General features: G+C 59.0%; 52 protein-coding genes and 2 pseudogenes (1 of these 54 running past the window's edge). 32 read left to right on the plus strand and 22 right to left on the minus strand.

All coding sequences use genetic code 11. From position 1 onward, the window contains the following. Positions 1–463: 463 nt before the first annotated feature. Positions 464–1105 carry a ribosome biogenesis GTP-binding protein YihA/YsxC gene (yihA, locus tag F8N80_RS08665; protein WP_150783694.1) on the minus strand — a complete coding sequence of 214 codons (642 nt, stop codon included), beginning with the start codon at positions 1103–1105 and terminating at the stop codon, positions 464–466. Between the two features lie 191 nt (positions 1106–1296). Between yihA and F8N80_RS08670 the strand changes: the two genes are divergently transcribed. The 7 genes from F8N80_RS08670 (at position 1297) to F8N80_RS08700 (ending at position 8257) form a co-directional block, all read left to right on the plus strand. Continuing rightward, positions 1297–1587: a c-type cytochrome gene (locus F8N80_RS08670; RefSeq protein WP_003196231.1), complete on the plus strand. Its 291-nt coding sequence runs from the start codon at positions 1297–1299 to the stop codon at positions 1585–1587. Positions 1588–1633: 46 nt separating this feature from the next. Continuing rightward, a complete protein-coding gene (locus F8N80_RS08675; protein WP_150746576.1) occupies positions 1634–2245 on the plus strand; it encodes a c-type cytochrome in 612 nt (203 codons plus the stop codon). 199 nt (positions 2246–2444) lie between these two features. Then, complete coding sequence (locus F8N80_RS08680) at positions 2445–3086, plus strand: thiol:disulfide interchange protein DsbA/DsbL (protein ID WP_150746577.1); 642 nt, start codon at positions 2445–2447, stop codon at positions 3084–3086. Positions 3087–3100: 14 nt separating this feature from the next. Then, a complete protein-coding gene (locus F8N80_RS08685; protein WP_150746578.1) occupies positions 3101–3979 on the plus strand; it encodes an endonuclease/exonuclease/phosphatase family protein in 879 nt (292 codons plus the stop codon). Next, entirely contained in the window at positions 3976–5682 is a 1707-nt protein-coding gene (locus F8N80_RS08690; RefSeq protein ID WP_150783695.1) for a GGDEF domain-containing protein, read from the plus strand. The genes F8N80_RS08685 and F8N80_RS08690 overlap by 4 nt, the downstream gene beginning before the upstream one ends. A 103-nt stretch (positions 5683–5785) precedes the next feature. Then, on the plus strand, positions 5786–6568 hold the full coding sequence (locus F8N80_RS08695; RefSeq protein ID WP_150783696.1) for an N-acetylmuramoyl-L-alanine amidase: 783 nt from the start codon (positions 5786–5788) through the stop codon (positions 6566–6568). Between the two features lie 75 nt (positions 6569–6643). Next, the gene (locus F8N80_RS08700; RefSeq protein WP_150746581.1) at positions 6644–8257 is read left to right on the plus strand and encodes an EAL domain-containing protein; all 1614 of its coding nucleotides are present in this window, start codon (positions 6644–6646) and stop codon (positions 8255–8257) included. A 7-nt stretch (positions 8258–8264) separates the two neighbouring features. On the opposite strand, the gene F8N80_RS08705 is transcribed toward F8N80_RS08700, so the two are convergent. Both F8N80_RS08705 and algB read right to left on the minus strand, forming a co-directional pair. Further along, positions 8265–10055 carry a KinB sensor domain-containing domain gene (locus F8N80_RS08705; RefSeq protein ID WP_150746582.1) on the minus strand — a complete coding sequence of 597 codons (1791 nt, stop codon included), beginning with the start codon at positions 10053–10055 and terminating at the stop codon, positions 8265–8267. A 10-nt stretch (positions 10056–10065) separates the two neighbouring features. Continuing rightward, positions 10066–11412, minus strand: coding sequence for a sigma-54-dependent response regulator transcription factor AlgB (gene algB / locus F8N80_RS08710; protein WP_150746583.1), 1347 nt, complete (start codon positions 11410–11412; stop codon positions 10066–10068). Positions 11413–11846: 434 nt separating this feature from the next. Here algB and F8N80_RS08715 point away from each other — a divergent pair, with 434 nt between their 5' ends. The 5 genes and pseudogenes from F8N80_RS08715 to F8N80_RS08740 all read left to right on the plus strand — a co-directional run bounded on the left by F8N80_RS08715 (position 11847) and on the right by F8N80_RS08740 (position 16168). Continuing rightward, entirely contained in the window at positions 11847–12134 is a 288-nt protein-coding gene (locus tag F8N80_RS08715) for a hypothetical protein (protein WP_150783697.1), read from the plus strand. Between the two features lie 80 nt (positions 12135–12214). Next, on the plus strand, positions 12215–12379 hold the full coding sequence (locus F8N80_RS08720) for a DUF1328 domain-containing protein (RefSeq protein ID WP_003177151.1): 165 nt from the start codon (positions 12215–12217) through the stop codon (positions 12377–12379). A 2-nt stretch (positions 12380–12381) separates the two neighbouring features. After that, positions 12382–12661: pseudogene (locus F8N80_RS08725) on the plus strand (Ivy family c-type lysozyme inhibitor). A 716-nt stretch (positions 12662–13377) separates the two neighbouring features. Continuing rightward, positions 13378–14709, plus strand: coding sequence for a glutamate/aspartate:proton symporter GltP (gene gltP / locus F8N80_RS08735; RefSeq protein ID WP_150746586.1), 1332 nt, complete (start codon positions 13378–13380; stop codon positions 14707–14709). Between the two features lie 229 nt (positions 14710–14938). Continuing rightward, positions 14939–16168 carry a nucleoside recognition domain-containing protein gene (locus tag F8N80_RS08740; protein ID WP_150746279.1) on the plus strand — a complete coding sequence of 410 codons (1230 nt, stop codon included), beginning with the start codon at positions 14939–14941 and terminating at the stop codon, positions 16166–16168. Between the two features lie 143 nt (positions 16169–16311). On the opposite strand, the gene F8N80_RS08750 is transcribed toward F8N80_RS08740, so the two are convergent. From F8N80_RS08750 to F8N80_RS08775, 5 genes are all read right to left on the minus strand, one after another. Then, on the minus strand, positions 16312–17340 hold the full coding sequence (locus tag F8N80_RS08750) for a DUF5924 family protein (RefSeq protein ID WP_150783699.1): 1029 nt from the start codon (positions 17338–17340) through the stop codon (positions 16312–16314). A gap of 64 nt (positions 17341–17404) precedes the next feature. Next, positions 17405–18781: a M16 family metallopeptidase gene (locus F8N80_RS08755; RefSeq protein ID WP_150783700.1), complete on the minus strand. Its 1377-nt coding sequence runs from the start codon at positions 18779–18781 to the stop codon at positions 17405–17407. A 194-nt stretch (positions 18782–18975) separates the two neighbouring features. Continuing rightward, positions 18976–20634: a Na/Pi cotransporter family protein gene (locus tag F8N80_RS08760; RefSeq protein WP_150746277.1), complete on the minus strand. Its 1659-nt coding sequence runs from the start codon at positions 20632–20634 to the stop codon at positions 18976–18978. A 296-nt stretch (positions 20635–20930) separates the two neighbouring features. Next, positions 20931–21698, minus strand: coding sequence for a TerC family protein (locus tag F8N80_RS08770; RefSeq protein ID WP_150746275.1), 768 nt, complete (start codon positions 21696–21698; stop codon positions 20931–20933). A gap of 85 nt (positions 21699–21783) precedes the next feature. Further along, positions 21784–23091 carry a CitMHS family transporter gene (locus F8N80_RS08775; RefSeq protein ID WP_150746274.1) on the minus strand — a complete coding sequence of 436 codons (1308 nt, stop codon included), beginning with the start codon at positions 23089–23091 and terminating at the stop codon, positions 21784–21786. 315 nt (positions 23092–23406) lie between these two features. Here F8N80_RS08775 and F8N80_RS31485 point away from each other — a divergent pair. Next, positions 23407–23505 (plus strand): annotated as a pseudogene (locus tag F8N80_RS31485) (GFA family protein); the annotation flags it as partial. On the opposite strand, the gene F8N80_RS08785 reads toward F8N80_RS31485, so the two are convergent. Then, positions 23506–23832: a DOPA 4,5-dioxygenase family protein gene (locus F8N80_RS08785; RefSeq protein ID WP_150746273.1), complete on the minus strand. Its 327-nt coding sequence runs from the start codon at positions 23830–23832 to the stop codon at positions 23506–23508. An 84-nt stretch (positions 23833–23916) separates the two neighbouring features. Here F8N80_RS08785 and F8N80_RS08790 point away from each other — a divergent pair, with 84 nt between their 5' ends. Further along, entirely contained in the window at positions 23917–24582 is a 666-nt protein-coding gene (locus F8N80_RS08790; protein ID WP_150746272.1) for an NAD(P)-dependent oxidoreductase, read from the plus strand. Between the two features lie 205 nt (positions 24583–24787). Here F8N80_RS08790 and F8N80_RS08795 read toward each other — a convergent pair whose 3' ends face one another. Further along, complete coding sequence (locus tag F8N80_RS08795; protein ID WP_150746271.1) at positions 24788–25738, minus strand: choline sulfate utilization transcriptional regulator; 951 nt, start codon at positions 25736–25738, stop codon at positions 24788–24790. A 114-nt stretch (positions 25739–25852) separates the two neighbouring features. Between F8N80_RS08795 and betC the strand changes: the two genes are divergently transcribed. The 3 genes from betC to F8N80_RS08810 all read left to right on the plus strand — a co-directional run bounded on the left by betC (position 25853) and on the right by F8N80_RS08810 (position 30010). Further along, on the plus strand, positions 25853–27367 hold the full coding sequence (gene betC / locus F8N80_RS08800; RefSeq protein ID WP_150783701.1) for a choline-sulfatase: 1515 nt from the start codon (positions 25853–25855) through the stop codon (positions 27365–27367). A 16-nt stretch (positions 27368–27383) separates the two neighbouring features. Further along, the gene (choX, locus tag F8N80_RS08805; RefSeq protein ID WP_150783702.1) at positions 27384–28304 is read left to right on the plus strand and encodes a choline ABC transporter substrate-binding protein; all 921 of its coding nucleotides are present in this window, start codon (positions 27384–27386) and stop codon (positions 28302–28304) included. Between the two features lie 137 nt (positions 28305–28441). Continuing rightward, positions 28442–30010 carry a SulP family inorganic anion transporter gene (locus F8N80_RS08810; protein ID WP_150746268.1) on the plus strand — a complete coding sequence of 523 codons (1569 nt, stop codon included), beginning with the start codon at positions 28442–28444 and terminating at the stop codon, positions 30008–30010. Positions 30011–30121: 111 nt separating this feature from the next. Here the strand turns inward: F8N80_RS08810 and aroE are convergent, their stop codons facing one another. Continuing rightward, the gene (gene aroE, locus F8N80_RS08815) at positions 30122–30943 is read right to left on the minus strand and encodes a shikimate dehydrogenase (protein ID WP_150746267.1); all 822 of its coding nucleotides are present in this window, start codon (positions 30941–30943) and stop codon (positions 30122–30124) included. Positions 30944–30956: 13 nt separating this feature from the next. Beyond that, positions 30957–31871, minus strand: a complete 915-nt coding sequence (gene hemF, locus F8N80_RS08820) for an oxygen-dependent coproporphyrinogen oxidase (RefSeq protein WP_150746266.1) — start codon at positions 31869–31871, stop codon at positions 30957–30959. Positions 31872–32049: 178 nt separating this feature from the next. Between hemF and F8N80_RS08825 the strand changes: the two genes are divergently transcribed. Continuing rightward, the gene (locus F8N80_RS08825; RefSeq protein ID WP_150783703.1) at positions 32050–33027 is read left to right on the plus strand and encodes an NADPH:quinone reductase; all 978 of its coding nucleotides are present in this window, start codon (positions 32050–32052) and stop codon (positions 33025–33027) included. A gap of 133 nt (positions 33028–33160) precedes the next feature. Here the strand turns inward: F8N80_RS08825 and F8N80_RS08830 are convergent, their stop codons facing one another. The 3 genes from F8N80_RS08830 to F8N80_RS08840 all read right to left on the minus strand — a co-directional run bounded on the left by F8N80_RS08830 (position 33161) and on the right by F8N80_RS08840 (position 35985). After that, entirely contained in the window at positions 33161–33718 is a 558-nt protein-coding gene (locus F8N80_RS08830) for an L-threonylcarbamoyladenylate synthase (RefSeq protein WP_150746264.1), read from the minus strand. A 54-nt stretch (positions 33719–33772) separates the two neighbouring features. Beyond that, positions 33773–34879 (minus strand): DNA-processing protein DprA, encoded by a 1107-nt coding sequence (dprA, locus tag F8N80_RS08835; protein WP_150783704.1) that lies wholly within the window; start codon positions 34877–34879, stop codon positions 33773–33775. Between the two features lie 80 nt (positions 34880–34959). Further along, a complete protein-coding gene (locus F8N80_RS08840; RefSeq protein ID WP_150746262.1) occupies positions 34960–35985 on the minus strand; it encodes a LysM peptidoglycan-binding domain-containing protein in 1026 nt (341 codons plus the stop codon). A 189-nt stretch (positions 35986–36174) separates the two neighbouring features. Between F8N80_RS08840 and def the strand changes: the two genes are divergently transcribed. From def to F8N80_RS08865, 5 genes are all read left to right on the plus strand, one after another. Further along, complete coding sequence (gene def, locus F8N80_RS08845; protein ID WP_150746261.1) at positions 36175–36681, plus strand: peptide deformylase; 507 nt, start codon at positions 36175–36177, stop codon at positions 36679–36681. A 57-nt stretch (positions 36682–36738) separates the two neighbouring features. Next, positions 36739–37698 (plus strand): methionyl-tRNA formyltransferase, encoded by a 960-nt coding sequence (gene fmt, locus F8N80_RS08850; RefSeq protein WP_150746260.1) that lies wholly within the window; start codon positions 36739–36741, stop codon positions 37696–37698. Next, a complete protein-coding gene (rsmB, locus tag F8N80_RS08855; RefSeq protein ID WP_150783705.1) occupies positions 37695–39005 on the plus strand; it encodes a 16S rRNA (cytosine(967)-C(5))-methyltransferase RsmB in 1311 nt (436 codons plus the stop codon). The genes fmt and rsmB overlap by 4 nt, the downstream gene beginning before the upstream one ends. A 22-nt stretch (positions 39006–39027) precedes the next feature. Then, positions 39028–40401 (plus strand): Trk system potassium transporter TrkA, encoded by a 1374-nt coding sequence (gene trkA / locus F8N80_RS08860; RefSeq protein WP_150746258.1) that lies wholly within the window; start codon positions 39028–39030, stop codon positions 40399–40401. A 174-nt stretch (positions 40402–40575) separates the two neighbouring features. Then, complete coding sequence (locus F8N80_RS08865) at positions 40576–40890, plus strand: tetratricopeptide repeat protein (protein WP_150783706.1); 315 nt, start codon at positions 40576–40578, stop codon at positions 40888–40890. A 7-nt stretch (positions 40891–40897) separates the two neighbouring features. Here the strand turns inward: F8N80_RS08865 and F8N80_RS08870 are convergent, their stop codons facing one another. After that, positions 40898–41785: a lysophospholipid acyltransferase gene (locus F8N80_RS08870; protein WP_150783707.1), complete on the minus strand. Its 888-nt coding sequence runs from the start codon at positions 41783–41785 to the stop codon at positions 40898–40900. Between the two features lie 40 nt (positions 41786–41825). Continuing rightward, the gene (gene tag / locus F8N80_RS08875; protein WP_150746255.1) at positions 41826–42383 is read right to left on the minus strand and encodes a DNA-3-methyladenine glycosylase I; all 558 of its coding nucleotides are present in this window, start codon (positions 42381–42383) and stop codon (positions 41826–41828) included. Between the two features lie 81 nt (positions 42384–42464). On the opposite strand from tag, the gene glyQ reads away from it, so the two are divergent. The 4 genes from glyQ (at position 42465) to F8N80_RS08895 (ending at position 46889) form a co-directional block, all read left to right on the plus strand. Continuing rightward, positions 42465–43418 (plus strand): glycine--tRNA ligase subunit alpha, encoded by a 954-nt coding sequence (glyQ, locus tag F8N80_RS08880; RefSeq protein ID WP_064680830.1) that lies wholly within the window; start codon positions 42465–42467, stop codon positions 43416–43418. Next, positions 43415–45469, plus strand: a complete 2055-nt coding sequence (glyS, locus tag F8N80_RS08885; protein ID WP_150746254.1) for a glycine--tRNA ligase subunit beta — start codon at positions 43415–43417, stop codon at positions 45467–45469. The genes glyQ and glyS overlap by 4 nt, the downstream gene beginning before the upstream one ends. Before the next feature lie 4 nt (positions 45470–45473). Next, entirely contained in the window at positions 45474–46019 is a 546-nt protein-coding gene (gene gmhB / locus F8N80_RS08890; RefSeq protein WP_191632889.1) for a D-glycero-beta-D-manno-heptose 1,7-bisphosphate 7-phosphatase, read from the plus strand. A 90-nt stretch (positions 46020–46109) separates the two neighbouring features. Beyond that, positions 46110–46889 (plus strand): lysophospholipid acyltransferase family protein, encoded by a 780-nt coding sequence (locus F8N80_RS08895; RefSeq protein WP_150746252.1) that lies wholly within the window; start codon positions 46110–46112, stop codon positions 46887–46889. Positions 46890–47069: 180 nt separating this feature from the next. Here the strand turns inward: F8N80_RS08895 and F8N80_RS08900 are convergent, their stop codons facing one another. Further along, on the minus strand, positions 47070–48602 hold the full coding sequence (locus F8N80_RS08900) for a sensor histidine kinase (protein WP_150783709.1): 1533 nt from the start codon (positions 48600–48602) through the stop codon (positions 47070–47072). Between the two features lie 171 nt (positions 48603–48773). Between F8N80_RS08900 and F8N80_RS08905 the strand changes: the two genes are divergently transcribed. Further along, a complete protein-coding gene (locus F8N80_RS08905) occupies positions 48774–49493 on the plus strand; it encodes a response regulator transcription factor (protein WP_150746250.1) in 720 nt (239 codons plus the stop codon). A 146-nt stretch (positions 49494–49639) separates the two neighbouring features. On the opposite strand, the gene gyrB is transcribed toward F8N80_RS08905, so the two are convergent. Genes gyrB through dnaA form a run of 4 tightly spaced genes read right to left on the minus strand, consistent with a single transcriptional unit; the run spans position 49640 to position 55850 of the window. Then, on the minus strand, positions 49640–52057 hold the full coding sequence (gyrB, locus tag F8N80_RS08910) for a DNA topoisomerase (ATP-hydrolyzing) subunit B (protein ID WP_150746249.1): 2418 nt from the start codon (positions 52055–52057) through the stop codon (positions 49640–49642). 5 nt (positions 52058–52062) lie between these two features. Continuing rightward, positions 52063–53166: a DNA replication/repair protein RecF gene (gene recF, locus F8N80_RS08915; RefSeq protein ID WP_008007898.1), complete on the minus strand. Its 1104-nt coding sequence runs from the start codon at positions 53164–53166 to the stop codon at positions 52063–52065. Positions 53167–53186: 20 nt separating this feature from the next. After that, positions 53187–54290, minus strand: a complete 1104-nt coding sequence (gene dnaN, locus F8N80_RS08920) for a DNA polymerase III subunit beta (RefSeq protein WP_150746248.1) — start codon at positions 54288–54290, stop codon at positions 53187–53189. A gap of 39 nt (positions 54291–54329) precedes the next feature. Continuing rightward, positions 54330–55850, minus strand: a complete 1521-nt coding sequence (gene dnaA, locus F8N80_RS08925) for a chromosomal replication initiator protein DnaA (protein ID WP_150746247.1) — start codon at positions 55848–55850, stop codon at positions 54330–54332. 566 nt (positions 55851–56416) lie between these two features. Between dnaA and rpmH the strand changes: the two genes are divergently transcribed. The 4 genes in view from rpmH to yidC are tightly spaced (at most 16 nt apart) and all read left to right on the plus strand, a layout consistent with a single transcriptional unit that may run on beyond the window. Continuing rightward, positions 56417–56551, plus strand: coding sequence for a 50S ribosomal protein L34 (rpmH, locus tag F8N80_RS08930; protein WP_003213577.1), 135 nt, complete (start codon positions 56417–56419; stop codon positions 56549–56551). Between the two features lie 16 nt (positions 56552–56567). Next, positions 56568–56969 (plus strand): ribonuclease P protein component, encoded by a 402-nt coding sequence (gene rnpA, locus F8N80_RS08935; protein WP_208492426.1) that lies wholly within the window; start codon positions 56568–56570, stop codon positions 56967–56969. Next, on the plus strand, positions 56962–57207 hold the full coding sequence (gene yidD / locus F8N80_RS08940) for a membrane protein insertion efficiency factor YidD (RefSeq protein ID WP_074872215.1): 246 nt from the start codon (positions 56962–56964) through the stop codon (positions 57205–57207). The genes rnpA and yidD overlap by 8 nt, the downstream gene beginning before the upstream one ends. 2 nt (positions 57208–57209) lie before the next feature. After that, positions 57210–57671: the 5' end (the start) of a membrane protein insertase YidC gene (gene yidC / locus F8N80_RS08945; RefSeq protein ID WP_150746245.1), read on the plus strand. The gene runs 1227 nt beyond the window's last position; the window shows 462 of its 1689 coding nt (coding positions 1–462); its start codon is at positions 57210–57212; its stop codon lies beyond the right edge, outside the window.

The following is a 57671-nucleotide window of genomic DNA, read 5'->3' on the forward strand; positions in this document are numbered from 1 at the left end:
AGCTCTTCCAATTTTGGCCAGAAGCCGATGACGGCTTCCTCGAATAGGCCTAATACATAGATGCAACGGGGCGGCAGTTTTTTTGAAAGCGGGTAGACAGTGGGGGCGAGTCCATACATAGGAGCTGGCTTGTCGGATCGCCGCACCGCAGCGAAGGCGGCCTCGAGTCTTGCAGCGCCAATGAAAACGCCTTCGCCAGCAAGCCGGCTCCTACAGGGGCACCATAGTCCGGAAAACACGTGGGCTTATTTCAAATGGTTTTTTGTCCCTTCAGGAACTAAACCCGTGAAACGCCACTCAGAGTTACTGAATGGCTGGTGAAGCCCTTCGATGCTCCTATGTTGTGTTAAGTGTTGGCAGATATCTGGACCCCGCCCTAACGGTCCGGAGCTTGAACCCCGGAACTTCCCCCTCCCCATAGAAGTCCGGGGTTTTTTTTGCCCGCGATTTTATCTGTCAACCTTTACTCGGTAACCTCGGCGCCCTTGTCCGCCAGTTCCATCCAGTCTGCCAACACAGTGTAGGCGTCTTCCAGGCCCATGCGTTTCGGTGCGGAAAACAGCTGAATCGTCACGGCGTCGCCCCAGCCTTTACGGATCTCGGCCTGAACCTTGAGCAAGGTGTTTTTCGCTGCGCCGTAGGTCAGCTTGTCCGCCTTGGTCAGCAAAATGTGCATCGGCATGCCGGCGGCGACAGCCCAGTCGAGCATCAGCAGGTCGAAATCGGTCATTGGATGACGGATATCCATCATCAGAATCAGCCCCTTCAAACTTTCGCGGCCGCCCAGATAGGCTTCCAGGTGACGCTGCCAGTGCATCTTCAACGGGATCGGTACTTTTGCATAACCGTAACCCGGCAGGTCGACCAGACGGCGTTCATCGTCTAGCTTGAAGAAGTTCAACAGCTGCGTGCGCCCCGGGGTTTTCGAGGTTCGCGCCAGGCTGGCATGGGTCAGGGTGTTCAGCGCACTGGACTTGCCGGCGTTGGAACGCCCGGCGAAAGCCACTTCAAAGCCTTCGTCGTCGGGACATTGATCGACTTTGGCAGCGCTGAGCATGAAGGTGGACTGTTGGCACAGGCCGAGGATGGGGTTCTTGAATTGCATGGGATTTCCGATGTGGGCGGCGCCGGGAATGGACGCGGCAAGCGGTGTCGTTTCCGTTTCAGTGACGCCAGTATATAATGCCGCAGATTTTGTGTGCGCTTTGTCCCAGCGCAGGATGAAGTTCACGAGAGCGATTGACCTTGATTGCGCATTAGAACGCAGAACGCTCTCAACCCTGAAAAGGTCGTTTTATGACGAAATGGCTGCTAGCTGCCGGTGTCTTGATGCCGCTTTACAGCGCTCAGGCTACACAGGATCCGGAAGCTGTGTACAACCGTGTTTGTGGTGCCTGTCATTCCGGCCAACTACCCATGGCGCCCAGAAAGGGCGATCAGGAAGCTTGGACGCCGAGGTTGGCGAAAGGTATGGAGACGCTGGTGCAACACGTGACCCAGGGTTTCAAGGCGATGCCGCCGCGTGGTTTGTGCATGGACTGCAGTGCCGAGGATTACCGAGCCATCATCCAGTGGATGAGCGAGTGATTCCGGTCCATAACTCTTTAACCCTTAGCCGTAGTTGGATTAGCTGATGAACAAATTGATCGTGAGTCTGCTGTTGACCGTGGGGATCTCCGGCGTAGCCCATGCTGCAGGTGATGCAACTGCTGGTCAGGCGAAAGCCGCAGTATGTGGCGCCTGTCATGGCCCGGATGGCAACAGCATGGCGCCTAACTTTCCGAAACTGGCAGGCCAGGGCGAACGTTATCTGAACAAGCAGTTGCACGACATCAAGTCCGGCAAACGCACGGTACTGGAAATGACCGGCCTGCTGACCAACCTGAGCGATCAGGACCTGGCCGATATCTCCGCCTACTTCGCCAGCCAGAAAGGCAGCGTTGGCGCCGCCGACCCGAAAGTCGTGTCTCGCGGTGAAGCCTTGTTCCGTGGCGGGGACCTGGCCAAGGGCCTGCCCTCCTGCACCGGCTGCCACGCTCCAGACGGCAAGGGCAACGCGGCTGCCGGCTTCCCGCATCTGGGCGGTCAACATGCTCAGTATATTGCCAAGCAACTGACCGATTTCCGCAAGGAAGAAGGCGGTCGCGCCAACGATGGCGATACCAAACCGATGCAAAGCATCGCCAAAAAGTTGAGCGACGAAGATATCGCTGCAGTCTCCAGCTATATTCAAGGCCTGCACTAAGACCGCCAGGCGGACGTCGCGAGGGATGCCTATCTCTCGCCATGTTAACGCTCGATTAATCTGTCGATGCAAGCATAAAAAGGGTGGCTTTGGCCGCCCTTTTTTGTGGCCGCTGCCGTTACACTACAGAACTCAAGCCCGCCATGACCTGTCTGAAAACAGGTCGCGCGAGGCGACCCAAATTGTCCAGGAGTAAAGCATGCGTAATCTGATCATCAGCGCCGCACTGGTCGCTGCCAGCCTGTTCGGCATGACCGCCCAGGCTGCCGAAGCACCCGCAGCACCCTATGTAGAACTGAGCAATCCAGTTCCGGTTGCCGTGCCTGGCAAGATCGAAGTGGTGGAGCTGTTCTGGTACGGCTGCCCGCATTGCTACTCGTTCGAGCCTGTGATCAATCCCTGGGTTGAGAAATTGCCTTCAGACGTGAACTTCGTGCGCATTCCAGCCATGTTCGGTGGCCCGTGGAACGCACACGGCCAGATGTTCCTGACCCTTGAAGCCATGGGCGTCGAGAGCAAGGTTCACGCGGCGGTTTTCGAAGCCATCCAGAAGGAACACAAGAAGCTGGTCGACAAGAATGAAATGGCAGACTTCCTGGCCACCCAGGGCGTAGACAAGGACAAGTTCCTGGCCACCTTCGACTCTTTCGCCATCAAGGGCCAGATCGTCAAGGCCACTGACCTGGCCAAGAAGTATGAAATCACCGGCGTTCCGACCATGATCGTCAACGGCAAGTATCGCTTCGACGTAGGCTCTGCCGGCGGCGCCGAGCAAGCCTTGCAACTGGCCGACAAGCTGATAGACAAAGAGCGGGCGGCAACCAAGGCTGCCGCCAACTAAGCGCGGGGCCTGCCATGCGCCGCTGGGGTACTGAACGCGTCGTTGGCCTGCATGATCCGCGGGTCAACGAACATCACCTGGAATCGACGGGGCTGCCCGCAGACAGCCGCCTGCGCTTGCTCAGCTTCAATATCCAGGTCGGTATCAGTACCGAGCGGTATCGGCACTATCTGACCCGAGGCTGGCAACACCTGTTGCCGCACACCGGGCGTGCCGACAATCTGCAAAAGATCGGCAATCTGCTGGGCGACTTCGACTTGGTCGCCCTGCAGGAAGCCGATGGCGGCAGCCTGCGATCAGGCTATGTCAATCAGGTCGAGCACCTGGCCCAACTCGGCGCCTTCCCTTACTGGTATCAACAACTCAATCGCAATCTCGGTCGCCTCGGCCAGCACAGCAATGGTGTGCTCAGCCGCCTGCGCCCCTGGGCGATTGAAGATCACCCACTGCCGGGGCCCAAGGGGCGCGGAGCTATCCTGGTGCGCTTCGGTGAAGGCCCTGAAGCGCTGGTGGTGGTCATGATGCACCTGGCGCTGGGCGCCCGCGCACGCAGCATGCAACTGGCTTACATCCGCGAGTTGATCGGGGGTTATAAACACCAGGTGCTGATGGGCGACATGAATACCCATGCCAGTGACTTGCTGCAAAACTCGCCGTTGCGAGACCTCGGTCTGCTCGCACCGCAACTGGAAGCGACCTTCCCCAGCTGGCGCCCGCAACGCTGCCTGGACCATATTCTGCTGAGCCCGACCCTGACCCTGGAAAAGGTCGAAGTGCTGGCACAACCCATTTCCGATCACCTGCCGGTCGCGGTAGAGATCCGTCTGCCGGGTTCGCTCACCGCCGATGCATTGCCCGTGTTGAGTTCTGCCCATCGCGGACCCCATGAATGAGCGACGAAACACAGCGCTGGAAAGAGAAGTACCTTAAAAACATCGAACAACAGGAAAAGCTCGAGCGCCAATGGGACGCCCGGCTCGACTTGTTGCGCCGTGGACTGGTGCGCAGCACGTTGGCGGCCGAGGGCACCGACCGCGCGGTTGACCAGTGCATGAAGGAAATGCGCGAAGTCATACGCACCAATGACATGGACGCCGGCCTGGCTGCCCTGCTGCCACGGCTGGAAAAAGCCGTGCTCGACTCTGAACAACGTCGCGAAACCCGGGTCAATCAGACCAGTGCCGCACTGACCGCGCTGGTTGCGCAACTGCAAACATTGCCGCTGCCCCGGGAAGTCAGGCGCCCACTCAAGGATTTTGCCAAGCGGTTGGACACACGCGTCAGTCAGGCCCGTGAGATCCCGTTGCTGCTCAGCGAACTGAGCAGCCTGCAAGGCAAGGCCTTGAGTCAGCTTGAAAGCCCGGCAGAGCCCGGTCGCCCCGGCCTGTTGCAGCGGCTGTTCGGTCACCGTGAGGCCGATGACGCAGCGCCCCTCGTCGCTCTCACAGAGCAAGCTCCCACCGTGCAGCATGCCGAAGCCGTCTCGGCGCCGATTGCCGGCGAGGTGCAGCACGACATGCTCTACGCTCTGCCGGACTCCCCGGAGCCGTCCTACAGCTCGGTGGCCAGGCATATCGAAGACACGCTGCTGGGCTTGTTCGACGATCTGACGCTGCCCGAGCGTCACCGCCCGCAAGCCGAATCGATGCGTGAACGTCTGAAAAACGGTTTTAACTGGTACGAACTGCTGCCGATCCTCGACGATCTGGCGACCTTGATGTTGGCGATTTCCGACAGCGGCCAACACGAATTCGAAGCGTACTTGCAGCGCCTCAACGAGCGTCTGGAGTCGTTCCAGAGCAGTCTGCAAGCCGCCAGCGCCGGCCATGCCGACAGCCGTTTTGCCGCGCAGGCAATGCACACGCAAATCCGCGAACAGGTCGACGGTTTGCAGAGCAGCCTGCACGAAGCGGCCGACCTGGGCGATCTCAAGTTCGTTCTGGAAAACCATCTCGAAGGCCTGCTCGATACCATGGAACAGCACCGCAAGCAGCGCGACGAGCGTGAGCAAGAGATGGCGGGCCGCCTGCACAGCCTGGCCGAACGGGTTGCCCATATGGAGCAGGAAGCCCTGGGCGTTCGCGAACACCTCGAAGAGCAGCGCCAGAAAGCCTTGATCGACCCGCTGACCGGCCTGCCCAACCGGGCGGCCTGGAGCGAACGGCTCGACCATGAAATCAGCCAATGGCAGCAACAGGGCAATACCTTGTTGCTGGCAATGCTCGACCTCGATCATTTCAAACGCATCAACGACAACTACGGCCATCTGGCGGGCGACAAGGTGTTGAAAATCATCGCCGGCGTGCTGCGCAAGCGCCTTCGCGGAACAGATTTCATTGCACGGTTCGGTGGTGAAGAGTTTGTACTGCTGATGCCCGCAACCGTTGCGGGGGTCGGTGCGAAACTGCTGGAAAATCTGCGAACCGCCATCGAAGCCTGCCCTTTCCACTTCAAGGGCGAGCCAGTGACTATCACCCTTTCCATCGGCCTGACCGAGTTCAACGCCGGCGAACACAGCGATCTGGTATTGAAGAGAGCCGATCAGGCGCTATACAGGGCGAAACACGCTGGACGGAACCGTGTGCAAATCGGCTAGAAACCAATTGTTCCATTTTGTTTAAATTACCGCGCCGTCCGTCTGTGCATAAAGCAGTACGTTACACTGTTGCATTATTGTCCTACGTGTATTGCCTCCTGCCATGAAACTTTTTGCTCTCCTCGCTTCGCTGGCTCTGTTGGCCGGTTGTGCCAGTGGCCCCCGGTTCGACACCAGTCATGTCTCAGTCAACCACGACAGCCGCATCCAGTTCGTCGTGCTGCATTACACCTCCGCATCGCAGGAGCGCTCGCTGCAGTTGCTGACCCATGGCGAAGTCAGCAGCCATTACCTGGTCGGCGACGACAAAAAAGCCACCATCTATAAGCTGATGGATGAAAACATGCGGGCATGGCATGCCGGCGAGAGCGAGTGGCAAGGCCGAACCTGGTTGAACTCCAGTTCCCTGGGCATCGAAATCGTCAACCCGGGTTTCAAGGACGCCCCGAATGGGGAGCGTCTGTGGTACCCCTACAGCGAAGCCCAGGTCCAGTCGCTGATTGTGTTGCTCAAGGACATCAACAAGCGCTACGCCATCAGCCCGCGCAACATTATCGGTCATAGCGACATCGCACCGTTGCGCAAGCTTGATCCAGGGCCGCTGTTCCCCTGGAAACGCCTGGCGGCCGAAGGCCTGGGAGTCTGGCCGAACGAGCAGGCCGTGGCACGCCAGCAAGTGCAGTTCGCCGTTCAGTTGCCGAGCATCGGTTGGTATCAGGCGCAGCTGGCCCGCCTGGGTTATCCCACACCGCAAACAGGTGAACTGGATGTCGCGACGCGCCATGTGATTGCGGCCTTCCAGATGCATTTCCGACCGACCCGCTTCGACGGCACCCCGGACGCGCAAACCGCGGCACTTTTACAAGTTTTGAATCAGACAAAATAATGACGCCCGCCCGACGGTAAGGGCTTTTTCTCAATCAGCAGCTATAACTCATTGGTAATTCTTCGGATATACCCAATGCCTGCTGCTCGAGAGACATTACGTAGTTGGTTCTATCGCCCTTGGTTTTTGGCGATGCTAGCTGCTGTCTTGAGCGCAACCCTGTTAATGACAGGCAGCCTGATCGTGGCCATGCATCAGGTCGAGCAGAGCGAAAGCGAGGAGATGAACGCCCAGGGCGAGCGCTTCCTGGCCCGTCTGGAGCAGCTCTTCGGCCAATTGCGTGAAAGCCTCGACGACCTCGAAGCGCAGCCGCTGCGGGGCTGCGATGACGAAATGATCGCGACCTTGCAGCAAGTCAGTTTCAATTACCGTTTCGTCTACGAAGCTGCTTATAGGGACGATTCGCGGATTTGCTCCAACCGACCCCGCCAGGAAGGGCTGTCGCTGATACGGCCGCCGGATATCAAGGGCCCCACTTATAGCTATTGGCTGAACACCACCACCGAACCCGATGAAAACCGTGCCGCGCTGATGCTCGGGCGCGGTAATTTCCGCGTCGCGACCTCTCGCGGGCATTTGACCGATATGGTCGACCTGTCGCCCGGGAGCAGCCTGCTGGTGGTACTCGACCACGGCACGCGGGCGATTCCGGTACTGGGTGTGTCGCAGGCCTGGCCTCCGTCCGAACCCTGGCCTCCGAAAAGTCGCGATGCGCTGCAAGTCACGCACAAACGCTTGATTTACCGTATGCCCACCAACAATCCGGAATACCAGCTTGTACTTATAACGCCGCGTACCGGCATGCATGTGCCTGCGGTCTGGTGGTGGCTGCTGCCAGCCAGCCTGGCGCTGGGCATTTGCGTGGGTTTTCTGGTGTTTCTGCTGGTCAAGCAGCGACAGTCGATGGATGCCGAACTGACTGGCGCAATTCGGCGAGGCGAGTTGCAGGTTCTGTATCAACCGATTTTCGACCTCGACAGCCGCAACTGTGTCGGGGCAGAGGCCTTGCTCCGCTGGCGCAGGCCGGATGGCACCCTGACCAGCCCCGACCTGTTCATCCCGATGGCAGAAAACACCGGGCAGATCCGCCAGATGACTGACTTCGTCCTGCAACGCCTGCTTGAGCAGCTTGGTCATCTATTGCGGGCCAATCCGCAGTTATACATCTCGGTCAACCTCGCAGCCTGCGACGTCATGGTGCCGCGTATAGGCGAAGTGATGGCGCGCTTGCTGACGTTGCATCGGGTCGCGGCCAAGCAGATCGCCTTCGAGGTCACCGAGCGCGGATTGATCGATGTGGTGGTGGCTCGGGAAAATCTGCAGGCCTTGCGCGATGTCGGGCATCAGGTGCTGATCGACGACTTTGGCACTGGCTATTGCAGCCTCGCCTACCTGCAAACCCTGCCGGTGGATTGCCTGAAAATCGACAAGGCCTTTATCGATGCGCTGGGCCATGACGCCGCCAGCAGTGGCGTAGCACCGCACATCATTCGCATGGCCCAGGCCCTGCAACTGAAAGTGATTGCCGAGGGCATCGAACATGAAGCGCAAGCGGCGTTTCTGAGCAGCGAAGGCGTGAAATACGGTCAGGGCTGGCTGTTCGCCCATGCGTTGAGTGCAGTGCAGTTCATTGAACTGATTACCCGTGGCCGCCGGCTAGCGGGCAGACGTCTGGATGACGAAGCGTGAAAGCCGCTTACACCGCCAGCGCCATATAGAACTGAGACCCCTGCCCCGGCCGCGAATAGACGCCCATCCGTCCGCCATGCAATTGCACGATTTCCTTGCACAACGCCAGGCCGAGCCCTGCACCGCCCTTTTTACGGCCGACCTGGACAAAGGGTTCGAAGATCCGCCCCTGCTGGCCGTAGGCAATGCCTTCACCGTTGTCTTCAACACTGATAATTACCCGCTCACCATGACGCCGAGCCTGCAAGCGTATCTGCCCGTCGGTGCCGGTATGGCGCAACGCGTTGTCGATCAGGTTATCGAGCACCCGGTCCAGCTGAGGCTGATCGGCCTGTAGCCATGGCAATGGTCCCTGCACTTCCACCAACAGACTGATGCCCTTCTCCACCGCGACGCCGGCATAACGCTCCCGAGCCTGCTCCAGCAAACTGTCGATCGAACATGGCGCCAGGGTGAGTTTCTGCAAGCCGTTCTGATAGCGGGAGAAGTTCAGCAGGTCGTTGATCAACTGCATCAAGCGCTGCATCTCTTCATTCACGGTGTCCAGGAGATCGGCTTCCCGGGAGTCCTGGGCGAAATGCGCGCGCTCGCGGAACAGGCCGAACGCCATATGCATGCCGGTGACCGGTGTGCGCAATTCATGGGAGGCGCGCAACACGAACTCGCTGCGCACCCGTTCAAATGCACGCTGCTCGGTGACGTCATGCAACACCATCACGGCGCCGAGAATATGGCCCTGTGTGTGGCTGACAGGCGTCAGGCTATAGGTCAACAATCGCGACTCACCATCGACCTCGATGCTCAAGTCTTCCGGCGCCCGCTCCAGGGTCCCGCCGCGCAGCACCAGTTGCAGCTGTCCATCAAGCTCGGGGCGCTCCAGCGCGGTGCCCAACCCCTGGCCAAGTCGAACGGTGTCCCAACCCAATTGACGCTGTGCCACGGGATTGAGGTGTTCCAGATGACCTTCGCGGTCGATCATCAACAACCCGTCGTCGATGCTGTCGAGTACCGCCTGCAAACGCTGCTGGCCGGCGAGCAGCTCGTCGATGTTGGTCGCTTGGTGCTCGCGCAGGGCCTCGGCCATGATCCCGAAGCGTTTGGTCAGCTGGTTCATTTCCACTGCCGAAGAAATAGGCAAGGTCACTTCGAAATTGCCCTGCCCGATGTTATCCGCCGCCTGGACCAAAGCCTCTATCGGTTCGCCGAAACGCCGGGCGATGGCGTGTGCGGTCACGAAGCCAATGATCAGCACCGCCAACCCCACCAGCCCGAGCAGGCCAGCCACCAGCAGCGCCTGCTCCCGAGTCTGGCGCTCGATGACATTGATGTAATCCAGCGCATGCTTGTGTTCGGCGATCAAGCCATTGCGCAGCTTATTGAATTTTTCGGTGAATTCACTGGTACCACTCAACACGCGCGATGTGTCAGGTGACTGGTCGTACGCCTGCATGAAGCTCTGGTAGTCAGCCTTGGCCTGGGCAAAACCGTACTGAACGTCCTTGCCGGAATCGGCAAGGGCAATGCCTTCATCGAGCAACCGGAAATAATGCTGCCTGGACTGCTCGAGTGCAGCGGGATCCGGCCGCTCGCTGAGCATGATGATCAACTGGTCGCCAAGGGTCTGGCGCAATTTCAGCCCCAGGTCGAGGGTAACGAAGTTGTTTCGGATCAGCGCTTCCTGAGTTCCCGCCATCTGCATCACGCTGACCAGCCCGAGCAAGAGCCCGAGCAGCGCTACGGTGATCAGTGCGGAAATGCTCAGAAACAGCCGCGTCCGCAACTTCATCGCCAGCTTCATCGGGCGGGGGTCACAGGTTGTACTGCTTGCGTTTGCGGTACAGCGTCGAGGCGTCGATGCCCAACGTCTTGGCGGCTTGGTCCAGCGTGTCGGCGGTGGCGAGAACGGCGCCGATGTGAGCCTTCTCCAACTCATCCAGACTCAACGCGGCGCCGATGCGGGGCGCGTTGTTGACCGGGGTTTCAGCCATGCCCAGGTGGCTGATCTCTACTCGCTCTTGCGAACAGATAATGCTCGCCCTCTCCACGACGTTGCGCAGTTCGCGGATGTTGCCCGGCCAGCGGTAGCTGAGCAGTGCTTCTCGAGCGGCGTCGCTGAAACCCCGTGCCGGACGCGCGTATTCCTTGACGAAACGAGCCAGAAAACGATCAGCCAGGTTCAGGATGTCTTCTCTGCGTTCGCGTAAAGGTGGCAGGTGCAAGGTGATCACGTTCAGACGATAGAGGAGGTCTTCACGGAAACGACCGTCACGCACCATGTCCTCCAGATTGAGGTTGGTGGCCGCGAGAATTCGGACATCGGCTCGGCGGGTGACCGGGTCGCCGACGCGTTCGTATTCCTTGTCCTGGATAAAACGCAGCAACTTTGGCTGCAGTGTCAGGGGAAAGTCGCCGATCTCGTCAAGAAACAGCGTTCCGCCATCGGCCTGATTGACACGTCCCAAGGTACTTTCGCTGGCCCCGGTGAAGGCACCACGGCTGTGACCGAAGAGTTCACTTTCCATGAGTTCGGCGGTCAGGGATGGGCAGTTGATCGTGACGCAGGATTTCTTTGCGCGCTTGCTCCAGCCGTGTATGGCCTGAGACAGCTCACCTTTACCGGTACCGGACTCGCCAAGAATCAAAATATTGGCATCGGTGCTGGCGACCTGGCGGGCGGTTTCGAGCACCACTTTCATCGCCGGGCTGTGGGAGTCCAGGCCATCCTTGGGTTTGCGCACTTCACCTTCCAGGGCTTCCAGACGGGCCGACAGCTGTCGCACTTCCAGTTGCTTGGCGGTGGCCAGGCGCAGTTGGTCGGGGCTGCAAGGTTTGACCAGGTAATCGGCGGCACCGGCCTGGATCGCATCCACAGCAGTGTCGACTGCCGAGTGCGCAGTGACGATGACTACACGCATCCATGGCGCTTGAATGCGCATTTGCGCCAACACATCGAGACCGTTGTCTTCACCCAGGCGCAAATCGAGGAAGCACAAGTCGAAGACCTGACGCTGCAACAACGCTTCGGCCTGTGCAGCACTGTTGGCAGTAGCAACGCTGTAGCCTTCATCTTCAAGGCAATAGCGAAAAGTACGCAGGATGGCGGATTCATCGTCCACCAGCAGAATGCGGCCTTGATGCTCAGTGGCTGATTCCATTTTCCTACGCTCCTTAATGAATCATCTTAGTTAGTCCCGGAAAAATCGGGCAAGTTGCATGGTTGATTCTGGTCGATTTTGGCCACAACAGAGTAGCTCTCTCCTGCCCCTACGGCTAATTACCTGATTTAGCTGTGTTTTTATCAGATAGCCGGTCTACACACGGATTACCGATCTCCTGTGTGACATCCGCGCCCTCCTCGCAATTCAAAAAACTTGAAAGCACTGGGCCCTACCGATCGTGCATTACGCACGACCGCTAGCGGACCATCGTGCAGGATGCGTCCGATCCGGCTTTCACACCATCACTAACTAGTTGATTTTATTCACTTTTTTTCTATCAAAAAGCTGGCATGCAGGCTGCAATGCCTTGGTTGACCAGGGCATTCGAATTTGCCCCTACAAGATCACCACAGTGTGGGAGGAGCTTCAGGATGAGTCGCCAACGTGCCGCCCAAATGCGTATCTCGCCACTGCATGTCCAGCAAGGTCTATTTGCTGTTCTGGCGCTGTTGGTCACTTTGATCGGCGGTCAGCAGTTTCAGCGTTGGGAGCAGAACTCGCAGCAGGAAGCGTCGCGCGTGTCGATTCAGCATTCGGTCCAGACCCATTTCAGCGCCGCCAGCAGCAACCAGGCTGACCTCGCGCCGATGCGAATGATGGACGTCGACCAGGCACAGCCTGTGGATGAGATGCCCCGTCAGGAACGTTGGGTGTTCTGACTACATGAACTTGGCGCGCTCTGCGCTGGGAAAAGCACCACAAGCATCACCTCTAAAATAGAAGCGTAAGGAGAATCACCATGTTGAGCTGGGCAATTACATTCTTGATCATTGCCATCATCGCTGCAGTACTGGGCTTCGGTGGTATCGCGGGCACCGCCACGGGTATCGCCAAGATTCTCTTTGTCGTGTTCCTGGTGATGTTCATTGCTTCGTTCTTTTTTGGCCGTCGCGGTCGAGGCTGAAGATGAGCGTTTCCTTCAAGACACTGGCAGCCGCCCTGCTCCTGGGCGGTAGTGCCATGGCCATGGTCGCCAATGATGGGCAGATGCCTGAATAATCGATTGATTGTCGCCGTCAGCTTCGACAAAAAGCATGCCTACGCTATGCTGGTTGAAGTGCCTGCGGGATTGCCGGCTGACAAGTCGCCGACGCGCCATGCCAACTATCGCTTTCTGGGAAAACCAGACCAGGGTATGCAGGACATGTTGATGGACCAGTTGAAGAAAGATCCAGACTGGTACTGATTTTGAAATACGAAAGAAGCCACACTGCTTCTTTCCAAATGCGCTACCTGAGAAAGGTAGACGCATGACCAAGGGGTCGGGATGTTCTGCCTGTATCAGGGGCGGAGTGACCTACGGGTACATGGGGTGCCTGCGCAAGGGCCGGGTCAGGCATAAAGCTGCGACGCAGGTTCGCCGATCACTGATGTTCGACGAACTTGCGAAGAGCTTATGCGCGCAAAGCGTTGTCTTGGAGCGATCCTCCCCATTTCGTCGCGTCACCTGCAAATTATCGACGTGCGCCCGGGAAATTCTTTTTCCCGCGGTTCATATACGACCGTACATCGAGAAATATTACCCCCCTTTTGCGATAAATTTACGCCACGGATTGCCGGTTTTTCCTGAAAAACCCCCCTCGCCTGACTGATCAAAAAACATTCGATCTTCCCTGAGATGGCCGGTTCACGGCACTTATGCCTGCCGAAATGTCGTATTCGAACCGGTTGGGACGAGAGTTTCACTCGAAAAAGCTCATGCCGATTCGGCATAGGGTAGGCGTTTACGGCATTAGACGTCGCTCCCTTGCATCGGAATAGTTGCGCCTTTTTTCGCCTACCAGAGAGCCACTATCCAGCGCTCCGGGGTGCCTTATACGGGGGCAGATGCACAAGACTTTTTCGCCACAAGCGTTCCAGTTCCTGCATCGGCCTGAGTCAAACGCAAGTAAGGGTAAAGATATGAAGAAGGCAAAGCTTAGCCTCGCCTGGCAGATCCTCATCGGTCTGGTATTGGGGATTGCAATCGGTGCGCTGCTCAACCATTTCAGTGCCGAAAAGGCCTGGTGGATCAGTAACGTTCTGCAACCGGCAGGCGATATCTTTATCCGTCTGATCAAGATGATCGTGATCCCGATCGTGATCTCCTCGTTGATCGTCGGTATCGCGGGTGTCGGCGATGCGAAGAAGCTCGGCAGCATCGGCCTGAAGACCATCATCTACTTCGAAATCGTCACCACGATTGCCATCGTCGTCGGCCTGGTCCTGGCCAACCTGTTCCACCCGGGTACCGGCATCGACATGAGCACGCTGGGTACCGTCGATATTTCCAAGTACCAGGCCACGGCCGCCGAGGTGCAGCATGAACACGCGTTCATCGAAACCATCCTCAACCTGATCCCGTCGAACATCTTCGCGGCTGTCGCCCGTGGCGAGATGCTGCCGATCATCTTCTTCTCGGTGTTGTTCGGCCTTGGCTTGTCGAGCCTGAAACCCGACTTGCGCGACCCGCTGGTGAAGATGTTCCAGGGCGTGTCGGAAAGCATGTTCAAAGTCACGCACATGATCATGAACTACGCCCCGATCGGCGTTTTCGCCCTGATCGCGGTAACCGTGGCCAACTTCGGCTTCGCCTCCCTGCTGCCGCTGGCCAAACTGGTGCTCCTGGTTTACTTCGCCATCGCCTTCTTCGCCTTCATGGTGCTAGGCCTGATCGCTCGCCTGTTCGGTTTCTCGGTGATCAAGCTGATGCGCATCTTCAAGGATGAGCTGGTACTGGCCTACTCCACCGCCAGTTCGGAAACCGTGCTGCCGCGGGTGATCGAGAAGATGGAAGCCTACGGCGCACCGAAAGCCATCTGCAGCTTCGTGGTGCCGACCGGTTACTCGTTCAACCTCGACGGTTCGACGCTGTACCAGAGCATTGCGGCAATCTTCATTGCCCAGCTGTACGGCATCGACCTGTCCATCAGCCAGCAATTGCTGCTGGTGCTGACGTTGATGGTGACCTCCAAAGGCATCGCCGGTGTGCCGGGTGTGTCCTTCGTGGTACTGCTGGCCACTCTGGGTAGCGTCGGCATTCCATTGGAAGGCCTGGCCTTCATCGCCGGTGTCGACCGCATCATGGACATGGCCCGCACCGCACTGAACGTGATCGGCAACGCGTTGGCCGTATTGGTCATCTCCCGTTGGGAAGGCATGTACGACGACGCCAAGGGCCAGCGCTACTGGAACTCCCTGCCGCACTGGCGCAGCAAGGAAAAGCTGCCGGCTGGCGAGATTTCCAACAACTGATCAATCTGCTCCCGTAGGAGCGAGGCTTGCCCGCGAAGAACGATAACGCGGTGGACCTGATACACCGCGGCGTCCCATTCGCGGGCAAGTCGGATCGCCGCACCGCTCGCTCCTACAGTACGGAGTTGACCGCGCAGACATAACGCTTACCAAACCCCGGAGAAATCCGGGGTTTGTCGTTTCTGGCTACCCCGCTATCATTTGCCGCATTCTTTGGGGGATTTAACTGATGCTCAATGGCCTGTGGCTCGGCTTCTTCATCGTGGCAGCCGTATCGGCGCTGGCGCAGTGGCTGATCGGTGGCAACGCCGGGATCTTCGCGGCGATGGTGGAAAGCATTTTCGCCATGGCCAAACTGTCGGTCGAGGTCATGGTCTTGTTGTTCGGCACCCTCACCCTCTGGCTGGGCTTTCTGCGGATTGCCGAGAAAGCCGGGATCGTCGAGTGGCTGGCCAAGGCGCTGGGGCCATTGTTCCTGCGCCTGATGCCGGAAGTGCCGGCCGGTCACCCCGCCATCGGCCTGATCACGCTGAACTTTGCCGCCAACGGCCTGGGCCTGGACAACGCCGCCACGCCGATCGGCCTCAAGGCCATGAAGGCGCTGCAAGAGCTCAACCCCAGCGCCACCATCGCCAGCAACGCACAGATCCTGTTCCTGGTGCTCAACGCCTCCTCCCTGACCCTGTTGCCGGTGACGATCTTCATGTACCGCGCCCAGCAGGGTGCGCCTGATCCGACACTGGTGTTCCTGCCGATCCTGCTGGCGACCAGTTGCTCGACGCTGGTAGGCCTGTTGTCAGTGGCGGTCATGCAACGTCTGCGCCTGTGGGACCCGGTGGTGCTCGCGTACATGATTCCCGGCGCCCTGATACTGGGTGGCTTCATGGCGCTGCTGGCGACGCTCTCGGCGACCGCTCTGGCCGGCCTGTCATCGATCCTCGGCAACCTGACGCTGTTCGGGCTGATCATGCTGTTTCTGGTGATCGGCGCGTTGCGCAAGGTGAAGGTCTACGAGGCGTTCATCGAAGGCGCCAAAGAAGGCTTCGATGTGGCGAAGAATCTGCTGCCGTATCTGGTGGCGATGCTCTGTGCTGTCGGCGTGCTTCGGGCGTCCGGGGCGCTGGATTTTGGTCTGGACGGGATTCGGCATCTGGTGGAGTGGGCCGGTTGGGACACGCGCTTCGTCGATGCCTTGCCGACGGCGATGGTCAAACCATTTTCCGGCAGCGCGGCCCGGGCGATGCTGATCGAGACCATGAAGACCTCCGGGGTAGACAGCTTCCCGGCGCTGGTGGCGGCGACGATTCAAGGCAGTACTGAAACGACTTTTTATGTGTTGGCGGTGTACTTCGGTGCAGTGGGCATCCAGCGGGCGCGGCATGCGGTGGGGTGTGCGTTGCTGGCGGAACTGGCCGGCGTTCTGGGTGCCATCGGGGTTTGCTACTGGTTCTTCGGCTAACCACGACCCCCTTGTGGGAGCGGGCTTGCTCGCGAAGGCGTAGTGTCAGTCGACATCAATACTGAATGACACACCGCTTTCGCGAGCAAGCCCGCTCCCACAAGGGGTATGTGCAAATCTTCACGGCTTCGGCGGTTACCGCCTTACTTTTGTTTGACCGATGTGCTGTCCGTGATCTCGAAACGCAGCACGCCGATCAGTTGGCCGTCTTCGGTCAACACCCGGACTTGCCACTTGCCCGCGGGGTTGCCGGGGAAGTTCTGCTTGTGGGTCCAGGCCCGATAGCCTTCCTTGCGCCCGCCGTGGATGTCCAGGGCGATGCGGTCGACCTCTTTGCCGTTGAACTGCCAGACGTGATAAATCCGCTCGTCCAGACCACGCGGGGCATTGATCGCGGTGTAGGCGTACAGACCGCCGCCGCGAATCTGCTCGGCACTGACTTCATCGAGACTGGCGCCAGGGGTGCGGTCCTGCATTTGCGTGCTGATGGCCACATCGGTCATCCACAGCGTTGCCGGCGGCACCCACGACCGTAGCACCCAACCGACGCCGCCGATGCCCACGGTGATACTCAGGATTGCCAACGCGTTGCGCACGGTTTTGATCGGGAAGATCGACGCCAGGCTCGGGAAAGACAGTACGACTGCGGTACCCAGGGCCAGTTTGAAACTTTGGGAGGTGGTCAGGTGCAGGATGACGGGCAGGGCGGTCAGCAGTGCCGCGAACAACGTTAGTGTATGCAGCGCCAGGAACGCCCAGCGGCGCGGTGCCAGCCATTTGTAGTAGAGCGGGTCGATGATGGAAATCAGTGCGGCCAGGCACAGCATCCCGGTGAAGAACAACTGGCCGCTGTTCCAGGTGGTGGTGATAAAAAAGAATGGCAGGACGAAGAACAGGCTTTCCTGGTGAATCATCTGCGTGGCGTAACGCAGCAACGGCTGGGGGATTTCGCGGTTGAAGATCCTGCTGAACAGCTTGGTCAGGCTGTTTTCCAGCATCAGCCAGATCCAGCTGATCAGCATGATGATGGTGATCCACGTCGCCAGGCCTTGCTGACGATCCACCAGCATGAAGCTGCCGACCCCGGAAATGAAACCGCCGAGCGCAATGACCCCTGGGTAGCGCTTCATCAATTCCAGGATGCGCTGTACGAAAAGGGTCAGGGTAGGCATTCGGCGGTTCGCAATAGTCGTGGGAAAATCCTCGATAGGGTACCCGCTCGCCACAGGGAAATGGTTACTTTCTGCGATGAAGGCGCAACCCCACTATCCCAAGAACCAGTAACCCGAACACCCCGGCCATCGCCCACATCAACTGGTCATCGCTCATCAACGGTTTTTCGATCCGCAGATAGCCCGGTTGCAGCAACAATTCACGCATGGCCTTGTTTACCTCTGCCAGCGTCACCCCTCGCAGTTCCTTGGCCGGGTCGGCGAAACGGCCGTCCTCGTAGCTCCCGAGGGCACTCCAATAATAATCGGCCAGTGCGCTGTTGCCTTGCACGGCCCAGGCCTGTCGGGCGATGGCGGCCTGCTTGAGACGGTTGAAGGTGTCGGCATCCAGACCGTCATTGAGCAACCCGGCCTTCAACTCATCCAGCACCTGTTGGGCCTCGGGCACGTCATCGCGGTCGAGGTCCGCGTTCAGGCTCATGAAGCCAACTCCGCCAAACACCTCACGCTCGGCCGAGGGGCCGTAGGACAAACCATGGGTCAGGCGCAATTGGCGATAGAGCGCCCAGTCCAGATAGTCCTTGAGCAAGTCGAAGGTCTGATCGTGCTGATCCTCCTGCACCGGTTCCGGTACCAGCCAGTGCAACTTCGCAGCACCGCCGACGAAACCATGATTCAGCGTGCGCTCATGGGCGGCGCTGGCCTTGATTTCCGGCAGGGGCGGGTGATCGGTAGGGTCGACCGCCTCAAGCGCACCATAGGACCGCTCCAGATAAGCCGGCAGCAAGCGATCGAGGTCGCCGACCACGATCAGGGTCATGTTGTTGGGCGCATACCAGGCCTTGCGCACCGACTCCAGTTGTTCGCGGGTCAGGTAATCGACCTCGGGCCGCTCGGCGCATTTGAGGCCCAGTTCCACGGCCAGCTGATTACTCGCCGTATGGCCCAGGTCCTGGCGATCCAGCCAGCGTTGCAGGTGAGTGTAATGGCCACCGTCTTCGCGCTCGACCACTTGTTTGGCGGCATTGATCGCGTTGTCGTCGATTCGGGTCTGGGTCAGCAGCGCCAACAGCAGGTCGAGGACCTTACGCTGGTTTTTCGCCGGGGCCTCGATGACGAAGGTCGTGTCGGCATTGCTGGTGAAAGCGTTCCACTCGCCGCCCAGGGCCTGCATGCGTTCCTCCAGACCGCCTTCGCCCGTGGCATCGATGCCGCTGAACAGCAAGTGCTCGAGCAGATGCGGCAGCTCCTTGTCGGCACAGCTGAAATCATCGATACCGACGCCGACCACCAGACGAATCGCCACATGCCCGCGCTCGGTGCCGGGCTTGAGCAGCAATTGCAAGCCGTTGGGCAGGGTATAGCCTTCAACCTGGAAGCGATCCAGGGCAAATGAAGGGAATGAGCCCAGCAACAGGCAGGCGAACAACAGGCAACGCATAGCTAGCTTCCATACGGCTGGTTGGAAATCCGTGTCGCCCTTCAGGCCGCCTTCGCGAGCAAGCCCGCTCCCACAGGGTTCGGTGGTGCTCACTCATTTTGTGCAATACAGTCGACTACTGTGGGAGCGGGCTTGCCCGCGAAGACGGCCTTGAGGCTGAATACAGGTTACTGACTGACCACTGTGCCAGACGTTCAAGGCGAATGCGTGATGTCAGCCAAATCATCGACGACCAGCGCGCCGGTGTCCGAGGTCTCCAGCACCACATAAGCACTGCTGCAAAACAGCGAGTTCAGACGTTTCATGTCCGCGATCAGCTCCAGGTGCAGCGAACTGGTCTCGATACTCTGCACGATCTTGCGTTGCAATCGACTGACGTGAGCATGGGCCAGACGGCGCTCCTGTGCACGAAAGCGACGTTTCTCACGCAGCAACTGGCGGGCACTTTCCTTATCGGCACTGAGGAACACCGACAAACCGAGACGCAAGTTGGCTATCAACTGGTGGTGCAGCCCCGCCAACTCTTCCAGCCCGACCTCGGAAAAAGACCGGCGCTGCGAGGTTTTCTGCTGCTGGACCTTGCGCAACATGCGCTCGATCAGGTCGCTGGCGAGTTTGAGATTGATCGCCAGCTCGATGATTTCCGCCCAGCGCCGACTGTCCTGGTCACTGAGGTCTTCCCGGGGCATTTGCGCCAGATAGAGCTTGATGGCGCCGTAGAGCGACTCCACATCATCGGTCAGGCGACGCATTTCCTGGGTGACGGCGGTTTGCTTGCCGCGCAGCACGTCGAGCATGGCTTCAAGCATGTTGTCGATCAGATCGCCGATGCGCAGGGTTTCGCGGGCAGCGTTGGCCAGCGCCAGGCTGGGGGTGACCAACGCGGTCGGGTCAAGATGACGCGGTTTGGCGGTGCCGTTGACTTGCGGCCGCTCCGGCAGCACCCACGCACAGAACCTGGCCATCGGCCCGACACTGGGCAGCAGGATCAGACAGCGGGCAGTGTTGTAGAGCAGGTGGAAGCCGATGACCATTTCCTGAGAGCTGAAGTCCAAGCCATCCATCCAGTGCGCCAAGGGATCGAGTACCGGAATGATCAGCAGCAGTCCGATCAACTTGTACAGCAGGCTGCCCAACGCAACCTGACGGCCAGCCGCGTTCTGCATGCTGGTGCTGAGGAAGGCGAGGATGCCGCTGCCGATGTTGGCGCCGATCACCAGGCCGATGGCCACGGGCAGACTGATCACCCCGGCACCGGCCAGGGTCGCCGTCAGCAGGACGGCGGCCAGGCTGGAATAGGAAATCATTGCGAACAGCGCGCCCACCAGGGCATCGAGCAGGATGTCGCCGGTCAGCGAGGCGAAGATCACTTTCACACCCTGGGCCTGGGTGATCGGCGCGGCGGACTCGACGATCAGTTGCAGCGCCAGAATGATCAGCCCCAAACCGATACTGACGCGGCCCATCTGCCCCAGTCGCGTCTGTTTGCGGGACAGGAAGAAAATCACCCCGAGGAAGATCAGCAGCGGCGACAGCCACGACAGGTCCAGGGTCAGCACTCGCGCCATCAATGCGGTACCGACGTCGGCTCCGAGCATGGTCGCCAGGGCCGGGGTCAGCGCCATCAAGCCCTGACCGACAAAGGAGGTGACGAGCATGGCGGTGGCGTTGCTGCTCTGGACCATCGCCGTCACGACGATCCCCGAGATGAACGCCAGCCAGCGCTTGGACATGTTACGGCCAATCACATGGCGCAGGTTGGAACCGTAGACCCGCAGGATGCCGGTTCGGACGATGTGCGTGCCCCAGATCAACAAGGCCACGGCAGATAACAAATTGAGCAGGGTGAGCATGCAGGCCCCCTGTGGTGGTAGCGCCCCAATGGGGCAAGTTGACGGTGCCGCGCGTTTTTCTACGTTCTGTACTTAAGCTGTAGTTGGCTAACGGTCTGGGCGCCAGCATCGCATAGCTAAAGAAGTGATTGAAACAAAACTGTCATAAAAACAGTTTGATGCCATCACGCAAAACAAATGTGGGAGCGGGCTTGCTCGCGAAGGCGGAGTATCAGGCAACATTGATGTCGACTGATACTCCGCCTTCGCGAGCAAGCCCGCTCCCACAGGTTTTGCGTGTTCAGGAAAGCCCGGAGTTACTGACCCGGAACATCCTTGCGCAGTTTCACGGGATCCTGCTGTTTGCGCTTTCTCATCATCGCGGTGCGCATCTTGATGTTGATCGCCTCCACCGCCAGCGAGAACGCCATGGCGAAGTAGACGTAGCCTTTAGGCAGGTGCACATCCAGAGACTCGGCAATCAACACGGTACCGACCAGCAGCAGGAACGACAGCGCCAGCATTTTCAGCGAAGGGTGCTTGTCGATGAACTCGCTGATGGTGCGCGAGGCGACCATCATCACCAGCACCGCAACGACGATCGCTGCAACCATGACCGGTACGTGGGACACCATGCCCACCGCGGTGATCACGGAGTCCAGCGAGAACACGATGTCGATGATCGCGATCTGGATGATGGTGTAGAGGAAGTTGCCGCCCTTGCCCGAAGGTTCGTCGCCGCTTTCATCTTCGCCTTCCAGCGCGTGGTACATCTCCTGGGAGCTCTTCCACAACAGAAACAGACCACCGAAGAACAGGATCAGGTCACGCCCGGAGATTCCCTGGCCGAACACTTCGAACAGGTCGGCGGTGAGGCGCATGACCCAGGTGATCGACAGCAACAACAGAATCCGCGTGATCATGGCCAGGGCCAGGCCGAAAATCCGGGTGCGTTGCTGCATGTGTTTGGGCATGCGGCTGACCAGGATCGAAATCATGATGATGTTATCGATACCCAGGACGATTTCCAGGGCGGTCAGGGTAAAGAAGGCAACCCAGATTTCAGGGTTGGTCAGCCATTCCATGTGTATTCCTTTGAGCGAGTGTTAAACCAGGACGGGCCCGGACTTCAAAACCACGAAGCCGGACCCGCCTTGGTGAGTCTTGGGCTTATAGAGTGCTGAACAGCGGAAAAATCCCCATCAGCAATGCGGCGACCAGTATGCACAGGCAAACCAGCACTGCCCACTTCAAGGTGAACCGCTGATGATCACCGAAATCGATACCGGCCAGCGCCACCAACAGATAAGTCGATGGTACCAGCGGGCTCAACAAGTGGACGGGCTGACCGACGATCGAGGCACGTGCCATTTCCACCGCGGTAATTCCGTAGTGACTCGCGGCCTCGGCAAGCACCGGTAACACGCCGTAATAAAATGCGTCGTTGGACATGAAGAACGTGAACGGCATGCTCACCAACGCGGTGATTACGGCCAGGTACGGGCCAAGGAAGTCCGGGATTACCGCCAGCAGGCTTTTGGACATCGCGTCGACCATGCCGGTGCCCGAGAGGATACCGGTGAAGATGCCCGCGGCAAAGATCAACCCGACCACGGCCAGCACGCTACCAGCGTGGGCCGAGACGCGGTCCTTCTGCTGTTGCAGGCACGGGTAATTGACGATCATCGCGATACTGAAGGCCACCATGAACAACACGGGCAGCGGCAACAGGCCGGCGACCAGGGTGCACATCAGGCCCAGCGTCAGGGCGCCGTTGAACCAGATCAGCTTCGGACGGCGGGCATCCGGGAACTGGGAAACGCTGATTTCACTGTGGTCGATTTCATCGCCCACCAGGTGCAATTCACCCAGACGGGCACGTTCACGCTTACCGTAGAAGTAGGCAATCGCCAGGATCGCGACGACGCCGGCCAACATCGCGGGCACCATCGGCACAAAGATGTCGGACGGATCGACGTGCAGCGCACTGGCTGCACGAGCGGTCGGGCCACCCCATGGGGTCATGTTCATGACGCCGCCGGCGAGAATGATCAGACCGGCCATAATCCGCGGGCTCATACCGATGCGGCTGTAGAGCGGCAGCATGGCGGCCACGCAGATCATATAAGTGGTGGCGCCGTCACCATCGAGGGAAACCACGAGCGCCAGTACGGCGGTGCCGACCGACACTTTCAGCGGGTCGCCCTTGACCAGCTTGAGGATCTTGCGCACGGCCGGGTCGAACAGGCCGGAGTCGATCATCAGGGCAAAGTAGAGAATGGCGAACATCAGCATCACGCCGGTCGGCGCCAGCTTGGTGATGCCTTCGAGCATCATCGGGCCGATCTTCGGCGCGAACCCACCGAACAGGGCGAACAGAATCGGGATGATGATCAACGCGATCAGCGCGGACAGGCGCTTGGTCATGATCAGGAACATGAACGTGATGACCATGGCAAAGCCAAGGAAAGTCAGCATGGGAATACTCCAGGCGTGGCGCGGCTAGGGAATGGGCGAACCGGGTGGGGTCAGCGCAGAACGGGAAGCACGAGACGTACGGGTGGAGTGGCGGCGAAGCGGCGAGTAGCAAAGGACATCAGGATCACCATTGTTGTTGTTTAATGGGCTGTGCGAGCGATAAAACACTGGCATTGGCCAACCGGTCTGTTGCCGGTAGTGAGGCGATCCTAATCGCGCAAGCTTTCACCCAGCTTTCGCGGATGAAAGCATTGACCGGATGTGCAACCGGTCGTCGGAGCGGGGCAGGGCGGGAGACCGAGTCGAGGCCTTCGCGAGCAGGCCCCGGCCGAGCGCCATATCTGGACTGACAGCCGTCTACCGTGGCTGCATCTGGACGAGCACTTGCCGTCGGAGCCGGAAGAAACCCTCTGATCAAAAAATAGACAGGTCCAGCGGACGAATCGCGCCCATCCAGATCGCATGCTCAGTGTGGTCGAGCAGATCGTTGCCGGTGTCCGGGTGCAGAAACACTACCAACCCCTTGCGGTTGAGTGCCAACCACGGCAGTACGTCGCCAAGGTACTGCGGCTCGAAAGCCAACTGGCAACTCCAGTCCGGGTGCGGGCCGACCGGGCGTTCGTGGACTCGCCCCATCTTCAACGGGAATAACGTCGCCGCTTGCTCACACAACGTGCGCGCCTGTTCGATAGTGCTAGCGTTAAAATAGACATGGGCGTGGTAACCCTTGATCTGTTGCATCTGGAACCCTCTGAAAACCCGTTCGAACCCTCACCGATTCTTACAGGTCACACGCCATATACGTAGGAAACAAGGACCGTAGCCATGAAAAATGCCGAGACCCCCGTGGTGAAAGTGGTGCTTTATGGTGCCATGAGTAGTCTGGGCAGTGCGCTGATGGCTGAAATGCTGCGGCGCCAGCATGAAGTGATCGCCATTCTCGATGAACTGACAGCGCTCGCGCCGCGTCCGGGTTTACGCGCCAAGCCCGGGGATTTGTTCGATGCCGAACGCGTGAAGCAAAGCGTGGCCGGGAGTTCGGCGGTCATTTGCCTGTTGGATGCACCGGGTTTGCCGTTCAACAGCGAGCATGTGGAAAAAACCATCGTGCCGGGCCCCGTCGAACAAGTGCTGGCAGTGGATGCATTGATCGCCGGTATGCAGGCTGCCGGTATTGCCCGGCTGTTTCTGGTGGGCGATTTCGAGGTGCTGGATGATCCGGAGATCGAGGATCACCTGGAACGCCATGCCGCCGAAGAAATCCGCGAGGCGCTGCAAAGCAGTTCCTTGCGCTGGACGCTGGTCAATGCTCCACGGGGGGTGCCAGGGCTGACGATTGAACATTTCAGCCACGTCAGCACCAACATGGAACCCGGTCTGGCCGAACCGCTGGCCCGGTTGAACCGCGTAGCGGTCGGGATTGCCGATGAGCTGCACCTGAATTTGCATGTTGGTGAGCATGTGAATTTCATCGCAACTTCAGAACCCTGAAAGATCGCAGCCTTCGCCACCTTCTACCTTAAAATGCGAGCCCCCGTAGGAGCCAGGCTTGCCGGCGAAGGCGGCTTCAAGCCTTGCCGCGCCCATGAGGCCGCCTTCGCCGGCAAGCCTGGCTCCTACAGGGGGGGTGGCGTTTTCCACAATCCAGCGGTACTCGCAGGTGGTGCAGGAGCCGCAGGCTGCGATCTTTTCGCCTTCACACGGCAATCGAAGGTAAAGGCAGGCCATTGAGCGATTGCGCACTGCTTGCCTGCTCGGCCATCAACCAGTCCACGAATTGTTGAATCAACGGCCCACGCCGTTTGCGCTGTGGCAGGACCACGTAATAACCCAGCCTGGAAATCACCGTTTCAGCAATCGGCCGGCACAACAAGCCTTGCGCCAGCAAGTTATCCACAAGGTGCCGCCACCCGATCGCCACGCCTTGTCCGCCAATCGCCGCTTGAATCAACAAGGTGTAATTGTCGAAGCGCAATTGCCCCGGCGCTGGCGCCGACGAGATACCCAGCTCGCGAAATACGCCGCTCCAGTCGAACCAGTTGCTGCTGTTTTCTCCGCGCAGGTGCAGCAGAGGGAACTCCAGCAGCGTCTGAACCGGCAAGGGCAGGGGGCGATCCTTCAATAGCAGCGGACTGCACACGGGAAACACTTCCTCGCTGAACAGCCAATGGCTGTCACCCTGTTTGAATCGGCCATCTCCGAACAACACCGCCACATCGATATCGGTGCGCAGCATATTGAGGCTGCGTTCGCTGGTGACGAGGCTGACATCGACCTGAGGGTTGGCGGCGTGAAATCGATGCAGTCGTGGCATCAGCCAATAGGCGGCAAAGGCAAAATCGGTGGCTACCTGCAACACCTCATGTTGATGCTGCGCACTGATCGCACTCAATCCTGCGTCGATATTCTGCAAACCTGCCTGAACCTGCTGAAAAAGTATCGACCCGGCCTCGGTCAATTCGATGCCGCGATAGATCCGATCGAACAGCCGCGTCCCAAGCTGTTCTTCCAAACGTTTGATCTGTTGGCTGATAGCCGGCTGCGTAGTGCCGAGCTCCACCGCCGCGGCGGTGAAGCTATGCTGACGGGCTGCTGCTTCGAAGGCCCGCAGCAGATCCAGAGACAAATCACCAAGGGCGTCATACATAAGCTGTGCTTATCCTAGTCATTGCCGCGCATGGGCTTTACCACAAAGCAGGCGGACTCCATGCTCAATCGCAGCACTCTCGCATAAATATTCACTATGGAATGCCGCGATCACATGAAGCGCAAGAATATTCTTTTCATCATGGCCGATCAGATGGCCGCGCCAATGTTGCCGTTCTACGGCCCTTCGCCCATCAAATTGCCCAATCTGAGTCGCCTCGCCGCCGAAGGCGTGGTGTTCGATGCCGCTTATTGCAACAGTCCACTGTGCGCGCCGTCGCGATTTACCCTGGTCAGCGGTCAGTTGCCGAGCAAGATCGGCGCCTACGACAACGCGGCCGATTTTCCCGCCGATGTACCGACTTATGCACACTACTTGCGTCGCCTCGGTTACCGCACTGCCTTGTCCGGCAAGATGCACTTCTGCGGCCCCGATCAGTTGCACGGTTATGAAGAACGCCTGACCAGTGATATTTACCCCGCCGACTATGGCTGGTCGGTGAACTGGGATGAACCGGACGTGCGTCCGACCTGGTTCCACAACATGTCTTCGGTACTGCAAGCCGGGCCGTGCGTGCGCACCAATCAGCTGGATTTTGATGAAGAGGTCGTGTTCAAGGCCCAGCAATACCTGTTTGACCACATCCGTGAGGATGGCGATCAGCCGTTCTGCCTCACCGTTTCAATGACCCATCCGCATGATCCATACACCATCCCCAAGGCGTTTTGGGATATGTATGACGACGCCGACATCCCTTTACCGGAAACTCCAGCCCAGACCGAACTCGATCCGCATTCACAGCGCTTGCTCAAGGTTTACGACCTGTGGGACAAACCGCTGCCTGTGGATAAAATCCGCGACGCGCGCCGTGCATACTTCGGTGCTTGCAGCTATATCGACAGTAACGTCGGCAAACTCCTGCAAACCCTGGAAGATACTGGCCTGATCGATGACACCATCATTGTGTTCTCGGGCGACCACGGTGACATGCTCGGCGAACGTGGGCTCTGGTACAAAATGCACTGGTTCGAGATGGCTGCACGGGTACCGTTGCTGATCAGTGCACCTGGGCAATTCGGCGCTGGCCGGGTCAGCGCAGCGGTGTCCACCGCCGATCTGCTGCCGACCTTCGTCGAACTGGCCGGCGGCTCCCTGGAGCCAGGCTTGCCACTGGACGGTCGCTCTCTGGTTTCGCACCTGCAAGGGCAGGGCGGTCACGATGAAGTCTTTGGCGAATACATGGCTGAGGGCACCATCAGCCCGCTGATGATGATTCGCCGCGGCGCCTATAAATTTATCTACAGCGAAGACGACCCTTGCCTACTCTTCGACGTGCACAACGACCCGCGTGAACAGGAAGAACTCAGCCGGTCGCCGCAACATCTGCAGCTGTTCGAGGAATTCCTCGCTGAAGCGCGGGCCAAATGGAATATTCCGGCGATCCACCAACAGGTGCTCGCGAGCCAGCGTCGTCGGCGTTTTGTTGCCCAAGCGCTGACCATAGGCAAGCTCAAGAGCTGGGATCACCAGCCGCTGGTGGACGCCAGTCAGCAATACATGCGCAACCACATCGACCTTGATGATCTGGAGCGCAAAGCCCGTTATCCACAACCCTGCCAAAACCAATAACGTCAAGGGGAAGTCCATGCAAAGGTTATCCACAGTACTGACGGCAGGGCTTCTGGCTCTGGGCAGCGCATCGGCGTTCGCCGAGCAAAGCTGCGACACCGTGAAGATGGCCGACCCCGGCTGGAGCGACATTGCCGCGACCAACGCCATCACCGGTTTTCTGCTGGACGGCATGGGCTACAAGGCCAAGGTTGACACCCTGGCGGTGCCGATCACCTTTGGCGGACTCAAGGATGGCCAGGTGGACGTGTTTTTGGGTAACTGGATGCCAGCGCAGCAGGGCTTTTACGATAAGTTCGTGGCCACCGGCGATGTCACTCAATTGGCGAAAAACCTCGAAGGCACCGAATTCACGCTCGCCGTCCCGGATTACGTCTGGAACGCGGGTGTGCATGACTTTGCCGACCTGAACAAGTACGCCGACAAGTTCGACAAGAAGATCTATGGCATCGGCTCGGGTGCCCCGGCAAATATTTCCTTGCAGGAAATGATCAAGAAGAACGACTTCGACATGGGTCAGTGGAAACTGGTCGAGTCCAGTGAGCAGGCAATGCTGGCCGAAGTATCCCGAGCGGTGAAAAAACAGAAGTTCGTGACCTTCCTCGGCTGGACACCGCACCCGATGAACGTGCAATTGAAAATGCATTACCTGAAGGGCGGCGAGAAGTATTTCGGCGATACCGGTAGTGTCCATACCCTGACCCGCAAAGGTTATGCACAGGCCTGCCCGAACGTTGGCAAATTGCTCACCAACCTGAGTTTCACCCAGGAGATGGAGAACAGCATCATGGCCGAGGTGGTGAACAGGAAAATCAGCAATACCGATGCGGCCAAGGCCTGGATCAAGGCCAATCCGGCGGTGCTGGATAAATGGCTGGACGGGGTGAAGACCGTGGATGGCAAGGATGCGTTGCCGGCGGTCAAAGCCAAGCTGTAAGGTTCGACGACGCCATCGTCGGAACGCCGCCCGGAGCCGGCTTCGGGCGGCGTTCCGACGAATCGATTTTTGCCCTTGCGCCATGGCAACTGAAACACCACCCTGACGCTTTTTGCAGTTATCCACCGAGAGGACCCATGGCCTTCCCCAGCCGCCATTCACTCTTTCCCTTCCTTACCTGGCTGCCGCGGCAGACCCGTGCCAGCGTCGGCCGTGACTTGATCGTCGGCCTCAGCGGTGCAATTCTCGCCTTGCCGCAATCCATCGCCTACGCCCTGATTGCCGGCCTCCCACCGGAGTATGGCCTGTACGCCGCAATCATCCCGGTGCTGATCGCCTGTCTGTGGGGTTCGTCCTGGCATCTGATCTGCGGCCCTACGGCGGCCATCTCCATCGTCCTGTACGCCAGCGTCAGTCCTCTGGCCGTTCCCGCGTCAGAGGACTACGTCACCTTGATCCTGTTACTGACGCTGCTCGCCGGCATTTTCCAGTGGCTGCTGGGATTGCTGCGTTTTGGCGCCTTGGTGAATTTCGTCTCGCACTCGGTGGTGCTGGGCTTCACCCTCGGCGCGGCGGTGGTGATTGCCATCGGTCAAATGCCGAACCTGCTGGGGCTGGACTTGCCCAACCAGGCTACGGCGCTGGACAGCTTTTTGCTGGTGTTCAAGCATTTCGGCGAAGTGGATAAACCCTCACTGGTACTGGGATTGGCGACGGTAGGGGCAGGGGTGATTCTGAAACGGTTGCTGCCACGCTGGCCGACCTTATTGATCACCCTGATCCTGAGTGGGCTGCTGGTCTGGCTCTGGCCAGCGATGTTCGGTCACGTGAAGCTGGTCAGCGCGTTTGTCGGGCGTCTGCCACCCTTCAGCCCGTTGCCGCTGGATCTGGACTTGATCCTGCGCCTGCTGCCCAGCGCCGTAGCGGTCGGGATGCTCGGGCTGGTGACGAGTCTGTCGATTGCCCGTTCCTTGTCGGCCCGCTCGCAGCAACTGCTCGATGCCAATCAGGAAGTCCGCGCCCAGGGTTTATCGAACATGGTGGGTGCGTTCTTCTCCGGCTCGCTGTCGGCCGGCTCCTTCACCCGCTCGGGCCTGAGCTACGAAGCCGGCGCCTGCTCGCCGCTGGCCGGGGTTTTTTCGGCGTTATGGGTGGCGCTGTTTGCCATCTTCGGCGCGAACTTGATTGCGCACATCCCCATCCCGGCCATGGCCGGCAGTATTCTGTTGATTGCCTGGGGACTGGTGGACCATCGCGGGATCCGTGCGTTGTTGCGGGTCAGCCGCGCCGAGTTTCTGGTCATGGCGCTGACCTGCATCGCCACGCTGCTGCTGGAACTGCAGACGGCGATCTATGCCGGGGTGTTGGCTTCGCTGTTCTTCTACCTCAAACGTACTTCGCAACCGCGGGTGCAGCATTGGCGTGACGGGGATGAAGACATCCTGCGAGTCGGCGGATCGATCTTTTTCGGTGCCAGCCATTACCTGCAAGTGCGCTTGCAACGGCTGCACGGCGCACGCGTGGTGATCGAGGCGCAGCAGATCAACTTCATCGACTATTCAGGTGTGGAAATGCTGCACCAGGAAGCGCGGCGACTGTTGCAACAGGATCGCAGCCTGACCCTGCGCGGGGCGAGACCGCCGGTGGTGGAGGAGTTGAGAAAGCTGGAAGGTGCGGAGAAATGCCCGATCCGGTTTGAAGACTGAACACACCCCCCGCCCCTGTAGGAGCGAGGCTTGCCCGCGAAGAACGATAATGCGGTGTACCTGATGCATCGCGGCGTCCCATTCGCGGGCAAGCCTCGCTCCTACAGGTAATTACAGCGCCAGTTGGCGGCGGAGTTCAGCCAGCACTGGCGCGGTATCGGGCCGCACACCGCGCCACAGGAAGAACGCTTCCGCCGCTTGTTCGGCGAGCATCCCCAAGCCATCCATCGCCACTGCGGCGCCATGCTCGCCGGCCCAGCGGCAAAACGAAGTCGGCTCCTTGCCATACATCATGTCGTAGCAAACCGTCTTGCCCGGTTCGATAAGACTGCTGGCAATCGGTGGTACATCACCGCTCAGGCTCGCAGATGTCGCGTTGATGATCAGGTCCACCGGCTCCTGCAACCAATCGAAACCGCTGGCCGACACCGGTCCGAGGTCCGCGAACAACTCCGCCAGCAACTCGGCTTTTTCCACCGTGCGGTTGGCGATGATCACCGACGCGGGCTGTTCGGCCAGCAACGGCTCCAGCGCACCGCGCACCGCGCCGCCGGCACCCAGCAGCAGGATGCGTTTGCCCTTGAGGCTGAACCCGGCATTGACCGTCAGGTCCCGCACCAGTCCGGCGCCATCGGTGTTGTCGCCCAACAGACTGCCATCGGCAAGTTTGCTCAGGGTGTTCACCGCGCCGGCCCGTTGCGCCCGCTCCGTCAGACTGTTCGCCAGGCGGTAGGCGTCTTCCTTGAACGGCACTGTCACATTCGCCCCGCGACCTTCGCGGAAAAACGCCCGGGCGCAGCCGGAAAAGTCGTCGAGCGGCGCCAGCAAGATGCTGTAGTCGAGTTTTTGCGCGGTTTGCTCGGCAAACAGACGGTGGATCAGTGGCGACTTGCTGTGGCCAATCGGGTTACCAAATACGACGTAACGATCCATCAGGATTCCTCGTTCAGGCCTCGGCCAACCAATCGCGGTCTTGCAGAAAGTATTCGGTCAGGCGCGCTTCTTCGCTGCCCGGCTCGGCTTTCCAGTCATAAGCCCAGCGAACCTGTGGTGGCAGTGACATCAGGATCGACTCGGTGCGCCCGCCCGATTGCAGGCCGAAGAGCGTACCGCGGTCATAGACCAGGTTGAATTCGACGTAACGGCCACGCCGGAACTCCTGGAATTCGCGCTGTTTCGCGCTGAACGCATCGTTTTTGCGGCGCTGCACGATCGGCAGGTACGCGTCGATGAAGGCATCGCCAATGGCGCGCATGAAGGCAAAGGTGGTGTCGAAGTCCCACTCGTTCAGGTCATCGAAGAACAGACCACCGATGCCCCGTGGCTCGTGGCGATGCTTGATATGGAAGTAGCTGTCACACCAGGCCTTGTAGCGCGGATAAACGTCCGGACCGAACGGCGCACAAGCCTGCTCGGCGACGCGGTGCCAATGCACGCAGTCATCGATGTTGCCGTAATACGGGGTCAGGTCGAAGCCGCCACCGAACCACCAGACCGGCTCTTCACCTGCTTTTTCCGCGATGAAAAAGCGCACATTGGCGTGGGAAGTCGGCACATGCGGGTTGTGCGGGTGAATCACCAGCGACACGCCCAGGGCTTCGAAGCCACGGCCGGCCAGTTCTGGTCGATGGGCGCTGGCGGACGGTGGGAGACCGCTACCGAAGACGTGGGAAAAGTTTACGCCGCCTTTTTCGATGACCGTGCCGTTTTCGATGACCCGGGTGCGACCGCCGCCGCCGGCAGGCCGGGTCCAGGCATCTTCGACGAAATGCGCACCGCCGTCTTCAGCTTCCAGAGCAGCGCAAATGCGGTCTTGCAGGTCGAGCAGGTAGGCTTTTACGGCCTCGGTGCGGGTCGTCATGTCATCACCTTGAATCGGGCAAAGCTACGCGGCGCTCCATCGGAGCGGGGGCCGGCGCAAATGGGCGCGTAGCATAACATCGCAGGTGCACCTTCGCAGTTGACGAAGATCAAGCTTGGGAGTTCGATAGGGCGCTTGGCACTACAACTCTAGAAGCCAAACCCTAAGGAGAGTTCTGATGGCAAAGCGTATCCAGTTCCGCGCCCATGGCGGCCCCGAAGTGCTCGAGTATGTCGATTACCAACCCGCCGAGCCCGGTCCGCAGCAGGTCCGTGTGGCCAACAAGGCCGTTGGCCTGAACTTCATCGACACCTATTACCGCAGTGGTCTTTATCCGCCGCCGGCCCTGCCATCGGGCCTGGGCTCGGAAGGCGCGGGCGTGGTCGAGGCAGTGGGCAGCGAAGTCACCCGTTTCAAAGTCGGTGATCGCGTGGCTTACGGGAGCGGCCCGCTGGGGGCCTACAGCGACGTTCATGTATTGCCGCAAGCCAATCTGGTGCATCTGCCGGACGCGATCAGCTTTGAACAGGCCGCAGGGGTGATGCTCAAGGGTCTGACCGTGCAATACCTGCTGCGTCAGACGTATGAACTCAAGGCTGGCGAAACCATTCTGTTCCACGCTGCGGCCGGTGGTGTCGGTTCGCTGGCCTGCCAATGGGCCAAGGCCTTGGGTGTGAAGTTGATCGGCACGGTCAGCTCACCGGAGAAAGCCGCATTGGCCAAGGCCAACGGTGCCTGGGCCACTATCGATTACAGCCACGAAAACGTCGCACAGCGCGTACTCGAACTGACTGACGGCAAAAAAGTCCCGGTGGTGTACGACGGCGTCGGCAAGGACACTTGGCTGACCTCGCTCGACAGCGTTTCTCCACGTGGCCTGGTGGTGAGTTTTGGCAATGCGTCAGGCGCGGTAGACGGGGTGAACCTGGGGATTTTGTCGGCGAAGGGCTCGCTGTACGTGACCCGGCCTACCTTGGCGACCTACGCCAACAATGCGGAAAACCTGCAGCGTATGGCGGATGAACTGTTTGAGATGATCATCAGCGGGAAGCTGAAGGTGGACATCAGCCAGAAGTATCCATTGGCGGAAGCGGCGAAGGCGCAGACCGAGTTGTCGGCGCGGCGTACCACAGGTTCAACAGTACTGTTGCCCTAGGATTTTTGGCGTCTGCATTGGCCCCTTCGCGAGCAAGCCCGCTCCCACATTTGATCGTTGTCGTACACAAAATCTGTGTTCACTGAAGATCTGATGTGGGAGCGGGCTTGCTCGCGAATGGCCGCGCACGGTCTCAATCCGGGCGGATTACGTTGCCGGTCGCCACGTCTCGGATAACGCTCGGATTCTTGCGCCCCCCGAGGTTGCCGCCCATCACCAAATCCAACTGTCCACGAAAATACTGCTCCACGCGAATCCGCGAGCGCGCCGCCGGCCGTCCCTGAGGGTTGGCTGAAGTCGATACCAACGGCCCCACCAACGCGCACAAATCCCGCACCTGCGGATGATCGCTCACCCGCAGCGCCACAGTCTCGTGCACGCCAGTGATCCACTGTGGCAACAAATTCTGGTGCGGCACCAGCCAGGTATTCGGCCCCGGCCAGGTGCTGGCCATGCGGTCCATCCACAGTTCAGGGAAATCTTCGAAGAGGAAGTCGAACTGGCGGATATTGTCGGCGACCAGAATCAGGCCTTTTTCCACAGACCGTCCCTTGATCAGCAGCAGACGATCCACCGCTTCTTCGTCCCAAGGGTCGCAACCCAGGCCCCAGACCGCTTCGGTTGGGTAGGCAATCACCGCGCCTGCGCGAATGGCTCGTGCGGCTTGTTGCACACGCCAACTGTTGACCATGAAAAACTCTCCGGAATAAGGCTCTGCGCAGTTTACCTTTCTTCCTCGTAAAACCTAGCTCACCCGCGCAAACCAGCGCCCGCTTTCGCAAACCGCACGGCCATCCATTTCCAGTTCCGTCAGCGCGACCAGAACTTTCGGCAAGGCCCAGCCGCTGGCGTCTGCCAGCGCCTCACTGGTATGGGGCGCCGCGTGGAGCAGCATAAGCAGTGGATGGATTGCAGCAGTCGACGGTGCATCGATGGATAACGGCAACCGTTGCCAGCCGCGCAAGGCTTCGAGGATATGCTCGATGGTTTCCACCAACACCGCCCCGTCGCGGATCAATTGATGACAACCGCGGGCGCCGGGATGATGAATCGATCCGGGAATCGCATAAACCTCTCGACCTTGCTCTGCCGCCAGCCTCGCGGTGATCAGCGAACCGCTGGCGACACTCGCCTCGACCACCAGTACCCCGAGTGACAAACCGCTGATGATCCGGTTGCGCCGCGGAAAGTTGCTGGCCCTAGGGCCGGCATCCAGCGGGAACTCCGAAAGCACCGCGCTGCCCGAGGCAATCATGGCCTCGGCCAGTCGTCGATTGCGCTGTGGATAAAACTTTTCAAGTCCCGTGCCAAGTACCCCCACCGTTCGCCCGCCCACATCCAACGCTGCCTGGTGCGCAGCGGCATCGATGCCGAGGGCCAAGCCGCTGGTGATGACAAAACCGGCGCTCGCCAAGCTTCGGGAAAACGCGGCGTCGGTGTCCATGCCCGGCCGGGAAGCACGACGGCTGCCGACCATCGCCAGCTGCGGTTTTTCCAGAATATCCGGATCGCCCGCCACGAATAACAGCGGCGGCGCATCGCTGATTTCAGCGAGCAACGCCGGATAGTCGGGCTGGTCCCACATCAGTAAATGCTGGCCCGGATGCTCTAGCCAGGCCAATGCGTGGCTGGCACCGTCGCGAATTTCACTGACGCGCCTGGCCTCCGAGCAAGCAAGGGGCAGGCCCAGTGCACGCCAGGCACTCGCCGGCGCGCTGATGGCTTTAGACGCCGAACCGAACGCCTCAAGCAATTTCTTGAAGCGGGCAGGACCGAGTTCCGGCAAACGGTGCAGACGTAAACGAGCTTCCAGTTCCGCAGGGGAAACCGGTGAAACACCAGGTAGCGACATGGATCATCCTTGATCGTTATGAGCCCCGTTAAAACGGGAACAAGCTGTGGATAACTCTGTTGGTAACTTGTGGAGCCTGCTTACGGATTTCGCACCTTGTCCATCACCGCCAACGAGCGGGAAGCGCTGAGCACCAGACCGTAGCTGAGCTTGTCGTAGGTGCGGAACACCATCAGCAGACCCGCACGCTCATCAGGAATCTTCAGCGGTTGACCGGTGATCCGGTCCCGTACCGTTTCGCCGGTTTTCATCACCACCAGCACGTTGCCTTCGGCGAGGCCGTCGCGTTGGCCCTTGTTCAGCGTGACCACATCCAGGGCGCCGATCTGGGTAACCCCGCGCGGCACGTCGATGATCAAGCCGTTGATTTCGGTTTTAGGGGGACCGGGCATGAAGGTCGAGTTGATGGATCGCTCCTCGCTGCTGAACAAGCGATCGCCGAGACGCACTTCCTGCGTAGTGCGTTGCAGTGCCAGGGTAGCGACCTCGCCTTCGGTGGCCACAATCTCGCCACCGCCGATATCGTCGGCATTGATACCGAGGAACTCCTTGGTCTCAGGGTCGGTGTAGACCTTGCCCTGGCGGAAGATGCCATAGACCGGCTGATCCGGGTCGAAGTGGCCGCGGGCGAAGATGCGATCACCGGTGCCACTGAGCACCCGCTCGGCATCGCCTGCGACGATATACGGCGCCTTGTCGAAGTCCTCGACCTTGTCGACGATGCGGTTGCTCAGCAGAAAGCTGTTGATCGACTGCAGAGGAATGCTCGGGATGGCCTCGGCCACGGGGCTGCTGCGGATGCGGGGCGAGAGCTTGATGGTGCCCCTGGAAGCGCCGCGCTTGAGGGTCAGCCGCGGCTGACCGTTGACGTAGACCAGCGACAGCGTATCGCCGGGGTAGATAAGATTGGGGTTCTCGATTTGCGGATTGGCTTGCCAGAGCTCGGGCCACTTCCACGGCTCACGCAGGTATTTTCCCGATATGTCCCAGAGTGTGTCCCCCGTGACCACCGTGTATTGCTGTGGAAAACCTTCCCTTAGCTGCACTTGCCCGTGCGCAAAACCGGCCGAGGCCAGAAGGAGCAGGGCGAGTAGTGATTTCCTCATGCAGTGAATCCCTTTATTATGTGCGTTCGCGTGAAACGCCAGAGCCCTCGTGGCTCGCTCCTGCTCACTCCTGAAAAGAAGGGGGCTACTCTGAAAAGAAAGGAGCTACGTTTCACAACGGTAGCCGGCATCTTCGGACCCGCCAGGCCATCGACCCGACTTTACCTCACATGTGCAGCAATTAAGCTTATGGCCATTTTAGACATCCTCGAATTTCCCGATTCGCGCCTGCGCACTATCGCCAAACCTGTGGCCGTAGTGGACGACGAAGTGCGTCGGTTGGTCGACGATATGTTTGAAACAATGTATGAAGCGCCAGGCATCGGCCTCGCCGCGACCCAGGTCAACGTGCACAAACGTATCGTCGTGATGGACCTCTCCGAAGACCGCAGCGAACCCCGGGTGTTCATCAACCCCGAGTTCGAACCCCTGACCGACGAGATGGAGCAATACCAGGAAGGCTGCCTTTCGGTGCCGGGCTTCTACGAAAACGTCGATCGCCCGCAGAAGGTCAAGGTCAAGGCCCTGGACCGCGACGGCCAGCCATACGAACTGATCGCCGAAGGCCTGCTCGCCGTGTGCATCCAGCACGAATGCGACCACCTTAACGGCAAATTGTTCGTCGACTACCTGTCCAGTCTCAAACGCGACCGAATCAAGAAGAAACTGGAAAAGCTCCATCGCCAGAACGCTTGATGCCCTTCTTTCAAAGGCTTGCTGCGGCAAGCCTTTTTCTTTTCAGAGATCGCTCCCATGACTGAGCCACTGCGCATTGTCTTTGCCGGCACCCCGGAATTCGCCGCCGAACACCTCAAGGCCTTGCTTGACAGCTCTTACGAGATTGTCGCGGTCTACACCCAACCGGACCGTCCGGCGGGCCGTGGGCAAAAGTTGATGCCAAGCCCGGTCAAACTGCTGGCTCTGGAAAACAATATCCCGGTGCTGCAACCGCCAACCCTGCGCAACGAAGACGCCCAGGCCGAACTGGCCGCGTTGAAGCCGGACTTGCTGGTGGTGGTCGCCTACGGCCTGATCCTGCCACAAGTGGTGCTGGATATTCCGCGCCTGGGTTGCATCAACAGCCACGCCTCCCTGCTGCCACGCTGGCGCGGTGCGGCGCCGATCCAGCGCGCCGTCGAAGCCGGCGACAGTGAAAGCGGCGTGACCGTGATGCGCATGGAAGCCGGCCTCGATACCGGGCCGATGCTGCTCAAAGTCACTACGCCGATCACCGGTGAAGACACTGGCGGCAGCTTGCACGACCGTCTGGCAGAAATGGGCCCACCCGCTGTGGTCCAGGCGATTGCCGGCCTCGCCGCCGGCACGCTGGAAGGCGAGGTGCAGGACGACAGCCTCGCGACCTATGCGCACAAACTGAACAAGGACGAAGCGCGCATCGACTGGAGTCGCCCCGCGGTTGAACTGGAACGCCTGGTCCGCGCCTTCAATCCGTGGCCGATCTGCCACAGCACGCTCAATGGTGAGGCACTGAAAGTCCTGGCTGCGAGCCTGACTGAAGGGCAGGGCGCTCCCGGTGAAATCCTCGGCGCCAGCAAGGACGGCTTGATTGTCGCCTGTGGCGAACAGGCCCTGTGTCTGACCCGTATGCAATTGCCCGGTGGCAAGGCGCTGAACTTCAGCGACCTGTTCAACAGCCGTCGTGAGAAATTCGCCGTCGGCACTGTCCTCGGTCAAACGGCGGACGCTCAATGAATCCACGTCTGGCCGCCGCCAAGGCACTTGCTGCAGTTCTTAACGGAAAAGCCTCACTCAACAGTTCTCTGCCAACACAAATGGACAAGGTCGAAGACCGTGATCGCGGCTTCACCCAGGACCTGGCGTTCGGCACCGCTCGCTGGCAGCCGCGCTTGTCGGCGCTGGCGGCGAAGTTGTTACAGAAACCATTCAAGGCAGCGGATGCCGATGTCGAGGCGCTGTTGCTGGTCGGCCTCTATCAGTTGCTCTACACCCGGGTTCCGGCCCACGCCGCCATCGGCGAAACCGTCGGTTGCGCCGACAAGCTGAAAAAGCCCTGGGCCAAGGCGTTGCTGAATGCTGTTTTACGCCGCGCCCAAAGGGAAAGCGAAGCGTTGCTTGCCGAACTGGAACACGACCCGGTAGTGCGCACCGCTCACCCACGCTGGTTGCAAAAATCCCTCAAGGCCTTCTGGCCTGAACAATGGGAAGCCATTTGCGCGGCGAACAATGCGCATCCGCCGATGATTCTGCGGGTCAACCGTCGCCATCACGCGCGCGACGCCTACCTTGGGTTGCTGAGCGAAGCCGGCATCGCCGCCACACCCTGTGTTTACAGTCAGGATGGCATCATCCTCGACGCCGCAGCTGACGTGCGCAGCCTGCCGGGCTTCGCCGAAGGCTGGATCAGCGTGCAGGACGAGGCGGCGCAACTGGCGGCCGATCTGCTCGATCTGGCACCGGGGCAACGAGTGCTGGACGCTTGCTGCGCACCCGGCGGCAAGACCTGCCACATCCTTGAAGCCGAGCCAGAACTGGCCAGCGTAGTGGGCGTGGATCTGGAAGCCAAGCGCCTGGTGCGGGTGCGTGAGAACCTTGCACGCCTGGGCCTGAGCGCTGAATTGATCGCTGCCGACGGTCGCGACACCGTGACCTGGTGGGACGGCAAGCCGTTTCAACGCATTCTGTTGGATGCACCGTGCTCGGCCACCGGTGTGATCCGGCGTCACCCGGACATCAAGCTGACCCGCCAGCCCGATGATATCGCCGCATTGGCGGTGCTTCAGGGTGAGTTGCTGGACGCCATGTGGATAACGCTGGAAGTGGGCGGCATTCTGCTTTACGCCACCTGCTCCACACTGCCGACCGAGAACACCGAAGTCATCGAGGCCTTCCTCGCTCGTACACCGGGCGCCCGTGAACTGGATATCGCCAGTCAGGCCGGCATCAAGCAGCCCCATGGTCGCCAGTTGCTGGCCCAGGAAGGCGGCCACGACGGGTTCTACTACGCCAAGCTGATCAAGATCGCCGCCGCGCGCGGTTAAACGGGTTTAAGGGAGTAACTGGATGAAAATCATCATCCTCGGCGCAGGGCAGGTCGGCGGTTCGCTGGCGGAACACTTGGCCAGCGAGGCCAATGACATCACGGTAGTCGACACCGATGGCGATCGACTGCGCGACCTCGGCGACCGGCTGGACATCCGCACGGTACAAGGGCGCGGCTCGCTCCCGACCGTGCTGCGCCAGGCTGGCGCGGACGACGCCGACATGTTGGTGGCCGTGACCAACAGTGATGAAACTAACATGGTGGCCTGTCAGGTCGCCCACACCCTGTTCCACACGCCAACCAAAATCGCCCGGGTCCGCGAAGCGGCCTACCTCACGCGCAACGATCTGTTCGACAACGAAGCGATTCCGGTGGACGTATTGATCAGCCCGGAGCAAGTGGTCACCAACTACATCAAGCGCCTGATCCAGCATCCGGGTGCGTTGCAGGTGATCGATTTCGCCGAGGGCAAAGCCCAGTTGGTGGCGGTCAAGGCCTATTACGGTGGTCTATTGGTGGGCCAGCAACTGCGGCAATTGCGCGAGCACATGCCGAATGTCGAAACCCGGGTTGCGGCGATTTTCCGCCGTGACCGACCCATCCTGCCTCAGGGCGACACGGTGATCGAGGCGGACGACGAAGTCTTTTTCATCGCGGCCAAGGCGAATATTCGCGCGGTGATGAGTGAAATGCGCCGTCTCGATGAAAGCTACAAGCGCATTGTCATCGCTGGCGGCGGGCAGATCGGTGAACGCCTGGCCGAGGCCATTGAGAGCCGTTACCAGGTGAAGATCATCGAGATGAACCCGGCTCGCTGCCGTCATCTCTCGGACACCCTCGACAGCACCGTGGTGCTGCAGGGCAGCGCTTCGGATCGGGATTTGCTGCTGGAAGAGAACATCGCCGACGCCGACCTTTTTCTCGCCCTGACCAACGACGACGAGGCCAACATCATGTCGTCATTGCTGGCCAAGCGTCTGGGCGCGAAGAAGGTGATGACCATCATCAACAACCCGGCCTATGTCGATCTGATCCAGGGCGGCGACATCGACATCGCCATCAGCCCGCAACTGGCGACCATTGGCACGTTGCTGGCCCATGTGCGTCGCGGCGATATTGTTAGCGTGCACTCATTGCGCCGCGGCGCGGCGGAGGCCATCGAGGCCATTGCCCACGGCGATGCGAAGTCGAGCAAGGTCATCGGTAAATCCATCGAGAACATCGGCCTGCCGCCAGGCACCACCATCGGCGCGATCATTCGCGATGAAGAGGTGATCATCGCCCACGACGACACCGTGATCGCGGCAGGCGATCATGTGATTCTGTTCCTTGTGGATAAAAAGCATATTCGGGATGTGGAGAAGCTGTTTCATGTGGGGTTGAGCTTCTTCTGATCCTGTAGTTGCAGTGGCTGGACGGGCCTCTTCGCGGGCAAGCCCGCTCCCACAGGGATCTCGGCCGAACACAAGATATGTGTTCAATGCAAAACACTGTGGGAGCGGGCTTGCCCGCGAAACGATCTCAACAACACATAGGCATCCCTGAATAACCTCAATAAGGAATCCACCATGCTCGAATCCCTGGAAAAAATGCTCGCCAAGGGTGTGGATAACGCCTTGCTACGCTTCGGCCTCGGCAAGGGTTACCTGGATCTTGGGGAAAACGCCAAGGCCGCAGAGCATTTCCAACGCTGCGTCGAGTTCGATCCAAAGTATTCGGCAGCCTGGAAACTGTTGGGCAAGGCGCATCTGGCGCTGACGGATTATTCGGCTGCGCGCCAGGCCTGGGAACAAGGTCTGGAAGCCGCCCGCGTCCATGGCGACAAGCAGGCGGAAAAGGAAATGACGGTGTTTCTGAAGAAACTCGACCGTCAGGCGCACTGATCAGAGGTCAATACCAACGCTCTTCACCCGGCGGGCGCTTCTTGAAGCGCTTCATGCTCCACATGTATTGGCTCGGATAGGCCCGAACATAGCGTTCGACCACCTGGCTCATGGCCGCACAGGATGTCTCGGTATCGGTGCTGTACATGGCCTCTGGCGCAGCTTCGAGGATCACTTTGTAACCCGAACCGTCCGGCAGCCGCAGGGCATGCAGGAACACGCCGACCGCTTTGCCGCCTGCGAGCATGTTCGGTACGAATTTGCTGGTCAGCGCCTGGGTGGCGAAAAATGGCACGAAGATCCCGGCGGATTCGGCGGGTTCAGGGTCGGCGGGAATCCCTACTGCCCCCCCTTTGCGCACTTCCTTGATCACACTGAGAATGCCTTCCTTGGTGGATGCGGCGACCCGATTGCCCAGTTGTACCCGCTGCTTGCGCAGCAAATCATCCACCGCCCTCAACTTGGGCGGACGATAGAAAATGATCGGTTTGCATTGGCTGCAATAAAAGTGGTTCAACACTTCCCAGTTGCCCAGGTGGCTGGTGATACCGACGACGCCTTTGCCGGAGGCGAGGGCGTCCTTCAATACGTCGAGACCCTCGACTTCACGCACCAGATCGATCGAGCGCTGAGCCGGCCAGATCCAGGCGCAGGCGCTTTCGGTCAGGGACTTGCCGATATCTTTGAGGCTCGCGCCTACGAGACGTTCGCGTTCAGCGGGATCCATTTCCGGGAAGCACTTGGCGAGGTTGATCCGCACCACATCGCGGGAACGGTTGGGGATTTTCCACATGACCCAGCCAATGGCCGAGCCGACGGCCTGCACTGCCCGCCACGGGAGCAGGGCAAACAACCGCAGAGCGCCTACCAGCATGGCGCCTTTAAACTTTTCCACAGGTCACTCCTGATCTTGTGCTGTGCGCGAGGCGGCCATTCTAACCGCCGTTCACCAGAGTCGCGTAGCGATCGCAATCCCGGGTGTGGTCCATGACCATGCCCGAGGCCTGCATCAACGCGTAGCAAATGGTCGGGCCGACGAAGGTGAAACCGGCCTTTTTCAGGCCTTTGCTCATCTCCACGGCGGTCGGCGTCACGGCCGGCACTTCGGTTCGATCCTTGAAATGATTGATCACAGGCTTGCCACCGACGAACGACCATAGAAAGGCCACCGGGTCCTCCAACGCCAGCCAGGCCTGGGCATTACGCCGGGCCGCGTTGAGTTTGAGCCGATTGCGGATAATCCCCGGATCGAGCATCAATTGATCGATTTCCGCATCGCTCATCTGCGCGACGCGCTGGACGTCGAAGCCGAACAACACCTCGCGATAACGCTCGCGTTTACGCAGTACAGTGATCCAGGACAGGCCGGCCTGGAACCCTTCGAGCAAAAGCAACTCGAACAATCCCTGCGCATCGCGTAGCGGCGTACCCCACTCCTGATCGTGATAAGCCATGTATAGCGGATCTTCGGAACACCAAAAGCAGCGTGGCATAAGGCTCCAGGGGGCGTGCGCAGGACCGAATCGGGTATACTCCCGCTCTTTAAATCGCAGCCCAAGAAACAGGTGAATTTCGTGAGCCAGCCTACGCCAGCCGTGCGTACCTTCCAAGACTTGATCCTCGCCCTCCAGCAATACTGGGCCGAGCAAGGTTGCGTGGTACTTCAGCCCTACGATATGGAAGTAGGCGCCGGGACTTTCCACACTGCCACGTTCCTGCGTGCCATTGGCCCGGAAACCTGGAACGCCGCTTATGTGCAGCCCAGTCGTCGCCCGACTGACGGCCGCTACGGCGAAAACCCGAACCGTCTGCAGCACTACTACCAGTTCCAGGTAGTCCTGAAGCCGAACCCGGACAACTTCCAGGAACTGTACCTGGGCTCCCTCAAGCACGTCGGCCTGGACCCGTTGGTCCACGACATTCGCTTCGTCGAAGACAACTGGGAGTCGCCAACCCTGGGCGCCTGGGGTCTGGGCTGGGAAGTCTGGCTCAACGGCATGGAAGTGACGCAGTTCACTTACTTCCAGCAAGCGGGCGGCATCGAGTGCTACCCGGTGACCGGCGAGATCACCTACGGTCTCGAGCGCCTGGCCATGTACCTGCAAGGCGTGGACTCGGTCTACGACCTGGTCTGGGCTGACGGCCCGATGGGCAAAGTGACCTACGGCGACGTGTTCCACCAGAACGAAGTGGAGCAGTCGACCTACAACTTCGAACACGCCAACGTCGAGAAGCTGTTCGAACTGTTCGATTTCTACGAAAGCGAAGCCAAGCGCCTGATCGAACTCGAGCAGCCGCTGCCGTTGCCGAGTTATGAAATGGTGTTGAAGGCGTCCCATACCTTCAACCTGCTGGATGCGCGCCGGGCGATCTCGGTGACCGCGCGTCAGCAATACATTTTGCGCGTACGCACCCTGGCGCGTTCCGTTGCGCAAGCCTACCTGCTGGCTCGCGCCAAGCTGGGCTTCCCGATGGCGACCCCGGACCTGCGTGATGAAGTACTGGCCAAGCTGGAGGCTGCACAATGAGTGCTCAAGATTTTCTGGTTGAACTGGGCACCGAAGAACTGCCACCCAAAGCCCTGAACACCCTGGCCGACGCGTTCCTGGCCGGTATCGACAAGGGCCTGCAAGCCGCTGGCCTGAACTACGAGACCAAAACCGTCTACGCCGCACCGCGCCGTCTGGCTGTGCTGATCACCTCGCTGGCGACCCAGCAGCCGGATCGCAGCATCAACCTCGATGGCCCGCCACGCCAGGCCGCGTTCGATGCCGATGGCAACCCGACTCAAGCGGCATTGGGTTTCGCCAAGAAGTGCGGCGTCGACCTGAGCGAAATCGATCAGAGCGGCCCGAAACTGCGTTACAGCCAAAGCATCGCCGGCAAACCGACCACGAGCCTGATGCCGACCATCGTCGAAGATTCCCTGAACGACCTGCCGATTCCAAAGCGCATGCGCTGGGGCGCCCGCAAGGAAGAGTTCGTGCGTCCGACCCAGTGGCTGGTGATGTTGCTCGGTGACCAGGTCATCGATTGCACGATCCTCGCCCAGAAAGCCGGCCGCGACTCCCGGGGACATCGCTTCCATCACCCGGAAAGTGTGCGCATCACCTCGCCAGCCAACTATTTGAGCGACCTGCGAGCCGCTTATGTACTGGCCGATGCCAATGAGCGGCGCGAGCTGATCAGCAAGCGCACCGAAGAACTGGCGACGATGCAGGAAGGGACGGCGATCGTTCCACCAGCCCTGCTCGACGAAGTGACCGCACTGGTGGAATGGCCGGTGCCGCTGGTGTGCTCGTTCGAGGAACGTTTCCTCGACGTACCGCAGGAAGCGCTGATCACCACCATGCAGGACAACCAGAAGTACTTCTGCCTGTTGGACGCCGACGGCAAGTTGCTGCCACGCTTCATTACCGTGGCCAACGTCGAAAGCAAAGACCCGCAGCAGATCATCGCCGGTAACGAAAAAGTGGTTCGCCCGCGCCTGACCGACGCCGAGTTCTTCTTCAAGCAAGACAAGAAGCAGAAACTCGAAGACTTCAACCTGCGCCTGCAAAACGTGGTGTTCCAGGAAAAGCTCGGCAGCGTCTACGACAAGGCCGAGCGCATTTCCAAACTGGCTGCGTACATCGCTCAGCGCATTGGCGGTAACGCAGCCTGGGCTTCCCGCGCCGGCCTGCTGTCCAAGTGCGACCTGTCGACCGAAATGGTCGGTGAGTTCCCGGAGATGCAAGGTGTCGCCGGTTACTACTACGCCCTCAACGACGGCGAGCCCGAAGAAGTCGCCCTGGCGCTGAACGAGCAGTACATGCCCCGCGGTGCTGGCGCCGAACTGCCTACCACCTTGACCGGTGCGGCCGTGGCCATCGCTGATAAGCTCGACACCCTGGTCGGTATTTTCGGCATCGGCATGCTGCCTACCGGTAGCAAAGATCCGTACGCCTTGCGTCGTGCAGCCCTGGGCGTTTTGCGCATCCTGATCGACAAGAAGCTCGAGCTCGACCTGAACGACGCGGTGGCATTCGCTGTGAGTGCGTTCGGTACCAAGGTCAAGGCTGCCGGGCTCAATGAGTCGGTGCTGGAGTTTATCTTCGACCGTCTGCGTGCCCGTTACGAAGACGAAGGTGTCGATGTCGGGACTTATCTGTCGGTGCGTGCCCTGAAGCCGGGTTCGGCGCTGGACTTCGATCAGCGCGTCCAAGCGGTAGAGGCGTTCCGCAAATTGCCGCAAGCCGCTGCCCTGGCTGCGGTGAACAAGCGCGTTTCGAACTTGCTGAGCAAGGTAGAGGGCTCTATTCCTTCGGTCGTGGAAGCCAAGTACTTCGACAACGCCAACGAGTTCTCCCTGTATTCGGCAATCCAGCAGGCTGACCAGGCTGTCCAGCCGATGGCTGCGGCGCGTCAATACAGCGAATCCCTGGCGCGTCTGGCTGCCTTGCGCGAGCCGGTGGATGCGTTCTTCGAAGCCGTGATGGTCAATGCCGAAGATGCCAAAGTGCGCGCCAACCGCTATGCGTTGCTGGCGCGTCTGCGTGGACTGTTCCTTGGTGTCGCCGACATTTCGCTGCTGGGCTGAGGGATTGCTGTTGAAACTGCTGATTCTCGATCGGGACGGGGTGATCAATTACGACTCCGACGCTTACATCAAGTCGGTGGAGGAGTGGATTCCACTCCCCGGTTCAATCGAAGCCATCGCGCAGTTGAGCAAGGCCGGCTGGACGGTGGCCGTGGCTACCAACCAGTCGGGCATCGCTCGTGGCTATTACGACATCGCCACCCTGGACGCCATGCACGAGCGCTTGCGCTCGCTGGTGGCGGAGCAGGGCGGTGAGGTCGGGCTGATCGTCTACTGCCCGCACGGGCCTGACGACGGTTGCGATTGCCGCAAACCAAAACCGGGGATGTTGAAAACCATTGCCACGCATTACAACGTAGCGCTGACTGATATTTGGTTCGTTGGCGACACCCTTGGTGACCTGGAAGCCGCCAGAGCCGTCGATTCTCAGCCCGTTTTGGTAAAGACCGGCAAAGGCGAAAAGACGTTGGGCAAGGCGTTGCCGGTGGGCACCTTGATTTTTGACGATCTTGCGGCAATTGCCGCAGAGCTTATGCACAACTGCACTTAAATACGTCGCGTGCTTCGATTTTTTCTGACCAAGGATGAAAGGGAAGTGCGCTTTATATAGACGGGCAGAGCCCGCACGGTAAACGTCGCCATGTCGATACTGCAGGCCATCAGAACCTTCCTCTTTTACCTGCTGCTGGGCACCAGCTCTTTGCTCTGGTGCAGCCTGAGCTTTTTTATCGCACCTTTTCTGCCGTTCAAGGCGCGCTATCGCTTTATCAATGTGTACTGGTGCCACTGCGCCTTATGGCTGAGCAAGGTCTTTCTGGGTATCAGCTATGAGATCAGAGGCGCAGAGAATGTGCCTGACCAGCCCTGCGTGATTCAATCCAATCACCAGAGCACCTGGGAGACTTTCTTTCTCTCGGCCTATTTCGAGCCACTGAGCCAAGTGCTGAAGCGTGAACTGCTCTACGTTCCATTCTTCGGTTGGGCGATGGCCATGCTGCGACCGATTGCCATCGACCGCGACAACCCTAAAGCTGCGCTCAAACACGTGGCGAAGAAGGGCGATGAGCTGCTCAAAGATGGCGTATGGGTGCTGATCTTCCCGGAAGGAACGCGGGTCCCTTACGGCACCATCGGCAAATTCTCTCGGGGTGGCACCGCTTTGGCGGTCAATGCTTCGCTTCCGGTGCTCCCGATTGCGCACAACGCAGGTAAATTCTGGCCGAAAACCGGTTGGGCGAAAAAGCAGGGCGTCATCACCGTGATTATCGGTGAACCCATGTACGCCGACGGCAGCGGGCCGCGCGCCATTGCCGAGCTGAACGATCGGGTCCAGGCCTGGAACGAACAGATGCAACGGGAAATGGGCTCGCTCCCACCTGCCCCGCAAGCCCCGGCTGACAGTGATCGAATGGCTGTCTGAGATTCTGTGGATAACCTGTGTACCATTTTGCTTACAAGTGCCATATTTGAGTTGTAGCTTGATGATTTATATACATATTTCATAAACTCATAAAATTCCGAAAATGGTGCATAAGTTTTTTTTGGGCGCAAAAAAACCGGCTGATATAGCCGGTTTTTTTCGGTCTGAACCAGACGTGTTTCAGTCCTTTAACAGGGGAAAATGCAACCTGAAGCGTGTGCCTTGACCCACCACACTTTGGCACTCGATCCTTGCGCCATGTCGATCTATCACCGCCTTCACCATCGACAGGCCCAAACCCACGCCATCGATGCCTTGGGCTGAAGAAAGACGCCGATACTGGCTGAACAGTTCGGGCAATTCCTCTGCAGCAATGCCTTTACCTTGATCAACGATCTCGCACGTCAGCCAGCCTTCAGCGCAATTGACTTGCACAATGATTCGAGTGCCGCAGCCGCTGTACTTGATTGCGTTCTCCAGCAGATTGAACAACGCTCGGGTCAGCAGCGCCTGATCGGCCATGATCAAGCTTTCCTGCGCTACATCATCCAGGTGATGGACCATTTCGATCTGCTTCAACTGCGCAATGGTCAATGTTTGATCGAACACATCCAGCACCATCATCGCAAACAGGCTCGGCTGAAACTGATAAGCCTCTGACTCGGCCTTGGCCAATTGTACGAAACCGTCAGTCAATTCCAGGGCTCGACGCACCTGGCACTCGATCTGGTCGAACAGATACGTGTCCCCGACGGATTGATGTCGGTGCACGTCGAGCAGGGCGAGAATCGCCGAGTGAGGCGCCCGCAGATCATGGGACAAGAAGCGCAACAGTACGCCACGCTGCTCCTCGGCATCACGCTCAACGCTGAGGTCGGTCAGGCTCAATAACCAGCCGATAGGCGTTTCTCCGTCCACTGGCAGCAAAGCAGCGCGCTCCAGACGCAGACTGCGTTCCTTGACGTCCCTGAACTCCACCAGCGGCAAAGTCGATAAGAGCGGCCGAGGGCCTTCGACCAGTTCCGGATAGCCAAGTTTGGCCAATTGCTCCAGAACGTCATCGCCCACCAGATCGGCGCCGAACAGATCCCTGGCCTTACGGTTACCCAGCAAAATCCGGCCATGGGGATCACTGATCAAGGTGGCGACAGGCAAACACTCCAGGCCATCGGCGATAAAACGACGGGTATCCCGGGTCCGACCCATCGCTTGTTCCAGAGCCATGATCTGACCCTGTAAATGGTCTCCAGTCGGAAAGTGTGCACGACGGCGCTCCGGAAAGACCTTTGGCTCGCTATCCAACCGCGCCAGCTCCCATCCAAAATAGGTCAGTACCACACTCAAGCGCCGCCAGCTCCAGATCAGGTAACCGAACAGCATGCCCAACAGACTCGCTGTAGGGGACCACCACCAGCCCAGTCTCGCTAATCCTGCGCTCGCCAGCAGTGCACAACTCATGCCCGCCAAGGTCAACCAGAGCGCCAGTCTCGGACGTAGCAATAACAAACCCAAGACACAGGCGACCAGGCAAACAGAGAACAACGCGCCCCACGCACCCGACCCATTTCGATGGCTGGTCTCGGCATTGAATGAAAGAAGGCCCGTCAGGGGTAACAAAAGCAAGCTTATCCACAGCCATTCGCGGACCAATTGCCGGAACAACCTTTGAACCTGAGTCGGCTCGCGACTTTCCCGGCGGCGCTCATAATTCATAGGCAATACTGACGTAAGGGTTGTAGGGAATTTGGTTCATGGGTCACAGTTTTCAGGGAAGGGCGCTTGAAGAATCATAGCGGACGCGACCAATGGGAAGCTGCTTACTTACACTCTTCAGCCGAACGTCTATTGTCAAATAACATGCTGGCCGCCAAAGGAATAACGTACATGCGTGTCGCGATACTGGATGATGAACCGGCAGAACTGCGCAGGGTTGAACAGACCTTGCGGCAAATGGCCGAGCCGGGTGAGCCTGCCTGGTCACTGCACAGCTTCGAGCAGGGAGAGGACCTGTTACGCCATTTGCGACGGGAAACGTTCGACCTGCTGATCCTCGACTGGCAGTTGCCAGGCTTCAGCGGCCTGTCTCTGTTGCGCTGGACCCGCGAGCACATGGACGCACCACCCGCCGCGATCATGCTGACCAGCCGCGACGCTGAAAGTGATATCGTCCAGGCGTTGAATGCAGGCGCCGACGATTACGTCAGCAAGCCGTTTCGACCCAATGAACTGAAAGCCAGAGTGGCTGCAGTGTTACGCCGGCATAGCCTGCAACGTGCGGCAGCCACCGAAGTACTGAGTTTCAATGACCTGGTGTTCGACGATGCCGAATTGACTGTTAACCGCGCCGGAAAACCTATCGGGATGACTGAGCGGGAATATCGACTGGCGCGTTGCCTGTTCAGTAACCTGGGACGACCGCTGTCTCGGGATTATCTCTATGAGCGGTTCTGGAGCCATGAAGAGATGGTGTCTTCCCGACCTCTGGACACCCACATCTATCGGCTGCGCAACAAGCTTGGGCTGACGGCTGATCGCGGTTGGCAACTGCTGACGATTTACGGGTACGGGTATCGACTGGAAAGTGTGGGGGCGGCAAGCGAATGAATCAAAAGATCGCAGCCTTCGGCAACTCATTTGAAACGCGATTACCTGAGCTGCGAAGGCTGCGATCTGTAATCAGACAAACATTTCGACGGGCAAATAAAAAGGCCAACGCGTGAACGTTGGCCTTATTTGGCAAGTACGCTGGATCAGAAATCCAGGTTGGATACCGCCAGGGCGTTGCTTTCGATGAAGTCACGACGTGGTTCGACCGCATCACCCATCAGGGTGTTGAAGATCTGATCCGCGCCAATGGCATCTTCGATGGTCACTTTGAGCATCCGGCGCTGGCTTGGGTCCATGGTGGTTTCCCACAGCTGATCCGGGTTCATTTCACCCAGACCTTTGTATCGCTGGATGGTGTGACGCTTGGTGCTTTCAGCCATCAGCCATTCAAGGGCTTCCTTGAACTCGGTGACCGGCTTCTTGCGCTCGCCACGCTGGATATACGCACCGTCGTCCAGCAAGGTGCTCAGTTGAGCGCCCAGAGAAACAACCGTCTTGTAATCGTTACTGCCGAAGAAGTCGCGGTTGAACGTGACGTAGTTCGACAGGCCGTGGGAGATCAGTTCGACCTCAGGCAGCCAGACGTTACGTTCACGGTCTTCACGCAAGCTGGCTTTGTAGACCAGGCCAGACTTCTCGACGGTGCGCAGGCGAACTTCGTACTGGGCCAGCCAATCCTGCATGGCGGCATGATCGGACAGTTGCTCCATGCTCACTGCTGGCAGGTAGATGAAGTGCTCGGTCAGTTCCTGTGGGTACAGGCGCGACAGACGCTTGAGGGTCTTCATCACCAGACGGAAGTCATTCACCAGACGCTCAAGAGCCGGTCCGGAAATACCCGGAGCTTCCTCGTTCAAGTGCAGGCTCGCATCTTCCAGGGCCGACTGCGTCATGTACTCTTCCATGGCGTCGTCGTCTTTGATGTATTGCTCTTGCTTGCCTTTCTTGACCTTGTACAGCGGCGGCTGGGCGATGTAGATGTAGCCGCGCTCGATCAGCTCCGGCAACTGACGGAAGAAGAAGGTCAGCAGCAGGGTACGGATGTGCGAACCGTCGACGTCAGCATCGGTCATGATGATGATGTTGTGGTAACGCAGCTTCGCGATGTTGTACTCATCGCGGCCGATGCCGCAGCCCAGCGCAGTGATCAAGGTGCCCACTTCTTGCGAAGAGATCATCTTGTCGAAGCGCGCCTTCTCAACGTTGAGGATCTTGCCCTTCAATGGCAGGATAGCCTGGGTCCGACGATTGCGTCCCTGCTTGGCGGAGCCGCCAGCAGAGTCACCTTCCACGAGGTACAGTTCGGAAAGGGCAGGGTCTTTTTCCTGGCAGTCAGCCAGTTTGCCCGGCAGGCCAGCGATATCCAGCGCGCCTTTGCGACGGGTCATCTCACGGGCTTTACGCGCCGCTTCACGAGCGCGAGCCGCGTCGATCATCTTGCCGACGACCAGCTTGGCTTCGTTCGGGTTTTCCAGCAGGAAGTCGGAGAAGTACTTGCCCATTTCCTGTTCGACCGCGGTCTTCACTTCGGAAGAAACCAGCTTGTCTTTGGTCTGGGAGCTGAACTTCGGATCCGGCACTTTTACCGAGATGATCGCGGTCAGACCTTCACGGGCATCGTCGCCGGTGGTCGCGACTTTGTGCTTCTTCGCCAGGCCTTCTGCTTCGATGTAGGTGTTCAGGTTACGCGTCAGGGCCGAACGGAAGCCCACCAGGTGAGTACCGCCGTCGCGCTGCGGAATGTTGTTGGTGAAGCACAACAAGTTCTCGTTGAAGCTGTCGTTCCACTGCAGGGCGATTTCCACGCCGATGCCGTCTTCACGCTGGATGTTGAAGTGGAACACCTGGTTGACCGGGGTCTTGTTGGTGTTCAGGTATTCAACGAACGCACGCAGGCCGCCTTCGTACTTGAACAGTTCTTCCTTGCCGCTACGCTCGTCCTTGAGGACGATGCCGACACCGGAGTTGAGGAAGGACAGTTCACGAATACGCTTGGCCAGGATGTCCCAGCTGAAGTGGATGTTCTTGAACGTCAGGTCGGACGGTTTGAAGTGGATCTGGGTGCCGGTGGTTTCACTCTCACCGACGATTTTCATCGGTTCTTTTGGAACACCGTGAATGTAGGTCTGTTCCCAGATCTTGCCGCTGCGGCGAACGGTCAAGACCAGCTCTTCGGACAGGGCGTTCACAACCGACACACCTACACCGTGCAGGCCGCCGGATACTTTGTAAGAGTTGTCATCGAACTTACCGCCGGCGTGCAGTACGGTCATGATGACCTCGGCTGCCGAAACGCCTTCTTCTTTGTGCACGTCCACCGGGATGCCACGACCGTTGTCGCGAACGGTGATGGATTCGTCCGGGTGAATAATGATGCTGATGTCGTCGCAGTGGCCGGCGAGAGCTTCGTCGATCGAGTTATCGACCACTTCGAACACCATGTGGTGCAGACCGCTGCCATCGTCGGTGTCACCAATGTACATACCGGGACGTTTGCGTACGGCATCCAGGCCTTTCAGCACTTTAATGCTCGTTGAGTCGTACGTATTTTCTTCGCTCAATGCCTTCACTCCCGATGGTCGTGGGTCTGGGTGATACGGCCCTGTTCCACGTGGAACAAAGCGACTGGCGTTTCCGTCTGCCAGCCTTCCCTCAATAATTCGTGATCTACACAGGTGATAAAGACCTGGCAGCGTAAGTCTTCCAGCAAGCGGCAAAGCGCGCGACGGTGGTGCTCGTCCAATTCGGACGGCAGGTCATCCACCAGATAAATACACTGACCGCGTCGGGCCTGGCTGACCAAGTGCCCTTGGGCAATCCGCAATGCACAGACCACCAACTTCTGCTGACCGCGGGACAAGATGTCTGCGGCGTTATGGGCGCCCAATCGAAGGCGCAAATCAGCGCGTTGTGGTCCGGCTTGGGTATGACCCATTTGCTGATCCCGTTGAAGGGATCCGGCGAGTACGGCACTCAGCTCACGGTCTTTATCCCAACCTCGGTAATAGCTGAGCGTTAAGCCCTCAAGCTCAACCAGTTCGCTCAAGGTCTGTTCAAAGACTGGTTTCAAGGCTTTGATATAAGCGCGGCGGTATTCATCAATTTCAGCGCTGGCCTGGCACAGTTCCCTGTCCCAAACCGCTTGCGAAACGGCGTCAAGTGTACCATGCCGCAGCCAAGAGTTTCTCTGGCGCAGGGCCTTCTGCAAGCGCTGCCAAGTGGACATGAAGCGCGGTTCCACGTGGAACACTCCCCAGTCGAGAAACTGCCTCCGAATCTTCGGCGCCCCCTCCAACAGCCGGAAGCTGTCGGGGTTGATCAGCTGCAACGGCAGGATCTCCGCCAGCTGCGCCGCGCTGCGGGCGTTCTGTCCATCGATACGGATCTGGAACTCACCTTGCCGGTCGCGAGAGATGCCCAAAGCACTGTGCCCGCCCTCGGCCAACTCCACCTGCCCAAACACCGTGCAAGCGAGCTGCTCATACTGGATGACCGGTAATAAACGGCTGCTACGAAACGAACGGGCAAGCCCCAGCAGGTGAATGGCTTCCAGAACACTGGTTTTGCCGCTGCCGTTGGCGCCGTAAAGAATGTTGATTCGGGGAGAGGGGGAGAAGGTCACCGGGTGCAGATTGCGCACCGCGGTGACCGAGACGCGACTTAAGGACATCTAGCTTCTGCTGAGCATGATTACAGACGCATCGGCATGACAACGTAGGCCGAGTCGTCGTTGTCGGACTCTTGCACCAGCGCGCTGCTGTTGGAGTCGGACAGGATCAGTCGAACTTGCTCAGTGGTCATCACGCCCAGCACGTCGAGCAGATAGCTCACGTTGAAGCCGATTTCCAGGGGGCCGCCGTTGTACTCAACACCCACTTCTTCTTCCGCTTCTTCCTGCTCCGGGTTGTTGGCCTGGATCTTTAGCTGGCCATTAGCCAGTTGCAGGCGAATACCACGGTACTTCTCGTTGGACAGAATCGCGGTGCGGCTGAAGGCTTCACGCAGGGCCTGACGATCACCCAGCACCAGCTTGTCGCCGCCTTTGGGCAGAACGCGCTCGTAGTCAGGGAATTTGCCGTCGACCAGTTTTGAGGTGAAGGTAAACTCGCCGGTGGTGGCGCGGATGTGGTGTTGACCCAGGACGATGCTGACGATGCCGTCCGGTTCGGTCAGCAAGCGCGCCAGCTCAAGGATACCCTTGCGCGGTACGATGACCTGATGACGATCCGGTTGACCGATATCGGCCTGCATCGAGCACATTGCCAGACGGTGGCCATCAGTGGCCACGGCGCGGATGATCCCGGCCGAGACCTCCAGCAGCATGCCGTTCAGATAGTAACGCACGTCCTGCTGGGCCATGGCAAAGCTGGTGCGTTCGATCAGGCGACGCAATTTGCTTTGCTCCAGGCTGCAGGTCAGCGAGCCAGGGCCTTCTTCCACCGTCGGGAAATCGTTGGCCGGCAGCGTCGACAAGGTAAAGCGGCTACGGCCGGCCTTTACCACAAGCTTCTGCTCGTCGAGCTTAATGTCGATCAGCGCGTCGTTCGGCAAGCTTTTGCAGATGTCCATCAGCTTGCGCGCAGGCACAGTGATGGAACCCGGATCGGCAGGTTCTTCGAGTGTTACACGACCGACCAGCTCGACTTCCAGGTCGGTACCGGTCAGCGACAGTTGCTGGCCTTCGACAACCAGCAGCACGTTGGAAAGCACCGGCAAGGTCTGTCGGCGCTCGACGACGCCTGCGACCAGTTGCAGGGGTTTCAACAGGGCTTCGCGTTGAATGGTGAAATGCATGGTCTAGTCCCTTGCCTTAATAAGCTGCGCTGGTGTTCATCAAGTGGTCAGTGTACGCAGCAGGTTCTTGTAGTCCTCGCGGATGTCCGCGTCGGATTCCTTGAGTTCGTTGATCTTGCGGCAGGCGTGCAAAACAGTCGTGTGATCGCGACCACCAAACACGTCGCCGATTTCCGGCAGGCTGTGGTTAGTCAACTCTTTGGACAACGCCATGGCAACCTGACGCGGACGAGCGACCGAGCGTGAACGACGCTTGGACAGCAGGTCGGAGATCTTGATCTTGTAGTACTCGGCGACGGTGCGCTGAATGTTATCCACAGAGACCAGTTTGTCTTGCAGCGCCAACAGATCTTTCAGGGATTCGCGAATCAGCTCGATGGTGATGTCGCGGCCCATGAAGTGCGAGTGGGCGATCACGCGTTTAAGCGCGCCTTCCAGTTCGCGGACGTTGGAGCGAATACGCTGGGCTATGAAGAACGCCGCGTCGTGTGGCAGATCGACTTTGGCCTGATCGGCCTTTTTCATCAGGATCGCTACGCGGGTTTCCAGCTCCGGCGGCTCGACGGCCACCGTCAAGCCCCAGCCGAAGCGGGACTTGAGACGCTCTTCGAGGCCTTCGATTTCTTTAGGATAGCGGTCACTGGTAAGAATGACCTGCTGCCCGCCTTCAAGCAGGGCATTGAAGGTGTGGAAAAACTCTTCCTGGGAACGTTCCTTGCGGGCGAAGAACTGAATGTCATCGATCAACAGCGCGTCCACCGAACGGTAGAAGCGCTTGAATTCGTTGATCGCGTTCAATTGCAGCGCCTTGACCATGTCGGCCACGAAACGCTCGGAATGCAGGTACACGACCTTGGCATTCGGGTTCTTCTTTAATAGGTGGTTACCCACAGCGTGCATCAAGTGGGTTTTACCCAGGCCAACGCCACCATAAAGGAAGAGCGGGTTGTAACCGTGCTTGGGGTTATCCGCTACTTGCCAGGCCGCTGCCCGGGCCAGTTGGTTGGACTTACCTTCGACGAAGTTCTCGAAAGTAAAGGTGCGGTTCAGGTAGCTGGTGTGCTTGAGCGCGCCTTCGACCTGCACCGTGCGCTGTTCGGAGCGCACCGGGGCCTGTTGAGAACTCGCACCCGCCATCGGGTCGAAACTGTCGCGGGATGGTTCTTCACTGACTTCGGCAACTTTCTGCGTCGATCGCTTGGTCGGCATGGCTGCCGGGGCGGGGGCCGGAGCGCTGACAGGCGCTTGAGCCGCCTGTGCCTGGGACGCGGCAGCAGCCAGTGGCGCATTAGGAGCGGCACGTGGAGCTGAACTGCGCTTGCTGCCTATTAATAGGGAGAGCGCAGGCGCCATGCCATTGCCATGCTCATCCAGCAGTTCGAGGACGCGGCCCAGGTACTTTTCGTTAACCCAGTCGAGAACAAAACGATTCGGTGCGTAGACACGCAACTCGTCGCCTTCGGCTTCGACCTGTAGTGGACGGATCCAAGTGTTGAATTGTTGGGCTGGCAGCTCATCGCGCAAAAGCTCCACGCACTGCTGCCATAGTTCCACTGACACGGATATCCCCTAAGTTGAAAGCCGGTGAGGCAAAAACAAGCGGCCATTGTAGCGACCAGACGCCTACTTATCCACACGTAGGTTGTGCGCTGCCGAATAAGAATCAAGGTTTTACACGTAAAAAATACGACCAATGGTCTGTGCATAAGCCTTGTGGATAACCCCCCGTAAGGTCGTTGTACAAGTGGGGGCGAAACCCGGTGGATAACCAGCCTGTGGATAACAGCACCTTTCACCCACAGCTTATCCGACAGCGCAGCACAGGCTGACCACCGTTTTCCCCTGTGGTTGTCATTCTCTGTACAGCACGGAATAGAAGGGCTAAAGCCAGTTATCCACAGATGATCGTGGGCCTAGCTTTTATAAGCTTTACAGAAAAGCTTTAAATACTTTCCTTCTTTATTTCTATATCTAGCGAAGGGCAGGCACCGACGAAACCTCTGGAGATCTATTTATAAGGAAACGCTGGTTGGAAATTGACCTAGAGGCTTGCTTTCTCTAGAATCCCCGGTCTCTTAAAACGGGGGCCATTCCGGCCCGTTGTGGACGAATCAGGTAACACGACAATGAAACGTACTTTCCAACCAAGCACCATCAAACGCGCTCGTACCCACGGTTTCCGTGCTCGCATGGCTACCAAGAACGGTCGTGCCGTCCTGTCGCGTCGTCGCGCCAAAGGTCGTGCGCGTCTGGCAGTTTGATAATCCGGCACTGGAGGTGAGTCAGGACTTCAGTCGGGAAAAGCGTCTGCTTACCCCCCGGCATTTCAAGGCAGTCTTTGACTCCCCTACCGGCAAGGTTCCGGGGAAAAATCTCCTGCTCCTTGCGCGCAACAACGATCTTGATCACCCCCGTCTCGGGCTGGTTATCGGGAAAAAGAGCGTAAAGCTCTCCGTCGAGCGCAATCGCCTCAAACGTCTGATGCGCGAATCGTTCCGTCTGCACCAGGATTCACTGGTCGGCTGGGACATCGTTATCGTCGCGCGCAAAGGTTTGGGTGATGTAGAAAACCCCGAATTGATTCAGCATTTCGGCAAACTCTGGAAGCGTCTGGCACGCAGCAAGCCGGTACCAGCAGTCAAAACCGAAACTGTAGGGGTAGACAGTCCCGATGCGTAAACTGGCACTCGTTCCGATCCAGTTTTATCGCTATGCCATTAGTCCTTTGATGGCCAGTCACTGTCGTTTCTACCCCAGTTGTTCCTGCTACGCGTATGAAGCCATAGAAAATCATGGCCTTCTGCGCGGTGGCTGGCTGGCCTTTCGTCGTTTAGGTCGCTGTCATCCGTGGAATCCCGGTGGTTATGACCCGGTTCCATCTATCCCTACCTCCCGTTCTTCTTCGATGGCCGAGTAATCATGGATATCAAACGCACGATCCTGATCGTCGCCCTGGCAATCGTGTCCTACGTTATGGTTCTTAAATGGAACCAGGACTATGGCCAGGCTGCCCTGCCGACTCAGAATGTTGCTTCCAGTACTACCGCACCGGGCCTACCGGATACGGCGACTGGCAAAAATGCTTCTGTCAGTGACGACATTCCCCGCGCCGCAAGCGATACCAGTGCAACTGCACCTGCTGAAACACCAGTAGCGGCAAGCAAAGACCTCATCCAGATCAAAACGGATGTGCTCGACCTGGCAGTCGATCCACAAGGTGGCGATGTCGCCCAGCTGAAATTGCCGTTGTATCCACGTCGCCAGGACCATCCGGAAATTCCGTTCCAGCTGTTCGATAACGGCGGTGAACTGACTTACCTGGCGCAAAGCGGTCTGATTGGTAGCAACGGCCCGGACGCAAGCCCGGCCGGTCGTCCGGTT

This window comes from Pseudomonas fluorescens (assembly GCF_902497995.1).
GTDB classification, from domain to species: domain Bacteria; phylum Pseudomonadota; class Gammaproteobacteria; order Pseudomonadales; family Pseudomonadaceae; genus Aquipseudomonas; species Aquipseudomonas fluorescens_BK.

Bases quoted from the DNA above. Each gene is read 5' to 3' on its own strand.
- yihA (WP_150783694.1), bottom strand. From the start codon at position 1,105: ATGCAATTCAAGAACCCCATCCTCGGCCTGTGCCAACAGTCCACCTTC.
- F8N80_RS08670 (WP_003196231.1), top strand. From the start codon at position 1,297: ATGACGAAATGGCTGCTAGCTGCCGGTGTCTTGATGCCGCTTTACAGC.
- F8N80_RS08675 (WP_150746576.1), top strand. From the start codon at position 1,634: ATGAACAAATTGATCGTGAGTCTGCTGTTGACCGTGGGGATCTCCGGC.
- F8N80_RS08680 (WP_150746577.1), top strand. From the start codon at position 2,445: ATGCGTAATCTGATCATCAGCGCCGCACTGGTCGCTGCCAGCCTGTTC.
- F8N80_RS08685 (WP_150746578.1), top strand. From the start codon at position 3,101: ATGCGCCGCTGGGGTACTGAACGCGTCGTTGGCCTGCATGATCCGCGG.
- F8N80_RS08690 (WP_150783695.1), top strand. From the start codon at position 3,976: ATGAGCGACGAAACACAGCGCTGGAAAGAGAAGTACCTTAAAAACATC.
- F8N80_RS08695 (WP_150783696.1), top strand. From the start codon at position 5,786: ATGAAACTTTTTGCTCTCCTCGCTTCGCTGGCTCTGTTGGCCGGTTGT.
- F8N80_RS08700 (WP_150746581.1), top strand. From the start codon at position 6,644: ATGCCTGCTGCTCGAGAGACATTACGTAGTTGGTTCTATCGCCCTTGG.
- F8N80_RS08705 (WP_150746582.1), bottom strand. From the start codon at position 10,055: ATGAAGCTGGCGATGAAGTTGCGGACGCGGCTGTTTCTGAGCATTTCC.
- algB (WP_150746583.1), bottom strand. From the start codon at position 11,412: ATGGAATCAGCCACTGAGCATCAAGGCCGCATTCTGCTGGTGGACGAT.
- F8N80_RS08715 (WP_150783697.1), top strand. From the start codon at position 11,847: ATGAGTCGCCAACGTGCCGCCCAAATGCGTATCTCGCCACTGCATGTC.
- F8N80_RS08720 (WP_003177151.1), top strand. From the start codon at position 12,215: ATGTTGAGCTGGGCAATTACATTCTTGATCATTGCCATCATCGCTGCA.
- gltP (WP_150746586.1), top strand. From the start codon at position 13,378: ATGAAGAAGGCAAAGCTTAGCCTCGCCTGGCAGATCCTCATCGGTCTG.
- F8N80_RS08740 (WP_150746279.1), top strand. From the start codon at position 14,939: ATGCTCAATGGCCTGTGGCTCGGCTTCTTCATCGTGGCAGCCGTATCG.
- F8N80_RS08750 (WP_150783699.1), bottom strand. From the start codon at position 17,340: ATGCCTACCCTGACCCTTTTCGTACAGCGCATCCTGGAATTGATGAAG.
- F8N80_RS08755 (WP_150783700.1), bottom strand. From the start codon at position 18,781: ATGCGTTGCCTGTTGTTCGCCTGCCTGTTGCTGGGCTCATTCCCTTCA.
- F8N80_RS08760 (WP_150746277.1), bottom strand. From the start codon at position 20,634: ATGCTCACCCTGCTCAATTTGTTATCTGCCGTGGCCTTGTTGATCTGG.
- F8N80_RS08770 (WP_150746275.1), bottom strand. From the start codon at position 21,698: ATGGAATGGCTGACCAACCCTGAAATCTGGGTTGCCTTCTTTACCCTG.
- F8N80_RS08775 (WP_150746274.1), bottom strand. From the start codon at position 23,091: ATGCTGACTTTCCTTGGCTTTGCCATGGTCATCACGTTCATGTTCCTG.
- F8N80_RS08785 (WP_150746273.1), bottom strand. From the start codon at position 23,832: ATGCAACAGATCAAGGGTTACCACGCCCATGTCTATTTTAACGCTAGC.
- F8N80_RS08790 (WP_150746272.1), top strand. From the start codon at position 23,917: ATGAAAAATGCCGAGACCCCCGTGGTGAAAGTGGTGCTTTATGGTGCC.
- F8N80_RS08795 (WP_150746271.1), bottom strand. From the start codon at position 25,738: ATGTATGACGCCCTTGGTGATTTGTCTCTGGATCTGCTGCGGGCCTTC.
- betC (WP_150783701.1), top strand. From the start codon at position 25,853: ATGAAGCGCAAGAATATTCTTTTCATCATGGCCGATCAGATGGCCGCG.
- choX (WP_150783702.1), top strand. From the start codon at position 27,384: ATGCAAAGGTTATCCACAGTACTGACGGCAGGGCTTCTGGCTCTGGGC.
- F8N80_RS08810 (WP_150746268.1), top strand. From the start codon at position 28,442: ATGGCCTTCCCCAGCCGCCATTCACTCTTTCCCTTCCTTACCTGGCTG.
- aroE (WP_150746267.1), bottom strand. From the start codon at position 30,943: ATGGATCGTTACGTCGTATTTGGTAACCCGATTGGCCACAGCAAGTCG.
- hemF (WP_150746266.1), bottom strand. From the start codon at position 31,871: ATGACGACCCGCACCGAGGCCGTAAAAGCCTACCTGCTCGACCTGCAA.
- F8N80_RS08825 (WP_150783703.1), top strand. From the start codon at position 32,050: ATGGCAAAGCGTATCCAGTTCCGCGCCCATGGCGGCCCCGAAGTGCTC.
- F8N80_RS08830 (WP_150746264.1), bottom strand. From the start codon at position 33,718: ATGGTCAACAGTTGGCGTGTGCAACAAGCCGCACGAGCCATTCGCGCA.
- dprA (WP_150783704.1), bottom strand. From the start codon at position 34,879: ATGTCGCTACCTGGTGTTTCACCGGTTTCCCCTGCGGAACTGGAAGCT.
- F8N80_RS08840 (WP_150746262.1), bottom strand. From the start codon at position 35,985: ATGAGGAAATCACTACTCGCCCTGCTCCTTCTGGCCTCGGCCGGTTTT.
- def (WP_150746261.1), top strand. From the start codon at position 36,175: ATGGCCATTTTAGACATCCTCGAATTTCCCGATTCGCGCCTGCGCACT.
- fmt (WP_150746260.1), top strand. From the start codon at position 36,739: ATGACTGAGCCACTGCGCATTGTCTTTGCCGGCACCCCGGAATTCGCC.
- rsmB (WP_150783705.1), top strand. From the start codon at position 37,695: ATGAATCCACGTCTGGCCGCCGCCAAGGCACTTGCTGCAGTTCTTAAC.
- trkA (WP_150746258.1), top strand. From the start codon at position 39,028: ATGAAAATCATCATCCTCGGCGCAGGGCAGGTCGGCGGTTCGCTGGCG.
- F8N80_RS08865 (WP_150783706.1), top strand. From the start codon at position 40,576: ATGCTCGAATCCCTGGAAAAAATGCTCGCCAAGGGTGTGGATAACGCC.
- tag (WP_150746255.1), bottom strand. From the start codon at position 42,383: ATGCCACGCTGCTTTTGGTGTTCCGAAGATCCGCTATACATGGCTTAT.
- glyS (WP_150746254.1), top strand. From the start codon at position 43,415: ATGAGTGCTCAAGATTTTCTGGTTGAACTGGGCACCGAAGAACTGCCA.
- F8N80_RS08895 (WP_150746252.1), top strand. From the start codon at position 46,110: ATGTCGATACTGCAGGCCATCAGAACCTTCCTCTTTTACCTGCTGCTG.
- F8N80_RS08900 (WP_150783709.1), bottom strand. From the start codon at position 48,602: ATGAATTATGAGCGCCGCCGGGAAAGTCGCGAGCCGACTCAGGTTCAA.
- F8N80_RS08905 (WP_150746250.1), top strand. From the start codon at position 48,774: ATGCGTGTCGCGATACTGGATGATGAACCGGCAGAACTGCGCAGGGTT.
- recF (WP_008007898.1), bottom strand. From the start codon at position 53,166: ATGTCCTTAAGTCGCGTCTCGGTCACCGCGGTGCGCAATCTGCACCCG.
- dnaN (WP_150746248.1), bottom strand. From the start codon at position 54,290: ATGCATTTCACCATTCAACGCGAAGCCCTGTTGAAACCCCTGCAACTG.
- rpmH (WP_003213577.1), top strand. From the start codon at position 56,417: ATGAAACGTACTTTCCAACCAAGCACCATCAAACGCGCTCGTACCCAC.
- yidD (WP_074872215.1), top strand. From the start codon at position 56,962: ATGCGTAAACTGGCACTCGTTCCGATCCAGTTTTATCGCTATGCCATT.